We start from the raw sequence: 57,671 nt of genomic DNA on the forward strand, positions 1-57,671 counted from the left end.
ATAAACCAAAGGTTCCATGAATGCCTTCGATGTCTTCAAATTTAGGTAAGGGGATTTTTCCCCATCTGCCATCATAAACATCATAAGTCCAATAGGCAGTTAGGATAGCTAAAATCGTAAAAATAGCAGTTAAGCCGTGAAAAATGCGCAAAAGTAACGGTTGATAAGGTTGAAACATTGGGTGAAAATCGAGGTTAACATCAAATATAATTATAATGTTGCAGTAAAAACTAATGGGATTGGTTGGCTCCTAAGTTATAATAAATATTAGATTAAACTTAGGCAAAAATTATTAAAAGTTACAATAATTCTATGGAAACATCCGTAACTCTTCCTACTGAGTCTGATGCTCTCCTGATATGCCAACCCCATACCTGGGAAACTCAACCTCTAAAAGTCTTTCAAAATAAAATTCTGAGTGTTGAAAAAGCTCAACGCATGGCCGAGTTTTTTAGTTTAATAGGAGATGGAAATCGCTTACGAATTATATCTATATTAGCCCATCAAGAGTTATGTGTTTGTGATTTAGCGAACATCTTGAATATGACTGAATCTGCTGTTTCCCATCAGTTACGAACTCTTAAAACCATGCGTTTAGTTAGATATGAGAAAAGGGGACGCAAGGTGTTTTATTCGTTGCAAGACCATCATGTTTTAGCATTGTATCAATCTGTTGCAGAACACCTTGATGAAACTGACTAGCCGTGACATTCACATCCGTGATGAGAACATCCTGCACCGCTAGAATGTCCAGTGGCACAAGCATCAGAACAATAGTATTTGCCGTCTTTTTGGATTGCATCGCTGAGATTTACGATACAAACACAAGAAGTACAAGCACATTTCATTTGAGTAACGGTCGCTGCTGTCATGATTAATGTATCCTTCGTTTTAACAGGGCTTGTTATTTATAGCTTAACACCTGAACAGGTATTCAGATGTTAAAAATAAACTTTAATTATTGTTGAGAATGATTATTATTCTTGCTAATTATAGATTTCATATCAAGATGTCGGGAGAGCCACCGAGAAAAAACTACATTACTTAATTATATTTTGATTAATAATCAACTTAATCAATATTTGGCGTAAATAGTAAAAAGGACTGATGATGAAAATCAGTCCTCCACCTTCGTAAAGAAACCCCTGACTCCCACCAGGGGTTTTTACTTGACACAAAGCTTTATTTATAGAGATAAATGTCTAACTAATGCTTCTGCGACTATTTTCGCATCTTCTTCCTTCATTCCTGATGTTAATGGCGGACAAATATGGTTCGGACACCAATATTCAGCGCGAGGTAAACTTGAAACTGGACACATATCTTGAAAAACAGGTTGTAAATGACAAGGAATTTCGTAAACTGTTCCCCCTAAAAATATATCCTCTGCTGCTAAAGCGTTTTTAATTTCTTGAGGGTTTTTTCCTTCAGGTAACAGTACCATTAATTTATACTGACTAGCACTATCCATATGATCAGTAGAGACAAATTTAATTCCTGCTTCTCTCAAAGGTGCAGTAATTAATTCATAACAACGTTGCCGTTTTTCAATCATTTCAGACAGTTTAGCTAACTGAATACGACCTAAAACTGCGTGAATTTCAGTCATACGGGTACTATTACCAAAATCTGTATGTAAACCCCCAAAGTCCATTCCCCGTTTACCTTGGTTTCTCAGCGATCGCGCGATATAATCTTCTTCATCGTCATTGAGGGTGATCATTCCTCCTTCAAAGGTGGTCATAATTTTGGTAGGAAAGAAGGAAAAGGCGGCCCCATCCCCTAAATTTCCAGCCTGTACCCCATTAATTTGACTGCCGTGAGCATGGGCAGTATCTTCTAAGACAAATAATCCATTTTCGTGGCAATATTCCACAATTTGGGGAAACTCAGCCGAAATAACACCCCCAATATGTACCCATAATAGGCCAGAAATAGCAGGATTAGCACCTTTTTCCACAGCCTCTTTTACCATATCTAAAGAGGGTGCAAAGGTTGACTCATCCATGTCTAAGTATTTAACTTGTCCCCCGACTCTTAAAACGGCTGCAACGGTGGCAAAATTAGTGTTAGTAGGCACTAAAACCGTTGTTTTTTCTGCTTTTTTGAGACGTAAAATAATTTCTAGACCAGATGAACCAGTATTAACCGCGATCGCGTGTTTGGTGCCAACATATTGAGCAAAGTCTTTTTCAAATTCGGCGGTATTCTCCCCTAAAATGAGTCTACCGGACTTAAGAATCTTTTTGGACTCCAGGGCAAAATAGTCGATTTCTTCGTCTGTAATATCGAAATAAAAGGGTTTAATGGGTTGTTGTGCCATATGTTTAGATTGATCTGATAAACTCAATCAATTCTAAACCCAATAAGCCCCATATTTACTTATAGTAAGAAATACGGGGCAATACCCAAGTGAACAGATAATTATTAGCTTATTTCACTTTTTGCCAAATAGTTGAATAAGAATAACAGGCCTCTACTTTTCTGTCATTGGACTCTACTCCACTAATTGCTCCACTAGTATTACATTTAACTTCCATCTCAATTTTTAATGGTTGTTCGCTAGACATCGCTTGTGTTACTAAGACATGGGCAGATTGTTTTCCCTTATCGGAAACTAATTTTTTCCCAGAGGCATCAGTTACAGTGATATTAATCCCGCTACACTGATCATCACATCCAGCAAAAATAGCATATTGTCCAGGGACAACAAAATCATTCATTGTCGCTTTTGCTACTTGTCTTCTGGGGGATTCTCTGAGGATTTGATAAGTATCTGGTGTAAATCCTTCAACTTTAGCCAATATCTGATTGTCGGCAATTTGTGTTAAGGCTTCTTCGTCATATGTATTATACAGGTTAAGAGAGCGAACCTCAGTTGACATAGCCAATAAAGTTCCGGCAACAATACTGGTTCCAAAAAGTATTCGAGATAGATAATTCATTAGAAACCTCTAACTTACTTTGAGTTTTGATTTAGGGTTGCTCAATGCTCTCCTCACTTAGTTAATACTTGATTTTGAGAACATTTATAGCTTCATACTTATCCCAAAATCATTAACATTTACCCCTTCGTTTCAAACTATATCATGATTTTTTTGTTTGACTATTTTCTTAATATTTACTTTAAAATTGTTGATTACTAATTTCTATTTAATTTTATAAATAAACTTATTAAAATTGTTAAAATTACTATATTTAAGTAAATATGTTACAGTTATTACAGTTAAATTTAAACAAGTAAAGTACAATTAATTTTAGTATTTTGACTTATTAGTCTTTCCTTTCTTTATGGGGGTTGTATAAGCTAACTAATCTAGCGATAAAAATCGCTGAGAGTTAATGTTTTAATTCCTGTTAGATTCGTAGGATGGGTTAGACGCGGCAAAGATTTTGACCGGAAAACTAATAAGTTTTAGGGCGCGTCGTAATCCACCATGTTAAAGATTGTAGATCCGACATACATTTTTTACCAAGATGTCGGGAGAACCACCCTATTTATAGTAAAATTCAGATTGAGCTAAAGCAAAAAAATGAGCGCGAACAATTCGAGATCGATAACTCCACCTATCTAAAAATTCTTTTAATTTACTATATTTTAATTGAAGATGAACATCAAAATGTTCTAAACATTGATTTAACGGTTGCCAATGCTCAAAAGAAATTTGCCAACCCACTTTAGCACCTGCGAGTCCTATTAATGTGCCATCTTTAGCACCTAATTTATGAATATCCCAATAATAAGCTAACTTTTTCCACAGAGCAAAAAATTCTTTTTCTTTGCCATTGTCTCTTTTGATAATAAACATATGCTCTCCTACCCATCTGACTTCTTCTAGGCGCAAATCAAGCTTTTGAGCTAGTTTTTCAATAGAGGATATATCTCCAATATTATTTTTTTGGGTATGTTCTAATAAATTTTGTGACATTGCTGTAATTCCAGGAGGCCAAGGCTGATTAATTTTCTCTAAAATATTTTCAGTCAGAGTAATATCCACATCGACTTGAATAGCCACCGAAAACCTTTCCAAGGCCGCTTCTAAAACAAAAACCTTATCATTATAAGGACGATACCCAAAATAATGATTGTGTTGAATTGCAATAACATTATTCAGATTCCCAAATTCTCTAGGGTTATCTGTAAGTACAACAAAAGATAAATTCGGAGCTTTTTCGGCTAAATCTTGGGATAATGTCCGAGCTAACTGTCGATAAGGACTACCTAACGCCAGACCGCATAAACAACAGTCTAAATTAGAATGATTGATAGTCATATTTTATCGTTTCTAAAAGTATAGTAAAATATTACACTATATTTTTATTCTTAATGAAAAAACCCGGTAATTACCGGGCTGCACTAACTTGTACACAAAATAAACCTGAGTCTAGCAATTGATTAACCTTATTGAACCAAACTACAAGTTAGGGGACAAGCAGCGTAGACGGAAGTATGAGAAGGTCTTGCTTCACCGTGCAGCCATCTGAGCCAATCAACATCTTGAGGATGAATACCTTTAGAGGTTAGCAATGCTGCACCCACTACAATTGCTAATACATTTGCTCCAAGCAAAGAACCCACCACAAGTAACACAGCACTAACGGGTAATACAGACTGTAAAATTACTGATGCTAAAGCCCCAACCGTCGCCATTAAGACGATTAACGGAAATCCAACGACTAATAAACAAACGGTTAGAGTAAAACTCCACACCAAAAAACTTTTTACTAATGTTAATGAATAAACCTTGCTTAAGCTTGGTTTTTGTGCGAATTCCATATTTTTCCCTCCAGAGCAAACCAGTAAAAGTATCAAAAAGCAGATTAGGTCGTGACATTTAGTATAGATAAAATTTCTGAGAAAATGAGGATCTTGTAAGAAAACTTTACATTCTACTCTCACCTTTTCTGGTAGATCTCGTTAATTATTTGCCTTCAACTAATTTGTTCCTTTTTGAGCTAGAAATCAATCCTGAACATGATTAAGCCCAATCTTTTAGAGGCTTTATTGATCCCCAACAAGTGGGGATTTTTCGTCAGATTTGCTCTCCGAAAAAATACTGATCAAGGGAACAAAATTTGTAACATTTCGCAATATTAAGGGTAAAATTTCTCAGAAAAGAAGAACACAGTTAATTAAGAAAGGCATTTTGGGAATACTAGCTCATGACATGGTTTAACTCAAGAGTTTTGTAAAGAAACCTATCCCAAAATTATTATGATCCAAGCTCAAAATCCCCCTATGCCTCCTTTACCCCCTCCCCCTTTACCTCAACTAGATTCTAATCCATCCCCAAGAGGACGGGCCCCAGGACAACCAAGTTTACAAGAACTGATACACCATGCCTTTGAGGAAGGTTATTCTGATGTTCACATAGGCATAGGAGAACGACCCCGTATGCGCGATCGCGGGGAAATGTTGCCTTTAGATTATCCTGAAACCGACCCCAACACATTTATGAGTTGGTTACGGGAAATTCTCAAAGAAGAAGAAATTCAACGCTTTAAAAGAGAACTCGAATTTGACGGGGCCACTCAATATGACTTTGCTAGGGTTCGGATTAACGTTTTTGATAGTTTACGGGGCCACGCAATGGTTTTGCGGTTAATTCCCCTGAAAATTTTAACTATGGAACAACTGCGGTTGCCTATGATTTTTAAAGAGATCTCTGATTCTCATAAAGGCTTAATTTTGGTCACGGGGCCCACTGGATCAGGAAAATCAACCACTATGGCCGCCATGGTTGATTATATTAACAAAGAACATCCTAAACACATCATCACTATTGAAGATCCCGTTGAATTTGTCCATCAAAGTCGTCGTTCTCTGATTAAACAACGGGAAGTCGGAATGCACACCTTACGGTTTGATAATGCCCTCAAAGCGGCTTTACGAGAAGATCCTGATATCATTCTGGTAGGGGAAATGCGGGACAAGGAAACGGTTAATACTGCCCTCAAAGCGGCACAAACGGGTCACTTAGTCATGGGAACTCTCCATACCAATAGTGCAGTCAAAACCCTAGAACGGATTCTCAGTTTGTACAGTGCTGAAGAACGCGAAGCCATGCGAGTGGCTATGGCAGAATCTTTGGTGGCTATTATTGCTCAAGGGTTATGTCGTACAACCGATGGCAAACGGGCCGCCTATCACGATGTTATGATCAATACGGAAACGGTTAAAGATTATATTATTCGCGGTCAAAATGACGAAATTCTTGAATTGATGAAGAATGGAGAGTTTGACGGCATGATTACCAGTAACCAGGCTTTATTTAACCTTTATCAAGAAGGACGTATCACTGAAGAAACTGCCCTAGAATTATCTCCCACTCCTAATGAAATGGCTATGATGCTACGGGGGAGAATCTAGAAACACTCTGAAGAAATGGGGACAAAGCTTGAAATATATAGTACAATAAAAATAGTTTCTCTTTATGTCCGGTGCTTCATTGTTAACCCTAGCAACCTTGACTGAAACCTCTGTTGTTCCATCAGACCTGTTTAAAGGTATTGCCCTTTTTACTCCTGGGGGCGATGTTGTTTATTGTCGAGATAAGACTAAGCAGATTCATTGGCATTCTCATTTATGTGTAGTCCTGCAAGAGTGCTTGAAGTTGCCGGCCCCTCCCCATTTTCTCGTACCTGGTTATACGGCAACCGTTGATCGCTGGTTTTGTTCAGGGAAACGGGAAGTAAGAATGGCTGCTGAAGTTTATCCAGCAGTTAAGCGGTATCAACTCTTACTCAATGTATTGTTTGATACTCCTGATCTTGTCTGGGAGACAGCCCAATGGCAAGACGAAATTTGTAACCCGATTATCTTGGAAACCTATCGTTCTGAGTTTCCCCAACTTTGGGAGAGTCATGATCTAATCTATCGTTTAGAGAACCCTTTTCTCTCAGACAAGGAACGTCAACCCTTAGTTACTCCTTCTGATGAGATAGAGACATCAGACAGCCATCAAGGTTATATCTTACGTCTTTTTGTGTCGGGCAATAGTTCATCTACTAAAAATACCCTGAAAACCATCCATCATTTACTCGAAACAGAACTACAACACCCTTATACTCTCAAAGTGATTGATATTATCAAACACCCTGAAGAAGCGGAGACTCATCAGATATCCGCTACCCCAACCCTATTGAGAGTTTCCCCTAAACCCATGCGACGCATTGTCGGAGAGTTTCAAGATCTCTCTAGAGTATTACAAATTATAAATTATAAATTATGAATTATAAATTATAAATTAGACATCTCCAGAAATTAACCTCAAACCCTTGTAGCATCGGGGTCAAATCTGGGATTTTGGAGATGTCTATTATGAATTCATGGATTCTAATCTCATGACCAACCTTGTTCTTACTCACGCTTTTATTGTTGCATATCGAAGGATACACACCGGTTAAAACCCCGTTTCACTCCACCGCCACGCCTTAAAAGGAGCCACTGCGGTCTTGGGGTCTCCCCAAGTAGAGCAGGTGGCGTAGACGTGGCTAACTCACAGCGAGAGGCTTTTAAGGTTTAGTGGTTAAATCAAGGCATCGTTTGATTAGGCTAAGGTTTCAGGGCAATAGCCTAAACCTCTGGTAAATTGCTGACGAAAAGCTTCAATATCGTTACTATCGGGATAGCCATGGGAGACGATCGCCACTTGATAACGACGCATAACATCAATGGGTGATTGGCCGGTTTCTAGACTCCAGAATACCATTTGTAGGCGAATTTCGAGTTCGTAGGGGATACCTAACTCATTCATAAATGCTTTAAAATTGCCATGTTGTAGGGGTGTCAAAGGCTGTTTAAACTTGATTTTAATGATCCAACCATTAATTTGATGAATGACGGTCATTGAACAAACAGAGGGGTTATACATTCTCTGTAGATATTCGATCACTCGTAAAGTTAAACTCGCATTAGCAAGAAAGTAGATGTAGTCCATTGTTTCCCCCCTTAGTCCAATCACTTAATATTTCCTCTATATTTAGTGTGGCAATATTTTTACTTATTGTTAAAGGGGACTCCTCCCCAATTAATGGATTTAAACTGGGGAGAACTACCCAATTGTTTAAATTGTCGGGATCAAGGGCTGTTGACCCCGACGAAAAGGACTGTTTACCCGGAAAAAGTAGTGTTATTTGTGATCCGATGATGAATGATCAGTTATTAGCTAGTTATGATTATCATTTACCTCCTGAATTAATTGCTCAAACCCCTGTTACCCCTAGAGATAGTTCTCGTTTATTAGTGGTTAATTCAGCAACAACTCAGGTTCATAGTCAATTTCGGGATTTGACTGAGTGGCTTTTACCTGGGGACTTGTTGGTGTTTAATAATACTCGTGTGATTCCGGCCCGTTTGTATGGTCGAAAATCTACGGGGGCCCCTGTAGAGATTTTACTGTTAGAGGAGAAGTCCCCTTTCTGTTGGTTAGCCTTGGTTAAACCAGGAAAAAGGTTTACTCTGGGTTCTCAGATTGAGTTCGCAGACGAAAGCGGACAGATCAAGTTAATGGCAACGGTTTTAGAACGGGATGAGGAGACGGGGGGACGACTATTAAAGTTTGAGATTAATTCTCATGAACTATTTTGGCAAATTCTTGAACAAGTCGGACTCATTCCGTTTCCGCCTTATGTTACGGAATCTGAGGCGCAACCTTCTCAATATCAGACGGTTTATGCTCAAGAACCTGGTGCGGTGGCGGCCCCGACTGCTGGTTTACATTTTACGGAAGATTTATTAGAACGGTTGAGTCAAAAGGGTATTGGTCAAGCTTATCTGACTTTGCACGTGGGTGTAGGGACGTTTCGTCCGGTAGAAATTAGTGATATTACTCAACATAAGATGCACCAAGAATGGGTAGAAGTGCCGGAAATAACTGTTAATAAGATTGTTGAGACGAAGAAACAAGGGGGCAGAGTTATTGCGGTAGGAACTACAGTTGTTAGGAGTTTAGAAGGGGCGGCCAAGGTGGCTAAAAGTGAAGGGAAAGATGGTTTAATTCCTTTTCGGGCTAAGACGGATTTATTTATTTATCCTGGGTATAAATGGCAGGTGGTTGAGGGCATGATTACTAATTTTCATCTGCCTTGTTCTAGTTTATTAATGTTAGTTAGTGCCTTGATTGGCAGAGAAAGATTGATGAGTTTATATCAAGAGGCGATCAAGCAAAAATATCGGTTTTATTCTTTTGGGGATGGTATGTTAATTTTGCCAGAAGGCAAGAGTAATAAGTAATAAGCTTAAATTTCAGGGCTTAATAGTAAGCTAAGACACATTTAAACAGTGAATAACTAAAACAATTCAATGAGCTACTGAAAAATCAGTGATGGAACGTCGTTCAGGACGATAAAACCCTAAGACAATATCTTCTTTTAAAACTCCTGCTTTTAAAAGTTCTTCGGTCACACCGTTTTCTGTTCCATCCCACTCAATCCAAATCTTATTCTCTCGAATTCGCAAATGTAAATCGACTGCATGAACTCGACCTGTTCGATCCCAACCCAAATTCATCAGCAGATAATTATCGTGAACTAAATCACAAACTTGGATCGTTTCGATGTCTCCATAACTAGGTTGATAAGCTGCGTGTTTCTCGATGATTTTTGGGATTATTTGTCGGTATTGTGCTAAGTTATCCATTGAAGAATTTCCTCTAAATTGGGGTCAAAAACAATCAAGTTTATTTGTTGATCTGTAATAATTTCTTGAATAGCAGGACGTTGAAAGAAGTCTTGATAAATATCTTGGGCAATTGCTAAATATAGTGGTCTTTCGGGATTAATTCGTTTAAGAAATGTTCGATAAATACTATACTATGGTTCGATTTTACGCGATAGCACTTATATTTGTCGGGAGGAACTCTATTAAAAAGCTTTTATAATCAATCAGTTTGTAACATATTTGTATTTTTTAACTAATATTTTTCACGAAAAACTGTAATATTGAATACAAAATACTCTTGAAAATGTTCATTGTGAACTAAAAATAGTGAGAAAGATTCTTAATAAGAAACGAGAGAATGGGCTTGACAGATCCATACTACTTATTGTATATTTTTTGGTAATAGTAGAGGTAAAATGGGTGAAGTGTGGGCGCATATAGATAGCTTGTACCTTAAGCAGGGGGTGGACAATGCCACCCAACCAACTAAGAGTATTATTCTACTTTTTGTACATTACCTGCTTTAATCCAACCTTCTTGAGAGCCACCAGCAACCCGAACTTTTTGCCAATTGCCATCAGGACTGGTACTTAAAATAATCAATTCAGTATTATAGTCCACCCCGCCAATTCTTTCAGCTTCTTGACCAGGTTCAGCTCGCAAACTTAAGCCAGTTGACCAATTAACAGTTGCTTTATATGCCCCATCGGGTAACTTTTCTGTCTCCTCCTCTTTCACTTCAGGAGAAGGTTCTGGTTCTTTAGCCGCTACTTCTTGTTTAGGAACTTCTTGAACTGGAGTTTTAGCTACTTGAGGGGTAGTTTTAGATTCATCTTTGGCAGTTACTTTGGGTTTAGGTTTTTCCTCAGCAAAAGTAGGTTTTGGGGGAGTAGACGACATCCGATATAAGACAACGTAAGCTAAGGCAGTCGTTCCGCTTACTAGAAGAATAACCCCTAAGAAAAAGCCTAAAATAAATTGAAACAGTGAAGATAAACGATTCATAATCTCTTTAAAATTAGAAACTTAACGAAAGATTGTAAACTTGAATCCCCTTAGTTTAAAGGAATTAACCCGAAATTGGACTACTTAAGCGACTATTGCGAGAAGCTAGACGTGCCTTTCCAGCAGCAGCCCAGTTTTGCAGAAACTCAATTTGTTCTTGAGCAGTTCGTGCTAAAGGAATAATCTGACTAGCTGCCTCTAAAATATCATCATTGGTAAAGTCTCGATTTTGACTAAAACCAATGTGCATTGCCTCAATTAGGGTTTGTTCGATTTCTGCCCCCGAAAAATCTGGGGTTTCATAAGCGAGTCGCTTAATGTCGTAATTTTTCAGATTATGGGGTCGGAGTCTAGACAAGTGGACGTTAAAAATAGCTTCTCGTTCCTCTTGAGAAGGCAAACCCACAAAGAAAATTTCGTCAAAGCGTCCCTTTCTTAACATTTCCGGTGGTAAAGTCTGAATATTATTAGCTGTAGCCACGACAAACACCGGAGATTGTTTTTCCGCTAACCAATTAATAAACGTGCCAAAAACCCGACTTGTCGTCCCTCCGTCCCCTTTTCCCTCCACACCCCCAAATCCTTTGTCAATTTCATCTATCCACAGAACACAAGGGGCTAATGCTTCAGCTAAACTAATCATCTGACGAGTACGAGACTCTGATTCTCCCACCAAACCCCCAAATAATCGCCCTACATCCAATCTTAATAAGGGTAAATGCCAATGATGTGAAATGGCTTTAGCTGTTAGGGATTTTCCCGTTCCCTGAATGCCTACTAATAATAATCCCCTCGGATGAGGAAGTCCATATGCTCTAGCTCGTTGACTAAATGCCCCACCGCGACGCAACAACCAATCTTTGAGATTATCTAATCCCCCAATATCGGTAATTTGTTCAGTTGCGGGGTAAAAGTCGAGAATCTGGGTTTGACGGATAGATTGACGTTTTTCTTCCAAAATCAGTTCTACGTCTTCGGGTTCAATGCGTCCATGACTGGCTAAACAACGGGTTAGAACGCGACGAATACGTTCTAAAGAAAGACCTTGAGATGAGCGCACTAATTCATCTAATAGGGTATCAGATAAAGATTGTCCGGTGGAGGCTAATAGTCGTTGAATTTCTGTTTTAATTTCTGTGCCATTAGGTAAGGGAAAATCTACAATTGTGAGAACTTCGCTTAATTCGCGGGGAATTTCCACTTCAGGGGAAATAATAACGATATTTTTGGGTTGAGATTTTAACTGTCGCGCTAGATTACGCAGTTTACGGGAAATAGAAACATCTTCGAGAAATCTTTGAAAATCTCTTAAAATGAAAATTCCCCCAACATTTTGCGGTAATTTTTCCACAAATTCTAATGCTTGGAGGGGGTTACGTTTTCCTACGCCTTCATTATTCGGGTTATCTTGATATCCGTCCACAAAATCCCAAATATAGACAGAACGATTAAGCATTTTTTGTGCGCAACTGGCGATCGCGGTTTCTACTCGTTCTTCTTCGGGAGTAGGAATATAGATTAAAGGATAGCAGGCCCGTAGCAGAAGTTCAAATTCTTGAGAAAAGGTCATAATTAATTGTTATTTGTTATCTTAACGTTTGATTATTACTTAATTTTTGAAATTTAACAAAGGAATTGAGTAGGGGCAGGTTTTTGTAGGGGCGGGTTTTTGTAGGGGCGGGTTTTTTACAGGAGTTATTATTCTCACAAAGAAGTAAAATAAACCCGCCCTATGTTCCTTGATTCTCACAAAGAAGTAAAATAAACCCGCCCTATGTTCCTTGATTCTCACAAAAAGGCTAGATAAACCCGCCCATATAGTAGTTCAGAAAATCTAATTTCATAATTCATAATTCATAATTCATAATTCATAATAACTGACTCGTCCATCTTGATTATAATCTGCCGAAGCAACAGGTTTACCGATACGATTTACTCCACTTAATCCGGCAAAAAAACTAGAACTATAATCTCGATAATCTGCTTCATCAACTTCTGGAGTACATCCCACAGAGGGCAAAGTTTTAATAGTCGCAAAAAAACCACAACGAGTCTGTAAGGCTAAAGGTTTATTAGGATTTCCATCTTGATAAATAAAGTTAGCAAATGAACCTGAATAACATTGAGCCATCATTGTTACAATATGACTATTTTTTGGTAATTTATTCAACATATTAGCCAAAGTTCTCACCGTTAATGGAGTATCTCCCCACAACATTAAAGCATTATTATTGGCATTTTCATGATTCAGGATACCATGACCAGTAAAATAGAAAAATATGGGCTTATTCTTGCCATTTAGTTTAAGATGATCGACCCAGTTGTTTAAATTTTGAACAGTTGCTGACCCCTTAAGATCAGGAATATTCGGAACTTTAAATTTTTCTTGTCTTTGAGGATTTAGATAGCGAATAGTTGCTTGTCCATCATTCCCATTAGCAAAGAAAATATTAGCAGATGAAGGAGGATATCCCATCTGTTTTAAGGTTCGTTGAAAATATAAAACATTCTTTTCCAAAGCAATCTCATTATAACTCGGATTTCCTCCTCCTCCCATAACCAAAAAATTGGGTTCTTCTATCTTAGGTTCACAATTTTTCAGAGATTTATCAGAATTATTTTTAACAAAATAATTAGACAAAGATGATTGAAAATTATTCAGTGTTTTCGGTTGATTATCTTCTCCTTGTAACAGATTTAATACCCAACCTTGAAACGATTCAGAAAAATTTATTTCCTTAGAAGCAGATTTTTCTAGTAGCCCTATTAAACTAAACGCTAAGAATAAAATAGTGATTTTTTGAGAAGATTTAGTCATAACCGTTAAAAGATTAAACTTGCTTGAAATAATCCGGTAAATGTGCTATAATCATAACTTCTTCTTGAATTAGATTAATGCTCTCGTCTAGATTAACCCACTATCGTTTTCTAAAAGAAGCTTCTAACCAATCAATATAGATAGTTTCTACCTCTAAAAAAAAAATGTACTCTACAGGGAATAACCCCAGACTGTTCAATATAGGAAATACCATAAAATAAACAACAAGACCCCTATCTCAAAGGAGCCTGTCATCAAGATAACTCATATTATGACTTATTAGGAATATTATCTGAGAATCTCAACTGAATGTTGCTATCCCTAATCATCTATCCATGATTTACCACTCAACAAATCAATAATAGGATCTCTGAGTAAAAAATCATGCCGTTCTAACTCACATTCCACATTTGGCCATTCACAAGGAGGAATGTACTTACAAAGATTATAAATTGATTGTTGACGATGTAGCTTACCTTCACAGACCAATTGATAAGCTTCTTCGCGGATAACATCAACAGAGTATTTAACCCGACTTTCAATCATGTTAAGCATCATTAAACTCCTCACCAGAATCTGGTAGACATAAATTAGCTTTCCCTTCAAATTATCTCTTACTTACTAACAACTCTCAAGGGGACAAAACAAATTGTAACAAAAATCACAAACAAACAATTATACTTAATTATTTTTTTCTATCTTAATTTTTGTTGGGGTCAACAACTGTTGACCCCAAGCCTTAACTACAATGCACCTGCACTAGCTAATCCAAGAATGACACCAGCCCCTAAGATATGACCAAAACTGGTGGTTCCGAGTAAAGCACCTAAACCCATACCACCGAACAAATTAGGAGAAGGTAGACCAGGTCCTTCACTTGGTTTAGCTATGGTCAGTTTACCAAACGCGATCGCAACAATATTACAAGCAATCATCACAAAAGCGACTTTAGGACTCCAAACGATAGTGGAAGGAACAGCAGTCAGCAAAAGGGTGGAATACATAAATCGAGGTTCTCCTAAAAAACACATATTAAGTTTTTAATGTTAAAACCTTACCTTACATTTCTAGAACAAGACGTTGCAATACTTAATATAATAAAAATCTAGCAAAATTCTGGTAAAAAGGGACATCAATCTGTTACCATAGTATTCTGTGCCTTTGGAGAGGTGGCTGAGCGGTTGAAAGCGGCTCCCTGCTAAGGAGTTATGGGGTAACACTCATCGAGGGTTCGAATCCCTCCCTCTCCGTATCTCGACAATACTAGATAAAAATAGCTTGAAGTTCGGTTTATGGCAGAAAACCCTACACTATTTGAACGCAAAATCTGTTATCTTGGAATAGTCAAGGATAAATCGTTCATCTGCTTAGAGTAGACGGAAGTAGAGAGTGGAACTCTTGAAGGAACGCGCCTCATTCGATACCACAGCAACGTTTAGAGGTTGCCAGAGCTAAAGGGGAAACTAATTTAGTTGAGCAGTTGGAAGCAGAAAGATGTTACTACACTAACTAACGTAGGAGTAGTTTTTAGTGTAACTTTACTTTTGTCGAATCTAGAATTTACTGTAGATTTCCTTCGAGCTAAAGATACAAATCTCCGGGGTGAACTTAGTTTACCCCATTTTTTTTAACTTGTCAACGATCACAGCTCATATTCAGCTTTAGAATGAATTCATGATTTGATTCTAACCAATGGAGAAAGGGTAAAGGTTAAAAGTTTCTGTAATATCCAGGGATAAAGATTTAGGGTTAATAGAATTCAAAGGGTATCTGGCTATTAGGTTTGATGATATCAACTTAATAAGAATTAGTTTAAATTTTATCAATTATTATTCATTAAATAGGAGAGAATGTATGCGTAAAGAGAAAGATAGTATGGGAGAGATTGAAGTTCCTAATGAGTGTTATTGGGGTGCGCAAACTCAGCGATCGCTACAGTATTTTGCTATTGGGAAAGATGTCATGCCCAGAGAAATGATTCGGGCAATTGGTATTCTTAAAAAAGCAGCAACTAAAGTTAATTGTGACTTAAATAAATTAGCTTTTGATAAAGCCAAATTAATTATAAAAGCCAGTGATGAAGTAATTTTAGGGAAATTAGATGATCACTTTCCTCTGAAAATTTGGCAAACAGGAAGTGGTACTCAAACCAATATGAATGCGAACGAAGTAATTTCTAATCGCGCTATCGAATTAGCTGGAGGAATTTTAGGTAGTAAAGAGCCAATTCATCCCAATGATCATGTTAATATGTCTCAATCTTCTAATGATACCTTTCCTACGGCAATGCACATAGCAGCAGTAGAAGAAATTGAGCATAATTTGTTACCAATGGTGACTAAATTACGGGAAGCTTTAACTTTAAAAATGGTAGAATTTAACCCTATTGTTAAAATTGGTAGAACTCATTTAATGGATGCGGTTCCTTTGACATTAGGACAAGAATTTTCGGGATATGTTTCTCAACTGGATAAAGATATTGATCGTATTAAGAAAACTTTGCCTGATTTGTATGAATTAGCTATCGGAGGAACTGCAGTAGGAACAGGACTTAATACTCATCCTGAATTTGCCGAAAGAGTTGCCGATGAAATCGCTAAATTAACCGATTTACCCTTTATTTCTGCTCATAATAAATTCGCTGCTTTAGCCGCTCATGATGCTATGATTATGACCAGTTCAGCCTTGAAAACATTAGCCTGTTCTTTGATGAAAATTGCTAATGATATACGCTGGTTAGGTTCAGGGCCTCGTTGTGGATTAGCTGAACTTACTCTACCAGAAAATGAGCCTGGATCATCAATTATGCCAGGTAAAGTTAATCCTACTCAATGTGAAGCGATGACGATGGTTTGCGCTCAAGTTATGGGGAATGATATGGCTATTAGTGTAGGAGGAAGTCAAGGAAATTTTGAGTTAAATGTTTTTAAACCCATGATTATTTTCAATTTGTTAAATTCTATTCGTTTATTAGCTGATTCTTGTTCTTCTTTTACAGATCACTTAGTATTGGGAATTAAAGTTAATCATGATCAAATTAACTATTTTGTCAATAATTCTTTGATGTTGGTAACTGCTCTTAACCCTCATATTGGGTATGATCAAGCAGCCCAAGTTGCGAAAAAAGCCTATAAAGAGAATACCAGTTTACAGCAAGCTTGTGTTGCGTTAGGCTTTCTCAGTGCAGAAGAATTTTCTGCTATTGTTCGTCCTGAAGATATGACTAATGCTTAGATTATCTCTTGACATTAAACTTTCAAAATTGCTAGAATGGGTGGAGAAAGTAAAAAACAATTCTACCCGACTTACTCTGCTAAATTAATAATTATTAATTACTAACAGACTAAAGTCTAATCCTATAAAAACGAAGTCCGCCTTCGCGGACTAAACTATAGGTTGCGTAGGCAACCTTTGTTTGTATAGCTTAACTCTTTAGAGTTAAAGTTTATTGTCACTCCTAAAATTCTGTTGTTTTACTCTTACTAACTAATTCATAACATAATGAGATGAAACAAAAACATTATTCTTTTCAATCTAGAGGATACAATTATGTTTTCCCAAGCAAAATACTTAACACTACTGAAAAAATTTCCTCCTCGTCCCATTAAGTCAGAAAAAGAATTAGACGCTACTCAAGAGATCATTAATGAATTACTTGATAAACCAGAACTCACACTAGAAGAAAAAGACTATTTAGATATTTTGGGAACATTGATATACGAATATGAACAAGAATTAGATATCATTCCAGATATCTATGGAGTAGAACTTTTAAAATTTTTATTGGAAGATAATGGATTAAAATCAAAGGATTTTGTACTGATTCTTAGAATTGAATCAATTGTTTCTGATATTTTAAATGGAAAACGTCAATTAACAACTTCTGACATTCAAGCATTAGCAGCTTTTTTTAACCTGTCTCCTGATCTATTTTTGCCAATTAAATCTTCAGTTAATTTTGCTTCAGTTTAAATTAAGTACCTATTGTGAGAATCATGGATCTTGTAAAAAAAACAGGGCGGGTTTATCTAGTTTTTTTGTGAGAATCATGGATTTTGTAAAAAACCCGCCCCTACGAATTTTATGTAATTAATTTTGTGTGACTCCTTAATAAACCTTCACTTTGTAATTTACTGTTTATGTCCTCTCCCCAAATATTTGAACAATCAATTTTAATTAATGCTAGTGCGACTATTGTTGAACAATGTATTACCGATCTTGATTTAATGCACCGATGGTTAAACCCTGCATTAAAATGTGAACCTATTAGAGAATGGAGTACCGAAATAGGTGGCAAAAGCCGATTTATTATTAATATACCTCTAATTAATCCTACCCTAATTAGTCATGTTATTGAACGGGAACCAGGGTTAATTGTTTGGCAGTTTGAAGGCTTTTTTAAAGGACGCGATCGCTGGGAATGTCAGCCCAAACTGCAAGGAACCCAATTAATTAACCGTTTTGAATTTGAAATTCCTAATCCTTTAGTCAGTTGGGGATTTAATCAATTTGCTGCTAATTGGACGAAAAGCGATATGAAAGCACAATTAAAACGATTAAAACGAGTGGCCGAAGAAATTCATCAGTTAAAAGGCCTATAAAAAAGTAGGGGTCAACTTAAATCAGTTATCAGTTATCAGTTAACAGTTAACAGGGTCGAATACTCCCTTACGGATAACTGATAACTGTTCACTGTTTACTGTTCACTGTTTTACCTCCCCTACATTAAATTATTTTCTACGCCAAGATACCTTGGGTAAAATTTGTTGTTCATCCACTCGATCTTTATACTTAGTAGCAAAGTTTAATAAAGAATCTAAAAGTGAATCGGAAAGATAATGAGGTTGTAACCCTAAATCAAGCAAATTGGTGTTTTTAGCATTGAAATAGTGTTCTTCTAATTCAACCCTGGGATTTTCTAAATGATTGATTTCTACATCTAACCCCATAGAATTTCCCGCTTTTTTCACCATCATGGCTAAGTCCCCGATACTGAATAATTCGGTAAACTGGTTAAAGACGCGAAACTTTCCTGCATCAGCCGGATTAGCGATCGCAATTTCAACACAACGTACCGTATCGCGAATATCCAAGAAACCTCTAGTTTGTCCACCTTTTCCATAAACAGTCAAAGGATGGCCAATAGCTGCCTGAATACAGAAACGGTTCAAAGCTGTCCCAAAGACACCATCATAGTCAAGACGGTTAATGAATATTTCATCCATACCCGTTTCTTCGGTTAATACCCCATAAACAACCCCTTGGTTTAAATCTGTAGCCCGTAGACCCCAAATTTTGCAAGCGAAATGGATATTATGACTATCATGTACCTTACTCAGATGATAGAAACTTCCTGGTTGTTTGGGATAGGGTAAAGTGTCCTTACGTCCATTATGTTCAATAGTGATATACCCTTCTTCAATATCAATGTTAGGGGTTCCGTATTCTCCCATGGTTCCCAGTTTAACTAAGTGACAATCGGGAAAATCTTCCTTCATTGCGTAGAGAATGTTCAGGGTTCCCACCACGTTGTTAACTTGGGTAAAAACCGCGTGTTCTCGATCAATCATGGAATAAGGGGCCGAACGTTGTTCTCCAAAATGAACGATTGTGGTTGGTTCAAACTCCCGTAAAGATTGACTTAAAAAGCTATAGTCTGTGATGTCCCCAACAAACAGATCAATTGTTTTGCCTGTGAGATCCTTCCAGCGTTGAATGCGTTGCTGAATGGAGGCAATGGGTGTTAATGTATCTACCCCCAATTTACTATCCCAATACCGTCTAATTAAGTTATCGAGAATGCCAACCTCATAACCTTCATTAGAAAGATGTAGGGCGGTTGCCCAACCGCAATAACCGTCACCGCCAATAACCAGAACTTTCATACTGAATCAATAAAATTACTGTGCCAATTTTGCTAAATGTATCAGGTCTTGATACTTTGTCAACCATTATGTATTGGTCATTTTGTGCCTAACATCACAGTCTACCATCTTCTTTGAAACCCTTTGACATTATTATTTTGGCGATCGCTAAGTTGTAGGGGTGGGTTTTGATATAGTCGTAATGGTTGAGAATTTTCTTGAGTATTATTACCATACCCAGAATTACTTTTAAAATAAATCTAGTGCATCAAATCTCTGGAAATGAAGAAAGTCATCCAAAATTTTATCATCTGGCTACTTATCAGCTTGGTGGTGGTTACAGTTACTCCCCTAATCATGGCACAGTCTACCCCATCAGGTGACTCAGGAGATTTTCCTGTGATGCTAGACGGTCAAACCATATTTACCCTGAAAAAACCATTAGGAGGAATTTCTACTCAAAATCGGGCTAAAGGGGTTAACAATAGATTGAAAGAATTTGCCAATGATGAAAAGATATCTATTGATGATATTGAGATGTATATAGGAGATAACGATGGTATTCCGCTAACGATAATTTCAGCAGGAAGTATTACCATTACAACTGTTACTGAAGCAGATGCTAAAGCAGCTAATATGACTCGTTCACAGTTATCAGAAGAACGTCTACAAAATATTAAAAAAGCTGTTGAAAGGTATCGTCAAGAACGAGGTTTTCTCAACTTTATTCGTGGAATTATTCTTAGTATTATTACAACTTTTATTTTATGGATTTGTTTATTTATTACGAATAATACTTTTGGCAAAATTGATCAAAAACTTAAAATCTGGGGAATGACTTATATTCAGCCAGTTCGTATTGGTAGTTTTGAATTAATACGAGCTAATCAATTAGATAATGTAATCCATTCATTAGCTCGTATTCTTCACTTAGGAATCATTTTAGGGCTATTTATTCTCTATTTTCCTTTTGTTTTAAGCCAATTTATATTGACAAGAAGTTTAGCTAAGAGTTTTTGGCATTATATTTCAAGCACTTTAACAACAGGATGGCAAGCTTTTATTGCCTATTTACCTAGCTTATTAATCATTATCCTTGTCATTGTAACGGCTTGTTTTTTTCTGCGTTTATCTAAGTCCTTTTTTGAGGAGTTACGCCAAGAAACCTTTTCTTTGCCCGGCTTTTATCCTGAGTGGAGTTTACCTACTTCTAGACTGGTAAATTCGGGAATTATTGTTTTAACAGCGATTATTGTAGTCCCTTTATTACCGGGGTTTAATTCTCCAGCATTCCAAGGAATTTCTGTATTTTTAGGCTTACTTTTTTCCTTGGGTTCGACTTCTGTTATTTCTAATGTAGTGTCAGGTACTATACTGATTTATACTCGTGCTTTTCGTGTAGGAGATTACATTACCATTGGTGAGATTTCTGGAAAAGTTCTGGAAACAACTCTGCTGGTTACTCGACTTCTTACGGCTACTAATATAGTAATTAGTATTCCCAATTCTGAAATTATTACGACTTCTATTTCTAATTGGAGTTTTTCTTCAAAAGAATTAAATCTGCCCTTAATCGTGCGAACTCCTGTTTACTTAGGTTACGAAATTCCCTGGCAACAAGCTTATAATGCTCTGATTCAAGCTGCTTTAAGAACTGATGGGATTGCAGAGTCTCCGGTTCCTTTTGTCGTTCAAGAATCTCTTAATGAAGTATATGTTACTTATCAACTGAGTGTTTATATTAATTGGGAATATTTTAAAGAAAAAAACTTTAAAGAATATGAAGAAGCAAGGTCACAATTACACGAAAATATCCGCGACTGCTGCCAAGAAGCCGGAATTCGGGTTTTTGCTCCTAGTTATGAAGCTGATCCCACTAATTATGGCCCTACCGCCATAACCTCTGAGTTAGAACCATAGATCAACCCATTACTATTATCTATCATTAATATAGATATATATTAGGTACACAAAAGATGATAGGGGCGGGTTTTTTACATCAATCAATGATTCTCACCAAATGAATAAACCCGCCCTGTCTCTGTAATTAATTTTTTTTAGGCACTTATATACTGATGGACTCACCCTATAAATTTATTTTTCTTAACTTTTGTAAATAAAAGTAAAATAAACTTGACTTTATGTGCCTTAACTTTGTTGAAATAGGGGTAATTTTCTAGAGAGTGAGGCTAATTTTAATTATTGTTAAGCAGATCTAACATAAAAGTGATCTAAGACTTATCATCAACTATTGATGGTTTGGCTTGCAACGTAATAAAAACGCGCATATCAAACGGAATCAAAAGATCAGCAAAAGATCCTATTTTTGCTCATCTTCTATTACACTGTTTTAAATAGGAAAACCCTAAAGTTTATTGTCGAGAGAGGAGAACCCTCATGACAAAAGGTCCTGAGGCGAAAGCTAAGGTCATGGTAGATAATGATCCCGTGCCAACTTCTTTCGAGAAGTGGGGCAAACCCGGACACTTCGACCGGACCCTGGCTAGAGGTCCAAAAACCACCACCTGGATTTGGAATCTCCACGCCGATGCACACGATTTTGATAGTCAAACCAGTGACTTAGAAGACGTATCTAGAAAAATATTTAGTGCGCACTTCGGTCACTTAGCCGTTATCTTTGTTTGGTTGAGCGGCATGTATTTTCATGGCGCGAAGTTTTCTAATTATGAAGCTTGGCTAGGAAATCCCACTGCCATCAAACCCAGCGCCCAAGTAGTTTGGCCCATTGTGGGTCAAGGTATTTTAAACGCGGATGTTGGGGGTGGGTTCCACGGAATTCAGATTACATCTGGTCTGTTTTACCTCTGGAGAGCCTCTGGTTATACCAATAGCTATCAGTTGTACTGTACTGCTATCGGTGGCTTAGTCATGGCTGGTTTGATGTTGTTTGCTGGATGGTTCCACTACCACAAGAGAGCTCCTAAGCTTGAGTGGTTCCAAAACGTGGAGTCCATGATGAACCATCACCTATCGGGATTATTGGGCTTAGGCTCTTTATCCTGGGCCGGACACCAGATTCATGTTTCCTTACCAGTGAACAAACTGTTGGATGCGGGAGTTGCTCCGAAAGACATTCCCTTACCCCATGAGTTTCTTGATCCGAGCAAAATGGCCGAGTTATATCCCAGTTTTGCCCAAGGCTTAACCCCCTTCTTTACCTTGAACTGGGGAGTCTATTCAGACTTCTTAACCTTCAAGGGTGGGTTGAACCCCGTTACGGGTGGACTGTGGCTATCTGATCAAGCCCATCATCACTTAGCGATCGCAGTTTTGTTCATCATCGCTGGTCATATGTACCGGACTAACTGGGGCATTGGCCATAGCATGAAGGAAATTCTAGAGGCGCATAAAGGCCCCTTTACCGGAGAAGGTCACAAAGGATTATATGAAATCCTGACCACCTCATGGCACGCTCAGTTAGCCATTAACTTGGCCCTGTTGGGCTCTTTAAGCATCATTGTGGCACATCATATGTACGCCATGCCTCCCTATCCCTACCAAGCCATTGATTACGGCACTCAGTTGTCCCTGTTCACTCACCACGTTTGGATTGGCGGCTTCTTGATTGTTGGGGCTGGAGCGCACGGAGCGATCTTCATGGTACGGGATTATGATCCGGCGAAGAATGTGAATAATCTGCTTGATCGTATGCTTCGTCAGCGTGATGCACTTATTTCTCATCTGAACTGGGTTTGTATTTTCCTCGGCTTCCATAGCTTTGGGTTATACATCCACAATGACACCATGCGGGCTTTAGGTCGTCCCCAAGATATGTTCTCGGATACGGCGATTCAACTACAGCCTATCTTTGCTCAGTGGGTACAAAATATCCATACTTTAGCACCTGGTGGTACAGCCCCTCACGCTCTAGCAACTGCTAGTTATGCTTTCGGTGGCAGCACCGTAGCCGTAGCTGGAAAAGTAGCTATGATGCCCATCGCTTTGGGAACGGCTGATTTCATGGTTCACCATATCCATGCTTTTACCATCCACGTCACCGTCTTGATTCTACTCAAAGGGGTACTATACGCCCGTAGTTCTCGTCTTGTTCCTGATAAGAGTGAACTCGGCTTCCGCTTCCCTTGCGATGGACCTGGACGGGGTGGTACTTGTCAAGTTTCTGGTTGGGATCATGTGTTCCTTGGCTTATTCTGGATGTACAACTCCTTATCAATTGTTATTTTCCACTTCAGTTGGAAAATGCAGTCTGATGTCTGGGGGACAGTCGATCCAGATGGCAGCATCAGTCACGTAACCGGGGGTAATTTCGCTCAAAGTGCGATTACCATCAATGGTTGGCTACGGGACTTCCTGTGGGCGCAAGCGGCTAATGTGATCAACTCCTACGGTTCTGCTCTGTCGGCTTACGGCATCATGTTCCTAGCGGGTCACTTTATCTTTGCCTTCAGCTTAATGTTCCTGTTTAGTGGTCGCGGCTACTGGCAAGAACTAATTGAGTCAATTGTTTGGGCTCACAATAAGCTGAAAGTTGCACCAGCGATTCAACCTCGCGCTCTGAGTATCATTCAGGGACGGGCAGTAGGTGTAACTCACTACTTGTTAGGAGGAATTGTTACCACTTGGGCATTCTTCTTGGCACGAAGCCTATCGATTGGCTAATCTAGGGAAAAAGGACAAAGGAAAAAGGCTTTTCTAGTCTCTAAGCTTTTGTCCTTTATCCTCTATCTTTTAAGATAAGGATGGCATTAAGACCGTTTTCCCGTTCCTGTTAAAGAGTTACAGCGAGTAACCACCACAGGAAATGAGCAGCAATTACCGCATGAGCCTCATTGTATTAGAGAGGAGAATTTCCTAAAAGCTATGGCAACTAAATTTCCCAAATTTAGCCAGGATCTCGCCCAAGACCCGACTACCCGTCGGATTTGGTATGGGATTGCCACGGCCCACGATTTTGAAACCCATGATGGCATGACCGAGGAAAATCTTTACCAAAAGATTTTTGCCTCCCATTTCGGCCACATCGCCATCATCTTTTTGTGGACTTCTGGCACCCTTTTTCACGTAGCCTGGCAAGGTAACTTCGAGCAGTGGATCAAAGATCCCCTTAATATCCGTCCGATCGCCCATGCGATTTGGGACCCTCAATTTGGTCAAGGGGCAATTGATGCCTTTACCCAAGCTGGTGCGTCTTATCCGGTTGATATCGCTTATTCTGGTGTTTATCACTGGTTCTACACCATCGGCATGAGAACCAACGGTGAACTTTATCAAGGGTCTATTTTCCTCTTGATTCTGGCTTCTCTGTTCTTATTTGCCGGTTGGTTGCACTTACAACCTAAGTTCCGTCCTAATTTAGCTTGGTTCAAAAATGCTGAATCTCGCCTTAACCACCATTTGGCTGGTTTGTTCGGGGTTAGTTCCTTAGCTTGGACTGGTCACTTGGTTCACGTCGCCATCCCTGAATCCCGTGGACAGCACGTTGGTTGGGATAATTTCTTATCCACCCCTCCTCATCCGGCTGGCTTATTGCCTTTCTTTACCGGAAACTGGGGCGTATATGCTGAGAATCCCGATACGGCTGGTCATGTATTCAGCACGTCTCAAGGAGCAGGAACCGCTATCCTAACTTTCTTAGGTGGTTTCCATCCCCAAACTGAGTCTTTGTGGCTAACAGATATTGCCCATCACCATTTGGCGATCGCGGTTATCTTCATTATTGCCGGCCATATGTACCGCACTAACTGGGGTATTGGTCACAGCATTAAAGAGATCCTCAACGCCCACAAACCCCCCAGTGGCAAATTGGGTGACGGTCATAAGAATATGTATGACACCGTTAACAACTCCCTCCACTTCCAACTCGGTTTAGCGTTGGCCTGTTTAGGGGTTGTGACTTCCTTGGTGGCACAACATATGTATTCCTTACCTTCCTATGCGTTTATCGCTAAGGATTACACCACCCAAGCGGCTCTTTATACCCATCACCAGTATATTGCTGGATTCTTGATGGTAGGGGCATTTGCTCACGGCGCGATCTTCTTCGTTCGTGACTATGATCCCGAAGCTAACAAAAATAATGTGTTAGCGCGGATGTTGGAACACAAAGAAGCGATCATCTCTCACTTGAGTTGGGTGTCTCTTTTCTTAGGTTTCCACACCTTAGGCCTTTACGTTCATAATGATGTCGTGGTTGCTTTCGGGACTCCTGAAAAGCAAATCCTGATCGAACCTGTGTTTGCTCAATGGATTCAAGCGGCTCATGGTAAAGCGTTGTACGGATTTGATGTGTTATTGTCTAATCCTGACAGTCTCGCTTCTACCGCTTATCCTAACTATGCCGATGTTTGGTTACCTGGTTGGCTAGATGCTATCAACAGTGGTACTAACTCCTTGTTCTTAACCATTGGCCCTGGAGACTTCTTAGTTCACCATGCGATCGCATTAGGCTTACACACCACTACCCTAATTTTGGTTAAAGGTGCTTTAGATGCACGGGGATCTAAATTGATGCCCGATAAGAAAGACTTCGGTTATGCTTTCCCTTGTGATGGCCCTGGACGGGGTGGTACTTGTGATATCTCAGCTTGGGATTCCTTCTACCTCGCTATGTTCTGGATGCTCAACACCTTGGGTTGGTTGACTTTCTACTGGCACTGGAAACATTTAGGTGTTTGGTCTGGTAACGTTGCTCAGTTCAACGAAAATTCTACTTACCTGATGGGTTGGTTCCGGGATTATCTGTGGGCAAACTCTGCTCAGTTGATTAACGGTTATAACCCCTACGGTGTTAATAACTTGTCTGTTTGGGCTTGGATGTTCCTTCTTGGACACCTAGTTTGGGCAACTGGTTTCATGTTCCTCATATCTTGGCGTGGTTATTGGCAAGAGTTGATTGAAACCATTGTTTGGGCGCACGAACGGACTCCTTTAGCGAACCTAGTTCGTTGGAAAGACAAGCCTGTTGCTCTTTCTATTGTTCAAGCTCGTGTAGTTGGTTTAGCTCACTTCACTGCGGGTTACATCCTCACCTACGCAGCTTTCCTCATTGCTTCAACGGCGGGTAAGTTCGGTTAACGTCTGACTGCTAGTCTTAAGTAATGAAAAAATCCCCTATCTTGTGATAGGGGATTTTTGTTCGCTCTGGAATTTTGACACATCAAAAACTAAACTCTTGCACTTTCTGATGGTCGAAAAGACTAAAAGCGTTATTGTGTTTGGTTTGTATTTTTATTCAGCAAACCCTACTTATTTTTTCTTAGCTAATTTCCGCTTGAAAGCAGCACCAAAACTAATGGCGGTTCCTGCACCAAGAATAGTGAGGGGTTCGGGTACTGGGGTATTGTCATTTACGGGGTTGACTTGTCCTCGAATTTCTCCAGAACGAACAGTCTCGGTATGAATGTTCCAATAAAGTCCACCTGCGGTTAAGTTAGTTAGATAAGCGGATAATTCCTTGGTGGTATCATTATTCTCTTCACAAGTTTGAACGCCACCCATTCCAGGCATTACAGGAGTCTTACAAAAATCTGAATCATCCCAAATGCCCTTAACGGTCACGGAAGTAGCACTAAGATTGGAAAACTTAGCATCTGCATCATCTGCTGGACCGAAAATATTAAGGACATGAAATGGAGTTCTTTGATTCGCAAATCCTGTATGCAAATGAATGCTTCTAACGGTTCCCCCATCACTGGTCAAACCCAAGCCATTAAGGGTGAGCGTATAGGATAATTTAGTCATGTCCTTATTTAACCTAAGGGTGGCAACACCAGTTCCTAATGAGATTTTGGGGTCGGGAGTTCCGTCTAAAGCAACAATTTGATCGCCACTCAGAGAAGAAGTAAAAGACATTGCCGCTGCCTGTGCTGAAGTGGCAAGACCTAAACTTGCCATTAGGGTAAATGCACCAATTAATGTTTTATTCATGAAAAAAGCCCTCATTTAATTAATACATATCTCTATAAACCTAGATCAAAATTTATTAGAGAGATCTAAAATTAATCAGGACTTTAAATGGCTATCATATTTGTGATAGGGCATTACCCACCTGATAAGTTTCCTAACCTGAGTTCGGTGTGATGATTTTTCAACGAGAGAATAAGGGTTGCCAGACTCCCACTTGTGGGGAGTTTTCCACAAATGACCTTATGTCCAACTCAGGTTCCTAAGCATCTTCACTGTAATGTTTTGTCAACCTTTCCTAATATGTTTAATTATAATCGTCGTCAATTTTTGCAATTTACCGGAGGGTTGACTTTAGCCACTCTACTGGATCACTCTATAGCTATGAGTTTTTCTAACTCGTTTCTGGAACTTCGCGCTTGGCATCCTAATGGTGAACCATTAGATGTTAAACGACTGGATCATCTTTATTTTTTGACTATGGATGATGATCCCATACCGGAACCACCTAGACAAGTAGAAGTAGGAAAATTATTGTCTCAAGTTCCTAGTATACCCTTTGGAATCGCTATAAAAATGCCTGTAGAGGGGTTTGGAGAAGTCTATCTTTATGCTGATAATCAAGGAAAAGGTTACACTCCTAAAGATTTTCCTCTTGATATTAATTTAGCTTGCGCTAGTTCTCGAATTTATCGAGTTCGTCAATTTATCGAAATAGGAAAAAAACAAGGAATAGATTTTCCTAAAACTATAATAAATAGACTTGAGCAATCTCAAATTTATCTAAAAAATACTCAAAACATCTCAAATATTACAGAAAAAGTGAAATTGTGTAACGATAGTCTTAGAGAAAGTTTGTGGGCAGGAGAAGAAGCGGTATTTGCTCAAGCAAAGCAATTAATAAAAAAACAAAGTAAGCGTCCTAATTTTCTATTTGGTGGTAATAGTTTTAATTATTTGAAGGGAGGAGAAGAATATATTCGTCGGTTTAAAGAATTATTTAATCTTGCCACAGTTCCTTTTTATTGGAGTACCTTTGAGGCTCAACAAAATCAGAAAAATTTCGCTGAGATTGAGCAAATTGTTAAGCCGTTAAATCAAGTAAAAATTACAGTTAAAGGTCATCCTCTAGTCTGGTTTCATGAAGCAGGAATTCCTGTTTGGGCTGAGAATAAATCCTTTGCTGAAATTCGTCAATTAAGTTATGAGCGAGTGATTGAGATTACTAAGTATTATGGGGATCAGATTCCTTATTATGATATCATTAATGAAGCTCATGGCATTAGTTGGGCCAATCGATTAAATTATTCATTTGAGCAATTATTAGATTTAACAAAAGTAGCATCTCAAGCTTCACGAATAGGCAATCCCCAAGTAAATAGAATTATTAATAATTGCTGTTTATGGGGAGAAAATGTATCTTATGCTAAACCACCCCAACAAACACCTTATCAATATTTAAAATCATGTATTGCGGCTGAGATTCCCTTTGAAATTATTGGCTTACAATTATATTATCCCGATCAAGATATGTTAGAAATTAATCGATTATTAGAAAAATATAGTCAATTAGGTAAAACCATTCACATTACAGAATTAGGAGTTTCTTCGGCTTCAAAAATTGATCAAGATTCTTATCTAAAAGAAACCAGAGGATTATGGCATGAACCTTGGAATGAAACCGTACAAGCAGACTGGATTGAACAATTTTATACCCTTTGTTATAGTAAACCTTATATTAAAGCAATTAGTTGGTGGGACTTAGCTGATATAGGAAATTTTTGGCCCCACGGAGGACTATTAAATAAAGACTTAACTCCCAAAGAATCTTTTTATCGTCTCAAGAACTTTATTCAAAAATCTCAAGATTCCTTTCTTTAGGGTGATCCCCGTGATCTGGTAAATAATTTAAAGATAGATCATCAAGAATCACCGTTTTGTCTAATGAGTCAAAGGTCATAAAATGAATATAAATGGTGTAATCTATCGTCAAAATTCAGATTATGAGTTTAGATATGATTTCTCCCCTCAATAACCAGTAAAATATACAAATCTGGTTAATCATGATCAGATTCGACTAGAGATTTATCTCTAGAGAAAAATAACAACCCATGATAGGCTAAGGGAAATTGCTGAAGTTAATCAGCTATAGCAGTCAAAGCATAGGTTAGGACATTAGTAAAAGCAGCAAACCTTGTTGTATCATACTTTTACCTTTTGCCTTTTGCTTTTTACCTTCCGCAAAGCGGTGTATTCCCTTTTTAACAAACGCTCATTCAATTTCAGTTTAAACCAATCAGATAGGGATCTTATTGACCCAAATGTACCCAGTCACCCAAACTAACATGGCGACCAATAACGACGCGAATAGCCGTGTCTTCCTGTACGAAGTGGTCATCCCACCTCAGATAGCCGGCCTCAACCAAATGAACGGTTTAATGCAACGTCAGGGCAAATTTTACCTGAAAGTCCCCTACGAACGCATGAACGAAGAAATGCAACGGATTATCCGTTTAGAGGGCAAAATTATGAAAATTACCTCCCTAAGTGCCATTGAAGCAGGCCCGCTTGACAAACAGCAAGATTTCCCTTGGTGGGTAGAAATTGTTACGAGTCAACCGCGCTGTTTATATTATTTTGGCCCTTTTGAGAGTCCCGAAGAAGCTCAAATGAACAAAGTGGGCTATATAGAAGACTTACAAGCAGAAGCAGCTGAGGGGATCACTGTTCATATTAAACAGTGTCAACCCGAAATCTTAACCCAAGAGTTGAACGGTTAAAATACTACCCGCTAACCGCGATGTCGGTATAGCGGGGTATTCCAACATTACACGCTCATTAGCTAAGCAACAACGGTAGAGTTTCCTTCAATCGGAAAACCTGCCCCTTTCCAAGCCGCCAAACCCCCCAATAATACTGCAACGTTTTGATAGCCAGCTTTTATCAACAAGTCTACTGCCGTAGCGGTTTCTTCATCGTTAGAACCGTAGACATATATGTCCCGTACTAATTCGAGATTAAATAAGGCTCGTTCAACCAGTTCAGCTAGGACTAAAGAGACTGCTCCCGTTATGTGGCTGCTGTTGAAAGCTTCTCTAGAACGCACATCAATCAGGGTGAACGCTGGTTCCCCCCAGTCGAGACGCTTCTTCAAGTCGAAGACGCGAGATTGAGATTTTAGAGGTTCAGGAATGATAATCATAGTTACTGTGTGTGAGGTCTTCCTTGATAGTGTAACGAAATATAAACGATTTATCAATTTTTATTGCAATACTCTTGACAGAAATTTTCAAGATGATGTACAAGGTGATTCTTTTACCCCGTCTATGGAAAATATTCAAAAAAAAGCCTGCTAATCCAGGACTTAAAAAATACTTTCAAGCTTAAAATTATTGAAGTTGTTTTTCTTTATTGATTAAGAAGGAAAGCTAAAATTGACAGGATCTTGATCACGCCGATGGTTGAGAAGGATAGGAGTCCCCTGGCGATCGCCAACCTGAGCGGCGGTTGTTTCTAAAGCTTCTCTCAACCGTTTAGCTGCGTAAATCGACATATCTCTGGGTACATTAATCCTGTCTCGTAAATATCTTAGAGCGATATCAGTTCCTGCTGGTGGAAGACAAATTTGCTGTGTCATCATATAAGTTAAGGCACAACGGAGAGTTTCATCAAACAAGGCATCATCCATAGGATTAACCCGAATCAGATTATTGCGGTGTTTCAGTACCCTTTGGAGAGCTTCAGCGCGGGAAGTTTCCGGTTCAGGGTAAGTTACATCGGGTAGTCCCAACCAAGGGCCATTATCTACCCGTGCTTTGTTAATAAGCATCTGAGGTTCCCCGTTTTCATAACAACCTCCCATTTGAGGTGGCAAATCATGAACATGGGTGTGAAAGTCACTTTGAGTCCCCCGATAAGTTGGACGGCTTTCCATTGCCTGAAACCAAGCCCCTAAATGAGGATTTTGTTCCCGTAGAGAGTAGCCTTTGTAGTAGTAAAGACTAGCATTCATCCGTTCAACATAAGGGGTAAAAATCACATCAACTGAGCCGAATTTTTCTAAGAAGTAAGGGCCATCAGTACGACTTAAGGCATCTTCTACCATTTCTACGACTTTGATGAATTTTTGACGGTTGTTCTGCTCTTGTTGAGAGGAACGATTCGGATAACAAAGCCAATTACACCAAGCTCTAAATAGAAGTCTTTCTAATTGTCTTAGTGGCATCACTTCTGGAGCAATCAAACTTTGATTTAAGGGGCCAAAAACCTGTTCTAAGGCGATTAAAATGTCATCACTTTCAGTTATAATTTGTCCGTCTAACCCCAGAGCAGGAAGCATTCCCGATGGGACAATGCTCTTATACCAACTCTCTTTTTGTCCATAACAGAACATGGTAACTTTTTTGATGCGGTAAGGGATTTGTTTTTCTTCTAACCACAGCCAAACTTTTTGACAATAAGGACACCAAGCATGGTTATCACGATAGAGGGTAACGCGAACCTCAGATTCGTGATGATTAAAAAGACGTAAAATAGATTGCGCGTTGGTCAAACCGTTAATGGGATCTGTTTGAAAATTTGTTAGTGCTTCTAATTGTGTCCAAGTGAGGGGTAAAGTCATTGTTATAAGGGATTGTATCAGTTTAAAATTCTAGTTTAACTCGTGAGCGCGTTACATATATAAGCTGTTACGCATGATGGGGTAATGGGGTAATGGGGTGATGGGGTGATGGTTGGTGGAGTTTAGACTAACTTACCTCCAAATCAAACTATACAGTCTAGTCTAATCGGCGATCGCACTTTCGCAAGAGGTCTACTGAAATTATAAACCTGTGCTAAATTGAAAAGCCGACATACTTAACACTCCATAGGTATAACTCGAATGAAGCAAAGTCCCCTGTGCTCTCACACCAGCAGTTCCCAAGGCGACAAACAGAGGGAGAAAGTGTTCCGGTGTAGGATGATTTTTTTGGGCGTAGGGGGCGGTATTTTTGTAATTTAAGAGGGTTTGCCAATCCCTTGCTTCAATAGTTGCCATAAGCCATTGGTCGAATTCTTGAACCCAATCAGGGGGAGGGCAATTAAGGGAATATCTACCAAATTCCCACAAATTATGACTGGCTGCCCCACTGCCCAACACTAAGATCCCTTGCTTACCTAACTCAGTTAAGGCCTGTCCCATTGTCCAATGATGAATCGGCGGTTCATCGGGTTGAATCGATAGTTGTGTTACGGGAATATCGGCATCAGGATACATCAACAGTAACGGATTCCATGCCCCATGATCTAGCCCGTACTCAGGAGTGAGGTGATTTTTAATATTGGACTGGAGCAGTAATTTAGAGACTTGATGAGCTAAATCAGTAGCACCAGGGGCAGGATAGGATAAATCATATATTTTACTAGGAAATCCTAAAAAATCATAGATTGTTTTCGGTTTTGGATCTAGACTAATCGTTGGAGTACGAGTCGTCCAATGGGCAGAAATCACTAAAATACCCTGGGGTTTGCCTAATTTTAGGCCTAAACCCCTGAGAAATTCCCGCGCTGGAGTCTCATATAAGGGTAAATCAGGTGCACCATGAGAGATAAAAACAGAAGGAAAAAAAGCCATCTCTTATTGAAATGATAGTCAGGTATGTAAATGACCAAAACTAGCTGCTGGCGATAATGAATTAAGATTTACTCCTTTTAGACATTGTTGCCTGACGTTGTAACTTAGTACGAATTCCCAAAGCAGCGAAACCCAACAAACCAAACGTCATTGTTGGTTCAGGGACTGAGACAACGCTAGCGAGTTGATCATAAACATATTCTCTCCCAGGTGCTTCAAGAACATCCCTAGGGGTGACAATGTCATCGTTAGGAACCGTAGGATACAAAGGTAATAAATCGGCAAAAGGGCCGAAGCTAGAAGGGGTTAATTGACCGCCATCCCAAGGCCACATGGGGTCATCGAGATTTTGTTGTATCCCCTGTCCCGATGCTGGATAGAAAGCTGCCCCTGGATGTTCTACTTGCCAAGAGGCCCAAAGACGATCCACATTAGCATGATGTAGCCAGAAGATGGGATCATAGGGAGAACTGAGAATACTGTTCATCGTTCCCAAGATTTTTGTTTGATTAGGCGGTATGGGTTCAGCATTAAGGTCTCTGACTAGACCTCCCCCAATTACCCCATGTAGATAATTATGTAACCGCCAAACTCCTTTTACCACTTGCCCATTCTCGTCAATTGTCATCTCTCCTTCCAAAACTCCCCGAAAATCGAGATAATTATCAATTGATAACAGATCATTGATTTCTTTTTGAGTAACAGGATAACGATCAAAAGGGGGGATTTCCACAAACCGTTTTAAATCTGTTCCCAAAGATGTTAACCCAATGGGTTCAATATTAATACGAGGATCTAAAACCCAGTTAGCGACAACACCTGATGTTACTGTTCCCCCTGTATACTCAACCCCATCAACGGTAATGGTTTCTCCCGTCCCTCGGTTGCCCAAAAAATTATCACTTAAAATAACATCCAAGTCCTTGGGATCTGTCCAATCCCAATAAGGAATAGTCACACTAGGATCAACTGATTGTAAGGCATTTTCAAATCGGATTAAATATTCTCGATGCCAAGGAGCAAAAGCGGGAACTCCGTGAGTAATATTAAACCCGACAGAAGGCTCGAAAATAAAGGAAAAGACCCCATCATGCAAGGCAACAAACTCATCATAGATAGGAATAGTGCTGCCTGGACGGGTCGTGGTTTTTATTGTATCAAGTGCGTTGACAAAGCGAGCAATTTCCTCAGAGGTGAGAGTAGTGACATTTTTGCGAACGGCCTGCCCATAAACGGCTGAAGATAAGCTATTAACCAGATATAGAGTTGTTCCTAAACTAATAATTAATAATGACTTACAGAGATTAATCATTGTTGCTTTCCTTCTTCGATCTCAATAAAAGTAAACAGTGATAACTGACCCAATGTTAGAAACATTTTGCGTCTTGCGGGTTGGATTTAAGATTTTCTACCAAAAAAATCTATTTTGTCAGAGATTCATGACTGGAGTTTAGACTACGACAAAATTGCCCAACATTGTTTTGGGTACCAAAAGAGCATAAATTAACGGCATTAAATCACTCCATCTTTCACATTGGTGAGGGGTACTAAATGCCGGCATTGTCCAGTGTAATCTTTGCTTAATAAATCTATACAAAGTTTGTTGTTGTGAAATAGCGATCGCCGTGTAGTTTTGGAACTAATTCTACTCACCCCTTATTAGACTAGACTGTATAGTTTGATTTCGTGGGAAGTTAGTCTAAACTCCAGTAAATGAAGGTTTTGCGTAAAAAGGCTTTTGGTCGTGTTAAGCAAGTAAACAAAATTAATTACATAGAATTTGTAGGAGCTGGTTTTGCCAAAACTTTTGTCATTAAACCATTACCGCTATATCAAAACCCTCCCTGGCTGTGCAATTAATTTTACTTAAATACTTAAAAAATAAAAAAATAAATTGAGAAGTGCGGAATGTGGGTTAAGTAATTTGATTCAAATTATAAGCGTTTTTATTTAACTCACTTCTCACACACATTAGGAAATTTGTCATGGCTCCTCGTCTCAATGTTTGTACCTCAATCCTTAGTCGATTTACGTTTCCCGATGTTATTGATATTGTTCTTGCATCAGGTTACTCTGGAATTGAATTGCGTGTCAGTGATGATTATCATAAAAGTTTTAAGCAACTTGAAAATCGAGGAAAATTTAGCAAACGGCAAATGGAAAAAGTAGGATTAGAGATTCCTATACTTAATACTTATATTCCCATTAATGAGGAAGAAAAAGTAGATCGTTTACTGAATATTTGTCAGAAATCGCAGATACCTAAAGTTCGTTTAGTGTTACCTCGTAGTTGTCAAGCTAGTGTGGCTAAATTAGCAAAAACAAAAGAAATTATTCCTTCGTATGACGCGAAAAAAACTCCGGATATTTTAATAAAAAGTGTCCAGGAAACTTTGAGAATTCTTGAATTAAAAGCCTATAAAGCAGGGGTCAAAATTCTCCTTGAACTTCACTGGGGAACAGTGATGAGTAGCTTTAGCAGTGCCTATTTCCTAACTCAAGATCTAAATCCAAATTGTATAGGCATTACCTTTGATCCAGCTAATATGATAGTAGAGGGAAAAGAAGACTGGGAATTTGGCCTTCAGTTAATTAGCTCTCACCTTGATAATGTTCATGTCAAAAATGTTCGATGGCAACCTACTCATCAAGGTTGGGAATGGGATTGGTCTCCAGCTATCAAAGGAATGGTAAATTGGGGAGAGTTGATTTTCTTACTCAGTCAAAATGGCTATTATGGAGATTATTCAATCGAAGATTTTCTAGTCCCTAATGACAATAAGGAACAAGCTATCACTTATCTCAAATGGCTAAATGCTGAATTTAGTGAACTTCTAGACTATTTCAGCGTGCCAGAAATCTCTAAACCACAAGTTTTGCCTAGCTTAATGAACTCAGATCTTGCACCTCAATTGATTTAAGACTCTGTAAGCAAAGCAAGAACTAACAACATTTATATTCACAGACAACCAGAGGAATTAACCCATGCAGCACGATCCGCAACTGGGTTAGGAATTATGACCTTCGACTAAACTGTACGGTATGATTAGGGGTAATTAGTCTAAACTTCAGTCCTAATTGTTATAGCAATTCTCATACTCGTGAAGTACAGAGTTTTCTAGTTTTTGGGAACGCCGGAAGGCCCGAATAAATTAAGGTGTACCTCATGAGTCCAAGAAACGCTATATATCTTAAATTGATTAAACTTGCTGGCTTCCACAGCCCTTCTGCTACTTATGGTAAAACTCAATCGGACCAAGTCTTTAACGACCACAAAAATTAACGATTTACGCAGTGCACTAGCCTTGCTCGAAGAGAGTCCAGGTCAACTACTGGTCACCGATCATCTTGTCGATGCCCAAGCCGAAATTGCCGGAATTTACCGTTATATCGGTGCTGGAACTCCCGTTATTCCCCCTACTCGTACCGGACCTGCGATGATGTTTAACAATGTCAAAGGCTACGATCTGCGGGTTTTGGTCGGGATGTTAGCCAGTCGCCAACGCACTGCATTACTATTGGATACAACCGTTGAACAACTCTCTTTTAAACTCCTTGATGCTCTAAATCATAGGATTAAACCAATAACCGTTCCCAGCCAACAGGCCTCTTGTCAGGAAGTCGTACACCATACTCCCTTAGATATTCGCACCTTACTGCCTGCACCGACTAACACCAGGTTAGATGCCGGTCCCTATTTCAATTTAGGATTATTACGAGCAGAAGATCCAGAAACAGGAGAAGCAGATGTTACTATTCATCGTCTGTGTGTCCAAGGGCCTGATTTACTTTCCGTTTATTTTGTTCCAGGTCGTCATATTGACCAGTTTCGCATCAAAGCAGAAGGTAATGGTCGTCCTCTACCTGTCTCTATTAGTATGGGCTTAGATCCAGCGATTTACTTAGGTGCTTGTTTTGAACCCCCAACAACCCCCCTCGGTTTTGATGAATTGGAGATTGCTGGAGGATTACGAAAACAGGCAGTAGAATTAGTAGATTGTGTTTCCGTCAAAGCCAAAGCGATCGCCAGAGCAGAAATTGTCATTGAAGGGGAAATTCTGCCAAATGAACGCATTCAAGAAGATATTCATTCCCAAACAGGCTATGCGATGCCAGAGTTCCCTGGTTATCTTGGGAAAGCACAAGCACAACTGCCCATAATAAAGATCAAAGCAGTTACCCATCGTCGTAACCCTATTCTACAAACTATTATTGGTCCGGGAGAAGAACATACCAATTTAGCAGGAATTCCCACAGAAGCCAGTATTTTACGTCTGGTTGAACAAAGTATGCCTGGGAGACTTCTCAATGTCTATGCTCATTCGGCTGGAGGGGGGAAATATGTCGCCATTCTCCAGTTTAAAAAGTCTTCTGCGAAGGATGAAGGTCGCCAACGTCAAGCAGCCTTAACAGCATTTGCTGCTTTTCCCGAACTCAAGCACGTTATTTTGGTAGATGAAGATGTGGATATTTTCGATACCAATGATGTGATGTGGGCTATGACCACTCGCTATCAAGGCGATGTTAGTACCGTATTCATTCCCGGAGTTCGCTGTCATCCCCTAGATCCTTCCCAAACACCTAACTTTAGTCCCTCTATTACTCAAGAAGGGGTTTCTTGTAAGACAATTTTTGATTGTACTGTTCCCTACCACCTGAAATCTGAGTTTAAACGGGCAGAATTCTTAGAAATTGACCCTCAATTAATATCATCTCTCCTCAAGCAACTTGATTAACTGGAGTTTAGAATAACTTCCCACGAAATCAAACTATACACCTGAGTTCTATTACCTTAGACGGCTAAAACCCAAGTACAGCGTTTAGACATCTCCAAAATCCCAGATTTGACCCCGATGCTACAAGGGTTTGAGGTTAAGTTCGGTCGATGTCTTTTGATTATACCATAAAAAACTTTTCCAAGAGGTCTAGTTTAAATGCGTCTTAGCTTAGCACTACTCAAAAAGTTTAAGTAGGGGTCAACCGACATTTGAGATAAGATTAAGACATTAAGTTATTCAGACAAGGAGTACCTATATTGTGGATGCCATGGAATTTTTCCAAAGAAGTTCAGGGCAGTGGCGATCGCAACGAACCACCCACCATCTAGCCTTTAGACGGGCTGAGATCGGCAATTCTGAGATATTTGTGGAAGCATTAGGGACAGATCATCCGAAAATTAGCGAAATCTGTCAACTTCATGAATTTGATCCAAGTCTAGCTATCGGTGGTGCATTTGTTAGTTGGGATGGATCAATGGCTTGGGATAAAGACGACGAAAATCATCAAGGAAATACCATTTTTGCCCTTATTCCTGATGCAGATAACCCCCGTCAAGGAATGCTATTAAGGGAAAGAGGATACGCAGAAATCGTTCCTATTGCCGGTCGTTATCACCTTGATCAAGATGATGCTTTAGTACTGATAACTGAATATGACACCATGAGTACCATTGAACGTTTTTGGTTTGTCAATCCTGATTTAAGGTTAAGAACGAGTACAGTACAGCGTTTTGGAGGTTTTAATACCGCCACATTTTGTGCCGAGATGCGTCAAACCCCAGAACCCAAAGAGTTAGACAAATTAACTAATATTATCCCTTTACAAAATCCTTGTAGTTCCATTACGGGATGGTAGACTAATTCTTCAAAATCCGACTACAGATGGGGATGATGTAGGAGTCAACGGCCGTTGATCCCGACAAACAACAAAGATCAATTGTAATAATTGTTAATATTACGCTGCTTAGCGTCCCCTACTCCCTTATGATTAGGATTACAGTTTTAAAGACTTTGTAAAATAACGGAGGTTCAAACTTGGCTATTCCTCTTTTAAGTTACGCGCCTAAATCTCAAAATGCGCGAGTAGAAGGATACTTGGTTCCAGGAGACGAGCAGCCGACAGTTTTTACGACAGAGAACCTACTCTCTCCAGCAGAGATGGGAAATCTGATCGAAGCGGCTTATCGTCAAATTTTCTTTCATGCGTTTAAATGGGATCGCGAACCCTTTCTAGAATCACAATTACGCAACGGACAAATCACTGTACGAGACTTTGTTCGTGGGTTGTTAGTCTCTAAGACATTTATCAACAGTTTCTATGAGAAAAACAACAACTATCGTTTTGTTGAACAGTGTGTTCAACGAGTTTTAGGACGGGATGTTTATAGCGAACGGGAAAAAATCGCTTGGTCTATTGTAGTCGCTACTAAAGGCTATGGTGGCTTCATTGATGCTTTACTCAATAGCGATGAGTATCTAGAAAACTTCGGTTATGATACCCTTCCTTTCCAACGCCGTCGTAACTTACCTGGACGCGAACAAGGAGAAACTCCCTTTAACATCCAATCTCCTCGTTACGATGCCTACCATCGCAGCATTTTGGGCTTCCCCCAAATTGTTTGGCAAAACGAAATTCGTCGCTTTGTTCCTCAAGACAAAAAAGCCAAAGCTGGAGATCCTTCTCTATTCTTAAATATGGCCCAAAGTCTTTCGAGTGCCAAAGGAAATCCTGGTGGCCGGGTTTCTACTGCTAATATCAATATCGCAGCCTCTGTTCCCCGTCGCTAATTAAATAGCGTTTATCGAGAGAATAATGGCTAGGGAAAGTTGCGGATACGCAGGATGATTAAGTCAAATAGACTTAGTTACTCTGTGGATCTGTGGCTTTCCCTAATTTATATTTGGCGGTTATTGAGTTGATTTTTTTGTCGTAAAATTGTTAAAAGTTTGGTCAATTCACTGGGTAACGGAGCGATCGCTTGGATAATTTCTCCTGTTACTGGATGTTCTAATATTAGCTGATAAGCGTGTAATGCTTGTCCCGATAAATTAACTCCTATTGAATGATTGGAACTATACAAAGGATCACCCACAATAGGATGACCTATATAACCACTATGTACCCTTATTTGATGAGTTCGTCCGGTTTCTAAGCGAAACTCCATTAAACTATAATTCCCTAATCTTTCTAATACTTGCCAATGAGTCATCGCTTCTCTACCTCCTTTTTCTAAGGGAACGACTGCCATTTTTTTTCGATCAGTTGGATTACGACCAATGGGTAAATTAATGGTTCCTTGGGCTATATTTTCTGCCTCTTCGAGTTTATTTGTGGGAACCCCATAAACCACACCTAAATACTCTCGTCGGGCAGTTTTACTTTTTAGTTGTGCTTGTAAATGTTGATGAGCAAAATCTGTTTTTGCTACTACTATCGCACCCGTAGTATCTTTATCTAAACGGTGAACAATTCCAGGACGTTTTACCCCCCCAATTCCTGCTAAATTAGAACAGTGATATAGTAATCCATGAACTAAGGTTCCCGTTTCATGACCAGGGGCAGGATGTACCACTAAACCCGCAGGTTTATTAATAATAATTAGGGAGTCATCTTCATATAAAATATCAAGGGTAATCGCTTCTGGTTCTAATTCTAATTGTTGTGGAACTGGAATAAAAATTTGTAAATTATCTCCTAATTTGACTTTAATTTTTTTGTTTGTACAAATTTCATTGTTTAGGGTAATATTTCCCTGTTCAATTAGTTTTTGCAGATGGGAACGGGACAGATCAGCTAAATTGTCTGATAACCAACGATCTAAGCGATCGCCTTGATCTTGTACAGTTATGTTAATAGTCATAAGATAATCGTTACAAAAATATAATCTGAGGTGATACCGCCTTTGATTATACTTTAAAGCTATTTTATTCTGAGTTTAAGACCTTGCATGGGTTTTTAAAAACCTTATATCTGTTTTTAAAAATTATTTATTGCTTTCAAAAGGAACAATATTATGAAAATTTTTAAGATCAATATAGACTTGACCATTCGGCGATCGCGTAAAAATATCCACAAATTTATAATTCCAAACAATATTAGACCAATAATAAGTATAACGGGCATGAATAGTCTGAGAAAATGTTTCATCTAAACCCGTTAATGTTACCCAAATTTCTCCATCAACTGCCTCTAAATCATCAATTGATGCACCGTAAAGAGGACTATTTTCATCAATAGGGTGCATCACCGACCAACTCAAACCAAACATAGGAGTTTGTGATCGCAGTAAATTAAGATCATAAAAACGACGTAAATGATGACCTTCTGTAGTAATTTCATTGCGAATAAAACTAACCCTAACTTGTGCTTCTAAAATTTGATTTTCTCGTTGATTTGCAGTACGAAATATCAAAGTAGGAACACCATTAAAAGAACAAATTACTGCAACTTTACTAAAGATAACTCGCGCTGTAGGTCGAGAAAATCTCGCAAACATTAACCCGGTTAATATAGCTAATAATAATAACCCAATTAAGACCTCTAAAGTAACTAAAATTTGGGCATAGAAGCTTTGAGGATACATCGCCCCATAACCTACCGTAGAAAGAGTTTGAATACTAAAGAAAAAAACATCTTTGAATGATCCAGGTTGAGCATTAGCAATGCCATTGCCTGTAGTTAAATAAGCTAAAGCAAAAATTAAGTTAATTAATCCGTAAAATAAACTAATTAATAGTAAAAAATGACTCCAAGAAATAACTAATAACCAATGATATAAATCACTAGATGCTGGATGGTGTAAATTATTAGATTGACGCGAGGAAAATGGTTTAAAACGTTTAATTAACGGTTTAGGATGAGAGAAAAAATTTATAAATTTTGGCAGTCTCATAGAAATTAAAATTAACAGATAAAGATATAGTTATATATATAGCAGTAGGGGTCAACCACGCCGCATCTTGCGGCGTGGTTGACCCCTACACAGAGTTGACCCCCTGCTGATCATCCTAATTAACTCATTATGCAAACCCTAGAAACCCCTAAAACCTCCCCCAAACCTGAATTTGATACAACCATTCATCGTCGTAAAACTCGTCCTGTTAAAGTAGGAAATATTACCATTGGCGGCGGTTATCCTGTTGTTGTACAATCAATGATTAATGAGGATACTTTAGATATTGAAGGGTCTGTCGCCGGAATTCGTCGGTTACACGAAATTGGCTGCGAAATTGTACGGGTAACGGTTCCTAGTATGGCCCATGCTAAAGCTTTAGCTACAATTAAGGAAAAATTAGCCCAAGTTTATCAACCTGTCCCCCTCGTAGCAGATGTTCATCATAATGGTCTGAAAATCGCCCTAGAAGTGGCTAAGCACGTCGATAAAGTTCGTATTAACCCAGGATTATACGTTTTTGAGAAACCTAGTGCTACCCGTTCTGAATATACTCAAAGTGAATTTGAGGAAATTGGAGAAAAAATACGGGAAACCTTAGAACCATTGGTTATTTCTTTGCGAGATCAAGGAAAAGCTATGAGAATAGGGGTTAATCATGGTTCTTTAGCTGAAAGGATGTTATTTACCTATGGTGATACTCCTGAAGGTATGGTAGAATCGGCTTTAGAATTCATTCGTATTTGTGAGTCCCTAGACTTTCGCAATATTGTCATCTCTCTCAAAGCTTCTCGTGTTCCAGTCATGTTAGCGGCTTATCGTCTGATGGTTAAACGGATGGATGAGTTAGACATGGACTATCCCTTACATTTAGGGGTCACAGAAGCAGGAGACGGCGAATATGGACGCATTAAGTCTACCGCAGGCATAGGAACCCTCCTAGCTGACGGTATTGGAGATACTATCCGAGTCTCTTTAACTGAGGCCCCGGAAAAAGAAATTCCAGTCTGTTATAGTATTCTTCAGGCTTTGGGATTACGCAAAACCATGGTAGAATATGTGGCTTGTCCCTCTTGTGGTCGCACTTTATTTAATTTAGAAGAAGTATTACATAAGGTACGAGAAGCAACAAAACATCTGACAGGGTTAGATATTGCTGTCATGGGATGTATTGTAAATGGGCCAGGGGAAATGGCCGACGCTGACTATGGTTATGTCGGTAAACAAGCGGGTTATATTTCTTTGTATCGGGGCCGGGAAGAAATTAAAAAAGTCCCGGAAGATCAAGGGGTTCAACAATTAATTGAATTAATTAAAGCTGATGACCGTTGGGTCGAACCCTAATCACCCCTAATTATAACATAAATTCGGTAGGGGTCAACGGTTGTTGACCCTTACTTATGAGCCACCAAGTTAAAATCAAAGCCAGTATGAAGGTTGAACTTGAATAATTATCCCAGTTTCTGAGCGGCGATCGCCATGTTGCTAATTTGGTGTATTAGGATTTGGTTTGTTGGGTTGAGGCACGAAACCCAACAAACAATCTCTTGCAACATTTTAGATTTGCCAGTCCAGTAGTGGTTTTAAACTTAATTAACCAATTTTCAACTATCCATTGATACTTGTATATTTTTCGCTGGATTTAATTCCTCTAGAATAGTAAATCTGACATGATTAATAGCAACAGAACCAATAGAGACTTGTTGTTTATTTAAAATAGAACCGTTAATCACTAAACGTTCAAAGGGTGTATCTTTAGCCATCTCTGCATGATACCAAGCTAAACCCATAAAAAATCTTGTTGGATAGGGCCCACCTTCAATAATATCATCAGGGTTAGACTCCATCGGCAACCAACCAATACTAGGAATATAAAACTCTAGCCAAACATGATTGTAATCCGGTTCTAAAGGAAGATTACGAGTCAGGGGAGAAGATGGACACTTATAACGTCCCACTGTACGACAAGCAATGCCGTTTAAACGAAATAAAGCTAGTAAAACTCCCACATATTCTCCACAGGAACCTACACCCCGTCTTAAGGCAATATCAGGGGTATCAATATGAGGTTTAATGCCATAAGAAAGACGATCATAGACATAATTACGAATACTATAAACTTTTCTCAGGAGATTAGTTTCTCGTTCGGCCGCTTCGGCCGCTGCACGTTGAATAATATCAGTGTGCATCGCTAAATCATCATTATCAACTAAATAGCGATCGCAATATTCTTGAGACAAATCTGGAATATTTTCACAATCTTTTGGAGTTAAACGATATTTAATACTCCAAACTTCTAATAATACTTTCCAACCAAAAATACAACGAGTATTAGGGGTGAGAGTATCAAACTTAAAAACAGCGATTCGTTGCCCATTTTCAACAACTTCTGTAAAGGGTAAACCAACGGGTTCAATTTTTCTGACTTTTTGCCGATGGGTATCAGCAGGCAGGGCAATACGCCATTCTAAATCTTGCAATTCTACCACATCAAGTGGGGCAAGTTCTTCCACATAAGACATCTCCACTAGATAACCATTAGAAAGGGCATAGTTACCTTCAGAATGATAAGCAAAATAAAGGGGGTGGATAAAAGTACGAGTACGATATAATAATTCGTGGTTGGGATCAGCATTAGGATTATCTCGGATGTAGGGTTCTGAGTTAACATAAGCAACATATAAAACATCTTCTCCAGTTTGTGGATGTTTATAAAATCCTAATCCTGTGGGATACTCAAAGGGAGTTAATACACTAAAACGAATTTTTCCCGTAGCCCGATCAAGACAATAAACTGTCTGTTCTAAACTATCACTAACCCATAATTCTTCCCCTCGGATGGTTAAATTTTCAATGCCAATTCCAGGAGCATATAAACGGGTAATTTGTTGTTTTGTTTCCCCATTAAAAACTAAAATATGCCCTGTTTTTTGACAAGAAATATACACCGTTGATTCCCAAATTGCCATCCCATTAGCAGGATAAGATAATCGGGTAAATAATTCAGGGGTAAACGTTTGATCATTGAGAGAACAATAATAAATATTTTGTTGTGAAGTAAACCAGAATTTATCATCCGCGATCGCTAAACCTGTTACCCCAATAAAATCTTCCCAATGTTCTTGATTAACAATTTGAGTATTATGGGTTAAGGGATCAATTTTCAATAAATAGCCATTTTTGGTGTCAATAGCCCATAATATAGCCCCTTGGAAAGCGATTCCATGAATTTCTGAGGCAGCAATGGGACGAATTGTGCTGAGATTTAGCTGTTGGTGTGAGATATCAAGGGAGACAGTATCAGGAATCATAATTCAGTTGAGTTTTCAGGAAAGTTTTATTGAGGAGAACGATTGATGGGATTATTAGATTTTATATTGTATCAATAATAGCAAAATTAATCTTTGAATAAATGCTCATAGTGAACCAATCGCCTAAGTTGAAATCCATTCCTAGTGATAATTTTACCCTATTATTCTCTCGAAAACCTTCAGCCAATTCTCTCCAATTTTTTTTATATTGTCCTTAACAAATCATAATAATACCAATTGTGAAGCTAATTTTATTCTAGCAAGGTAAAACTATCATCAATTCCTTTCTTTTAGAACTACAGAAAATAAATTAGAATGCACCTCATTGGTTGGGAGAAACACCATAAGCTAAATTTGAGAGGCCGGAACATTTGGAAAGCAATCAACGTTTAATAGTCTAATGAAAGCTCATTCTGCTGCAAATTCACAGTAAGGGTATATCCTGTAAGGGTGAGTGTGTTGTGAGGAAATACAAAAAATGGTCACATCCTTATCCCCTAACAAAAGTCGTCTAAATCGTTCTGAATTGCCCTTGAAGCCAGGGTTACTGCCACAGTTTATCCCCCTACCTAATACCCCTTTATTTGGCACTGACGGCATTCGTGGCAAAGCTGGAGACTTATTAACTGCCCCCTTTGCCCTTCAATTAGGATTTTGGGCAGGACAAATTTTAAAAGCTAATAGCCCCACCTTGGGGCCCATTATTATTGGTCAAGATTCTCGTAATTCTAGTGATATGCTGGCAATGGCCATGGCTTCTGGCTTAAACTCGGCTGGATTGGAAGTATGGTACTTGGGGTTATGTCCCACTCCCTGTGTCGCTTATCTGACCCGTATTAGTCAAGCCATCGGTGGTATTATGATTTCTGCAAGTCATAACCCTCCCGAAGATAACGGTATTAAGTTTTTTAACGATCAAGGAACTAAATTATCCTCTACCCTACCGCAACAGATAGAAGATGGGTTACGGGGTGAATTAACCCTTAGTGGCGATGATATGAGTGTTTGGGGTAAAATCTCTTATGTACCGTCTTATGTAGACACTTACTGCCAATTTCTAGAACAAAATCTCCCAGAAAATGGGGATTTAACGGGAATGCGGATAGTATTAGATTTAGCTTGGGGTGCATCGGTGAATGTGGCCCCTGCTATCTTTAAAAAGTTAGGTGCAGAGGTCATTTGTTTACACGATCAAGCAGACGGCGATCGCATTAATGTCAATTGTGGCTCAACTCATCTGAATTTACTACAACAAGCGGTCATGGAACATCAAGCTGACATGGGGTTTGCCTTTGATGGAGATGCAGATCGAGTCATGGCGGTTGATTCAACAGGTAAGATGATTGATGGGGATTATATCTTGTATTTATGGGGTAAATCCCTGTTAGAACGGGGTCAATTACCGTATAATTTGTTAATTGGGACTGTGATGGCCAATTTAGGGTTTGAACGGGCCTGGGAACAATTAGGCGGTAAATTTGTCAGAACGGCAGTCGGCGATCGCCATGTTCAAGCCCAAATGTGGGAAACTGGTGCCATGCTTGGGGGTGAACAGTCAGGACACATTATCTGTCATCATTTTGGGGTGTCGGGTGATGGGGTGCAAACGGCGTTACATTTAGCGGCATTGGTGCGTCAGTCAGGGATATCTTTAAGAGAATTAGTTAAAGATAGTTTTCAGACCTATCCCCAAATTTTACGCAATATACGGGTGGAGAGTAGCGAAAGTCGTCGTTATTGGCAAGAATGCCAACCCTTACAAATTGCGATCGCCCAAGCAGAACAAGCAATGGGCAATACGGGTCGTATTTTGGTACGTCCGTCGGGAACGGAACCCTTAATTCGGGTGATGGTAGAATCCGAAAAAGCTGAAGATGCTACCTATTGGGTTGAGTATTTAGTCAGTGTTGTAGAGGAATATTTAGGAGTTTAATTGATAATTAATGGGGTGGGTAATGCCCACCTTATCAATTATTTACTTTTATTAAATAAGTAGTCGGAGCTTTCCTATTTTGGCTTATTTTAGTTATAGAATGGGTTTGGCTAAATTCTTATTAATCACGTTAAGAACCTCTTGAGCTATCTTAAGATTAGCTTCTTTGGTAAAATGCCCATCCCCAACAAAGTTTTTTAAGTTAGTAGCAGGCGCAATTTTGTGGCTACTTACATAAATAATATTATTTTCTTCCAATGTTGTCTGCAAAATTTTGAATAAGTGATCATCATATTTTTGGTCATTTAACAAAAGAACAATTGGGACTCTTCCATCTGCTTTTGCTGTGTTTGTAAATTCTTTAATAATCGCTTTTAAAACCGGAATTTGATCCCACTTTGGATTAAAGCCTTTGGCAGTATGAATTTTATTGGTTATACTTTCTATATGTTTTTGTTGCCACCCTCGGCGAATTAAACGGATCATCGAAGAATGATCTAGAACATTATGGGTAAAAATAAAGGAATTAAAGAATCGGTCATAAGTTGACATTTGAGCAACAAATTTTTGCCACTTCTGTTTATCTTTAAGAGCTTTTCTTAGTTCTTCTAAAGAATTAATTTCAGGCGAAATACTTTTTAAATTTCCATCTTTTATATAATATTTAGGAAAAGTATAAGAAGGGGGAACGTCAGGATTCCAATTCATTCCAGTAATAGCATCCATCCCAGAAAGACTAGAAGCTAAAACTCCTAGAATAACCACATCAGCATTATGTTTTTTTCTATCTAAATTGTAGGCAGTAAAGGAAAAATTAGGTGGGGCTGTGGGTCCTGCGATTAATCTTAAACTAACATGAGGATCGATTTCTTTAACAGCTTCACTGACTTGGCTAGAAAAAGACATTCCATAGGTAGCTAATAGCAATGTAGACCCTGAATCTGGCTGTGTGGGCAAAGTTTTTCTTTCATCTGAGTTTAGCCAACCAGCTCTCGATAAAGGAGAACTCGTCTGATCTGTAGGGCCAATTTGTCTTCTCACTTTGGCTTCAACAGAACGTCCATAATCAAAATATCTGCTTAACTGAGACGGAGAAACATCTAACGGATCGGAAGGGTAGGGGAACAGAAGATTTAAAATAGTATCTAACAGAATTAGAAAAAAGATAAACCAGAAAACTGTTCTGAGAGCATTCGTAACAGGAGAAATTTGTTTTGATTTAGAATTGAAAATAAATAAATTGTTGAGGCTCATTACTAACTCCCATTAAAATCATTGTCATTAAGATAGCATAAAAAGCCCCTTTTACCACTGGACGGAAACGAAGGTAAAAGTGAGTATTATTAAAATAATTCTCGATAATTTCATAAATAATCAAAACAGGTAACCCTAATAATCCACTTAAAGAAGGTTTGGGAATTGAGAGATTAAAATCACCGACATTAGTTATTAAAATAGTGGTAAAACTAACTACTTGTTCTAAAGAATTAGCTCTAAATAAAAGCCATCCATAACAAGTCAAAATAAAGAAAAAGAAAGTAGCTAAGACTGAATTCCAAAAGGGAGAAAATCCTTTTATAGACAATTTATTTTCTAGATAACGATACAGGCAAAGTAAAATTCCTTGATATAGTCCCCAAAATACGAAATTCCAAGCGGCTCCATGCCAAAGCCCTCCTAAGATCATGGTAATCATTAAATTTATATACGTTCTTAATTCTCCTTTTCTATTACCACCAAGAGGAATGTATAGATAATCTCGTAACCAAGTAGATAAGCTAATATGCCAACGTTGCCAAAATTCACTAGCAGTTTTAGAGAAGTAAGGTAAATTAAAGTTAGTCATTAATTCCACACCCAAAATTTTAGCAACTCCTCTAGCAATGTCTGTATAACCCGAAAAATCACAATAAATTTGGGCTGTAAATAAAAGTGTGGCCAAGACTATATCTGCCCAAGAAACTGAACCCCTAGTATTATAAATAGCATTAACTGACTTAGCAATACTATCAGCAATTGCTACTTTTTTAAATAAGCCAAATAAAATTAAAAATAATCCTCTAGTTGATTGCTCAAATTGTAAATGACGAGGTTTTGTTAGTTGAGGCAATAAGTGAGATGCTCTTTCAATTGGCCCAGCTACCAATTGAGGAAAAAATGAAACTAATAAAGCAAAATCAAAAAAATGTTTGGTTGGTTCTAATTTTTGACGATAAATATCAATTGTATAGCTCATGGATTGGAAAGTATAAAAAGATATTCCAACCGGAAGAATTACGTGTAAGTAGACAAAATCAGGTTCAGCACCAAAAGACTGAATAATGCTAGAAATGCTGCCAATAAAAAAGTTAAAATATTTAAAAAATCCTAATAATCCTAAATTACCACAAACACTTAATATTAAACAAAACTTTGGACGAGTAGTAAGATTTAATCTAGTAAGACGAGGATATAAACAATTAGCAAGAATAACAGCTACTAAGGTGCTAATTAACACTCCCCAACTCGATAGTTGGTTGGGCAAAATTTGTCCCCATTGAATTGATAATTTGAGCGGATGTAAACTTAATTCAACCGCTTCCCAACGAATTGTTATGAAAGCTAAGGCCGCCATAATGACCACCATTGAAGGCAAAAGCCTTTGCTGGTTTGTAAGTCTACCTTCCTTAATCATCAAGCCACTAGAAAAATCGAAACTGGTGGATAAAATAATTAGAAATAAGAATCGTACATCCCACCATCCATAAAAAATATAACTTGCTACTAAAAGCATCCTGTTTTGCCAGCGAAAGGGCAGAAGACAATACAGAGAATAGACAATTACAAAAAAGATCAGAAAATCTATTGAGTTAAAGATCATTAGTCTAAATGAACCTACTGTTCTAATTATTTTAACTAATATTTAATAATAGTTGATTAGGTGGGCATTGCCCACCCTACCTTAAATTAGGAAGTTATGCTGGAAGGAAAAACAGATTCCTGTTCTTGCTGTTGTCCTAAAAATCGCTGATGTACAATATCTTGAAAAGCATTAAGATCTGATTGCCACTCATTAATTCCTTGACTCAACTGTTGTAATCGTTCTGATGGACTACTATTTTCTAGATTATAATTAAAATTCCCCGCAAATAAGAGAGCAGCAATAGAAGATTGATCAGGCATTTGGATTTTTGCCTCATTAATCGCTAGACTAAATTGACAGCGATCGAGTTGATACAAGAGATTAAGTCCTGCTTGTACAGGAGCTTTACCGAACTCTTGCCAAGGGCCAGGGGTCAAGAGATTTTTAGTAATATATTGTCTAGCTGCATCGTCACCAACTGGAAAAGGAATCAGGGTTTTAGGACTAATGGATAAGACTTGGTACTCCGCATTAGGAAGTCTTTCCCCATATTGACGCGCTACCATGGGAATTTTGAGTTCACTGGTATCTTTAGCCCCAATCGCTTCCATAAAAGTAATGGTACGGGGTTGAGCAACGATACTGACCCCATTTTGGAAGGTCACTTGAGACATATTAGTCCCTAAAACGGGTTGTTTAGCTAATTCCCAATCACTAGGAATAATACCCGTCTGTTGCAGAAACTCTTGAGAGAGCATGGTCGGATTAAGGGTTTTAGCGGAGATTGTGATCGCTAGTTCTTGAATTTCTCGAATTTCCAAGGGAGTTTTGGGTTGGATATTAGAATCTGACATGATATTTTTGCTGTTCTACCAAGTACGGCCATTCCTAGTTTACGGTTTAAGGTTCCCTATTTTCTAATTTTTCTCTAATAGCTTGTTTCATTACTTCCAAATTTTCGGGAGTATTAGGACAAGGATAACTTTTTGTTGGTGCATTTGTTTCTAATCGATCCATTAAAGCATAAAATGCTTCTTTATCTTCTCTATTCTGTAAAACATAAGCTCTTAATTCAGCTTTATCCATTGTTTTAAAATTCGGTTTCATGTTAAAAATCTCCAGTTTCCATCAGGATCAATAGTTATTTCTAGTTCTTCTCCTGCTAGAATAACTAATTGGTGATCTCGTTCATCTAATCTTACTAAATAAACAGGAATATAAAATCCTGTTAAGTCAAGACAAACTTGAACACAACTTATACACTGTTCAACGGTTGGAAAAATAGATTACTCCTTCTTAAAAGTCTTAACTGCTCTATTTTAGCATAGCGCATTACACTTCGCTAATCCATCCTATCAAGAGAAGCGATCACTTACAGATTAGTTATTTTCAACAAGATTAAGAAAACTAATAGGGGTAATAATAGGAATATCTTGATAGTTTTTTATCTTTAAAAGATCATTATCTCCTGTTATAAGATAATCCGCAATTCCCGATACGGCTAACTCTAGGAATTTATTATCATCTGCATCAGAGCAAATCACTGTTTTGTGAGTAATTTCAATAAATAAACTCTTTTTTATCAGAGATTCTAAAAAAGTCACCCCGTCCTTTTTGCTTAAGTATTTATCAAATTTCTTTTTACTTAGTCTTGTCTCTAACTCTTGATAAGTTACCTGACTTTGAAGGATAACACATTGATTAACCGCTAAATTAATGACTTTTCTCGGTGTTCCATTGGGATTTAATAAGGCACTAATAAAGACATTAGTATCTATAACAACTCGATTAAGATTCATCAGCTAATAACTCTTGTAGTTTTTCTTCTGTTAAACCTTGAGCTTGAGCTTTTGCGCCTATTTTATCCATAATTGAGAGCAGATCATCTGATGTTTCTTCAATGGTTAAATCAACTTTTTGTTCTGGAGATAATCCTAACTGAGCAATTACATCAGGAATCTCTGATACTTTAAGATTTTTGATAATTTGTTTCATCGTTGATAATTTCTTGATTAGTTTACCCCATTATACCTCATTCAAAATAGAGTGCATCTCCTTAAAATAGATTGGCTGCATTACACTCACGTTAATGCACTCTACACTCGTCAGCGATCGCTAAATTATTCATCTTTCTCAACTTGCTCTTTTACTAATTTTAAGGGAAGGTTTAAAACTCTGGCAATTTGTTCAATACTTAAGCCTTCTTTTATCAATTTTGTTGCAATTTCAAGTTTAGCTTTTTGCTCAATGTTCGATATTTTTGATTCATTTTCTGTTAATCTATTACAGATATTACCTCTATTAATTTGTAAACCATCCTCAACCCAAACTACGAAATCTGCGATCGCATTTTCTGGGAGCAGCATCATGGTCATGGGCAAAATGGTTATAATGATCATTCTGCCCTAATTAACCGATTAATGAGACAGATCTAAACTTGATGCTAATTCAGACACTTCTTGAATTTTGGGGGAAAAGGCATAAACATCAGGATTAATTTCAGCAATTTGTTCATAGGAGTGACGAACCTGAGCATTAATCGCCACTGTCTTCACATCATACATTTGGGTAAAGAACTTGGGATAGAAACCAATGCCAATAATTAAGACGATGAAACTAAAAGCAATTAAGAGTTCACGGGGTTTGGCATCACTATAATCTGCTTCTGTTGGTAAAACACAACTATTTCCAAAACATACCGCTTTTTCTTCCTCGTTGAAAGATTGGGTATCGACCAATCCGCAGGTTAAGGCCTTATCCGAACCATAGAACAATTGCCGTAGCATCGACAGCAGATAGATGGGGGTCAAAATCAGTCCTACCGCCGCTAAAAACACGGTAACGGTGCGGAAAATAGAGCTATAAACATCACCGCTCGTTACTCCGACGAAAACCGAAATTTCACTGGCAAAACCACTCATTCCAGGTAGTGCTAGAGAAGCCATAGCACCGATGGTAAAGAGGGCAAAGACTTTGGGCATTATTTGTCCAATATCGCCCATTTCGTCTAAAAACATCGTATGGGTGCGATCATAAGTGACACCCGCAAGGAAAAATAACAAGGCTGCAATTAACCCATGGGAAATTAACTGCAACATCGCACCACTGATACCAATATCGCTAAAAGAGGCAATACCGAGCAAAACAAACCCCATGTGAGACACGGAGGAGTAGGCCAGACGGCGTTTCATGTTGGATTGGGCAAATGAGGCAAAACCGCCGTAAACAATGTTAATTACTCCCAAAATAACTAAGATGGGAGCAAAATAGACATGAGCTTCGGGAAGCATTTCTAAGTTCAGACGAATTAATCCATAGGCTCCCATTTTTAGTAATACTCCCGCCAGAATCATGGAAACGGGCGAGGAAGCTTCCCCGTGGGCATCGGGCAACCAAGTATGAAGGGGGAAAATGGCTAATTTAACGCCAAAGGCGATTAATAGTCCGGCATAAAGCGGTAATTCTAGGGCTAAAGGATAGTTTTTAGTCGCTAGTTCCACTATATCGAAGGTCATTTGACCACCTCCATAGATTCCCATAGCTAAGGCGGCGATTAAAATGAAGATGGACGCGGCTGCCGTGTAGAGTAGGAATTTCATGGCTGCATAACGTCGTTTTTGACCTCCCCAGATGGAAACCAGGAGATAGACTGGAACTAACTCCAATTCCCACATAATAAAGAGTAACAGTAAGTCTTGAGCGACAAATACGCCTATTTGGGCTGAATATAACAGCAACATTAAAACATAAAATAATTTGGGCCTGCGATCTACTTGCCAAGCCGCAAAGATCGAAAGGGTTGTTACCAGTCCCGCTAAGAGAACCAGGGGCATTGAGATGCCATCGACGGAAACGGCCCAACTTAGTCCAATTTGAGGCAACCAAGGGTATTTTTCAGCAAGTTGAAAACTGGAGTTACTTATATCGTAATTTGTCCAAAAGGCATAGCACATTAAGATGAAATCCGCAAGACCTACTCCTAATGCATACCAACGGACTAACTTACCATCTTTATCTGGCAATAAGGGAATACCACAGGCACCAAGAAGTGGTAATGCGATAATTGCCGTCAACCAAGGAAATTGGGCGGTTATCATGTTTTTATATCAAAAAACGATTTTTTAGATTGCTGGGAATATTGTATCAGACTTTATTAAGTTTTGTTAATAATTTTTTCTTATGGTTTACTTAATAAAACAAAATTAAATTTATATCTAAATCGAGGTGTCTTGATTATTTTTATAAATTGCATGACTTCCCTTTTGACGGTCAAAATCAAACCCTAATTTTTCAATCACTTTGATAAAGTCTTTTGCTTTAACACTGGGAAAATTACTCATGCTAATGCGATCGCGGATCTTGTAGGGTGGGTTAATGAAATGTAACGCACCATCATCATGCTTAATTCAATATTGAGTTATGATAAATAACAAGATTTAATATCGATTAAAACATCCCAAAAAAATACATCCTATGTTATTTAGCGTTACTGGAATCTATCGAGATGGCCAGATTCAACTAAGCGAACAACCTCCTGATCTCGCAGAAGAAACACAGGTAATTGTGACTTTTATCTCAGCTAAGGAAATTGATTTAGTCTCCAAAGGAATTAATCGAGAAGATGCAGCAAATCTACGAGCTAATTTAACAACTTTTGCAGATGATTGGAATAGTCCAGAAATGAGCATTTATGATAATTATGAACAAAACAGAGCCAACCTTAAAGCGCGGTGATGTCGTTCTTGTACTATTTACTAATTCTGATTTAACCACCGCTAAAACACGACCTGCTCTTATTGTACAAGCCGACGATCTAAATACAGGTTTATCGCAAGTAATTATTGCAATGATTACCAGTCAATTGTCTCGCGCTAATCACCCAAGTCGTGTTACTATTTTGCTTGATTCTTTAAACGGACAAAACTCTGGATTATTAGCCAATTCGGTAGTAATGACCGATAATTTGGCTACTGTTAAACTTCCAGCAATTTATCGTGTTATTGGCTACTTGTCAACTGAAGAAATAGATCAAGCGTTAAGATACACTCTTTCGTTATAACAAGTCAGTTTTATAATAAAGTGCATCACAAAAGATGATGCACCCTACTAATGACTAACAATAATTACGCTGCATCATCATCATGGGCAAAACGATTATAGAGGAAATCTAACGCATGGTTACGTAAATCGTAATATTGGGGATCTTCCATAATGCGATCGCGGTCACGGGGACGAGGGAAGGGAATAGTCATAATTTCTCCAATAGCAGCAGCAGGGCCATTAGTCATCATAACCAGACGATCAGCGAGGAATAACGCTTCATCAATATCATGGGTGATCATTAACACAGTACAACGGTGATCATTCCAAATTTGTAGCAATTCTTCCTGTAATTCCTCTTTAGTAATAGCATCTAACGCCCCAAAAGGTTCATCTAAGACTAACACTTCTGGCCGAATGGCTAAGGCCCGCGCAATAGAAACCCGTTGTTTCATCCCCCCAGAAATTTGAGTCGGTTTCTTGGTTTCTGCTTCCGTTAAACCCACCATTGCTAAATGATCCCTTACAATAGTCCGTTTTTCTGCTTCTCGCTTGTCAGGACTCACTGCATCCACCGCTAAATAGACATTTTCAAATACGGTTAACCAAGGAAGTAACGCATAATTTTGGAATACAACCATGCGATCGGGGCCAGGTTTGGTAACAGGTTTACCATTGACTAAAACTGATCCATCTGTGGGAGTAGCAAACCCTGAAACCATATTTAAAAGGGTCGATTTTCCACAGCCAGAATGGCCAATAACACAGATAAATTCTCCATCTTTAACCGTTAAATTAACATCTTTTAATACCGTATAAGGCCCTTTAGGAGTAGGATAAACTTTGCTGACGTTTTCGATAATAACAGAGAGATTACTATTCATACCAGATTGAGGTTTCAGGTCGAGAGTTTTAGGGGCATTAGATTGAATCATTTGCATTTTTTTCTCCTTGGTCAGTTATTAAGTGTAGGTTGGGTTGATGAATGTTACCCAACCTGTGTGGATCTGTTGGGTCTTATTACTTCGACCCAACCTACTGGACTGGCACATTTAAAATGTTGCAAGAGATCTAGAGATTGCTTCGGGGGTGTTTTTGGCTAAATTAATTAAATTAACCCTTTGATTGACCACTCGCACCTGTGACAGCTAATGCCCTATTTTAACTGTATCATTCCACTACAAACATTAAGCCGCAACAGCAATAGGAGTTTTAATCCCATCAAGATGAACTTCAGCCATCGTAAAGTTCTGTTTAATTTTTAATTCATTGAGATAACTAATAGGATCTTCCGCATCAAAAAGTATACCATCAAACAATTTAATGGGTTCACGACGATACTTAATATCACCCATTCCTAACTCTCTTGCTGCAGTACTAAAGACACCAACACGACACACCCGTTCTAAAATTTCCACCCAGTTACGAGGGAAGGGAATATGACCCCATCGCGCCATTTGTGTCATCATCCATAAATGTTCTGTGCGACTGGGACGATTCATTCCTTCCCCAAAGAACATATGATGGGCATATTCGACGGATTTTTCCAGATTACAACTATAGTCATTAGGATCGCCGAGTTGAATATATTCTGGGTTCGTACTAAGATATTGACGACCAGCTAATAATTGGCGAATATCTTCATGGTTAGCCTTATCAGCGCAATATTTACAGGCTTCTAATAACGCTTTAACCAAGGCAATATGACTATTGGGGTAGTTATTAGCCCAGTCTTCTCGTACTCCTAAGACTTTACCAGGATGTCCTTGCCAAATTTCTAAGTCTGTGGCTACAGTAAACCCGACACCTTCCATTGCGGCCCGCATATTCCAGGGTTCACCTACACAGTAACCGTCAATGGTTCCCGCTTTGAGATCCGCCACCATTTGGGCAGGGGGAATGGTTTCGAGATGAACATCTTTATCGGGATCGATGCCCCCTGCGGCTAACCAATAGCGCAGGAGAATGTTATGGGTAGAAGAAGGGTGAACCATGCCGAAAATATGACGTTTTTCGGTAGATTCGAGTAACATCCGTCTTAAGTCGTTGACAGTGTGGATTCCTTGTTCATAAAAGGACTTGCCTAACGTGATACCGTTTCCATTGCGGGTCATGGTTAAACCCGAAACAATAGGTAAGGGGGTTTCTAGATGTCCTCCTGCGGTTAACCAGGTGGGCATTCCTGCAGGCATTTGGGCCCCATCTAAGTAACCACCTGCCATCCCATCCACAATGCCTCGCCAACTGCTTTCACGGACTAAATTTAGCTCATCTAAGCCATGTTTGGTGAAAAAACCCCGTTCTTGGGCAACTATTAAGGGGGCGCAAGCGGTAAGAGGTACAAACCCGATTTCTAAATTGACTTTTTCTAAGCCATGACGGGCGATAGTTTCTATCTTTTTGGCCCGTATTTTTTTAATACGTTTCTGTTGGTTGAGGAAGTAAATAATCTCACTGCGAAGACTATAATAACTGGGATGGTTTACTACTTCCATCCGTTGACGGGGACGGGGTATATCAACTTCTAAAATACCGCCTATTTTTGATTTTGGCCCATTGGTTAACATAACAATGCGATCTGAAAGTAAGACGGCTTCATCTACATCATGAGTCACCATGACGGAGGTGATTTTGTATTCTTCACAAATCTTCATTAATTGTTCTTGTAAATTGCCTCTGGTTAAGGCATCTAAAGCACCAAAAGGTTCATCAAGCAACAATAATTTAGGGCGAATAGAGAGGGCGCGGGCGATAGCTACCCGTTGTTTCATCCCTCCTGATAGTTGTTTGGGATATTTATCAACTGCATGACCTAAACCCACTAATTTGATGTGTTGTTCAATGATTTCTTTGCGTTCTGCGATGGGATAGTCTCCCATTACTTCATCAACAGCTAGGGCAATATTTTGATGAACGGTTAACCAAGGTAAGAGGGAATAATTTTGAAAGATTACCATCTTATCGGGGCCAGGACTTTTGATTTTTTGTCCTTCTAAGGTAACAACTCCTTCACTGGGTAAATCTAGTC

At 38.7% G+C, this 57,671-nt stretch carries 55 protein-coding genes, 1 tRNA gene and 1 riboswitch (2 of these 57 running past the window's edge); of the genes, 21 read left to right on the top strand and 35 right to left on the bottom strand.

The features are described 5' to 3' along the window. A protein-coding gene (locus AsFPU1_RS10795; protein WP_124970338.1) for a cytochrome b/b6 domain-containing protein crosses the window boundary here: on the bottom strand, window positions 1-178 show its start. The gene continues 545 nt to the left of window position 1, outside the view; the window shows 178 of its 723 coding nt (coding positions 1-178); it begins with the start codon at window positions 176-178; the stop codon falls past the left edge of the window. Window positions 179-312: 134 nt separating this feature from the next. Here AsFPU1_RS10795 and AsFPU1_RS10800 point away from each other — a divergent pair, with 134 nt between their 5' ends. After that, window positions 313-702 (top strand): ArsR/SmtB family transcription factor, encoded by a 390-nt coding sequence (locus AsFPU1_RS10800; protein ID WP_124970341.1) that lies wholly within the window; start codon window positions 313-315, stop codon window positions 700-702. Here AsFPU1_RS10800 and AsFPU1_RS10805 read toward each other — a convergent pair. From AsFPU1_RS10805 to AsFPU1_RS10825, 5 genes are all read right to left on the bottom strand, one after another. Beyond that, entirely contained in the window at window positions 699-872 is a 174-nt protein-coding gene (locus tag AsFPU1_RS10805) for a metallothionein (protein ID WP_124970344.1), read from the bottom strand. The genes AsFPU1_RS10800 and AsFPU1_RS10805 overlap by 4 nt on opposite strands. Window positions 873-1,186: 314 nt before the next feature. Then, a complete protein-coding gene (locus AsFPU1_RS10810; protein WP_124970347.1) occupies window positions 1,187-2,323 on the bottom strand; it encodes a DegT/DnrJ/EryC1/StrS family aminotransferase in 1,137 nt (378 codons plus the stop codon). A 109-nt stretch (window positions 2,324-2,432) separates the two neighbouring features. Further along, window positions 2,433-2,945, bottom strand: coding sequence for a hypothetical protein (locus tag AsFPU1_RS10815; RefSeq protein ID WP_124970350.1), 513 nt, complete (start codon window positions 2,943-2,945; stop codon window positions 2,433-2,435). A 549-nt stretch (window positions 2,946-3,494) separates the two neighbouring features. Next, entirely contained in the window at window positions 3,495-4,274 is a 780-nt protein-coding gene (locus AsFPU1_RS10820) for a hypothetical protein (protein ID WP_124970353.1), read from the bottom strand. 128 nt (window positions 4,275-4,402) lie between these two features. Next, complete coding sequence (locus AsFPU1_RS10825; RefSeq protein WP_124970356.1) at window positions 4,403-4,777, bottom strand: hypothetical protein; 375 nt, start codon at window positions 4,775-4,777, stop codon at window positions 4,403-4,405. A gap of 462 nt (window positions 4,778-5,239) precedes the next feature. Here AsFPU1_RS10825 and AsFPU1_RS10830 point away from each other — a divergent pair, with 462 nt between their 5' ends. Both AsFPU1_RS10830 and AsFPU1_RS10835 read left to right on the top strand, forming a co-directional pair. Continuing rightward, window positions 5,240-6,370, top strand: coding sequence for a type IV pilus twitching motility protein PilT (locus AsFPU1_RS10830; protein ID WP_227873343.1), 1,131 nt, complete (start codon window positions 5,240-5,242; stop codon window positions 6,368-6,370). Window positions 6,371-6,434: 64 nt separating this feature from the next. Then, window positions 6,435-7,232: a circadian clock KaiB family protein gene (locus AsFPU1_RS10835; protein ID WP_438357492.1), complete on the top strand. Its 798-nt coding sequence runs from the start codon at window positions 6,435-6,437 to the stop codon at window positions 7,230-7,232. A 318-nt stretch (window positions 7,233-7,550) separates the two neighbouring features. On the opposite strand, the gene AsFPU1_RS10840 is transcribed toward AsFPU1_RS10835, so the two are convergent. Next, window positions 7,551-7,940: a hypothetical protein gene (locus tag AsFPU1_RS10840; RefSeq protein WP_124970362.1), complete on the bottom strand. Its 390-nt coding sequence runs from the start codon at window positions 7,938-7,940 to the stop codon at window positions 7,551-7,553. Between the two features lie 206 nt (window positions 7,941-8,146). Between AsFPU1_RS10840 and queA the strand changes: the two genes are divergently transcribed. Further along, window positions 8,147-9,235: a tRNA preQ1(34) S-adenosylmethionine ribosyltransferase-isomerase QueA gene (queA, locus tag AsFPU1_RS10845; RefSeq protein ID WP_124970696.1), complete on the top strand. Its 1,089-nt coding sequence runs from the start codon at window positions 8,147-8,149 to the stop codon at window positions 9,233-9,235. A 66-nt stretch (window positions 9,236-9,301) separates the two neighbouring features. Here the strand turns inward: queA and AsFPU1_RS10850 are convergent, their stop codons facing one another. The 7 genes from AsFPU1_RS10850 to psaK all read right to left on the bottom strand — a co-directional run bounded on the left by AsFPU1_RS10850 (window position 9,302) and on the right by psaK (window position 14,488). Further along, complete coding sequence (locus AsFPU1_RS10850) at window positions 9,302-9,640, bottom strand: XisI protein (protein WP_124970365.1); 339 nt, start codon at window positions 9,638-9,640, stop codon at window positions 9,302-9,304. Beyond that, window positions 9,628-9,807 carry an element excision factor XisH family protein gene (locus tag AsFPU1_RS10855; protein WP_124970699.1) on the bottom strand — a complete coding sequence of 60 codons (180 nt, stop codon included), beginning with the start codon at window positions 9,805-9,807 and terminating at the stop codon, window positions 9,628-9,630. Before AsFPU1_RS10855 ends, AsFPU1_RS10850 begins: the two co-directional genes overlap by 13 nt. Window positions 9,808-10,156: 349 nt before the next feature. Next, complete coding sequence (locus tag AsFPU1_RS10860) at window positions 10,157-10,666, bottom strand: SH3 domain-containing protein (RefSeq protein ID WP_124970368.1); 510 nt, start codon at window positions 10,664-10,666, stop codon at window positions 10,157-10,159. A 64-nt stretch (window positions 10,667-10,730) separates the two neighbouring features. After that, window positions 10,731-12,236, bottom strand: a complete 1,506-nt coding sequence (locus tag AsFPU1_RS10865) for a Ycf46 family AAA ATPase (RefSeq protein WP_124970371.1) — start codon at window positions 12,234-12,236, stop codon at window positions 10,731-10,733. A gap of 291 nt (window positions 12,237-12,527) precedes the next feature. Beyond that, window positions 12,528-13,484, bottom strand: coding sequence for a caspase family protein (locus AsFPU1_RS10870; RefSeq protein ID WP_124970374.1), 957 nt, complete (start codon window positions 13,482-13,484; stop codon window positions 12,528-12,530). A 321-nt stretch (window positions 13,485-13,805) separates the two neighbouring features. Then, window positions 13,806-14,039, bottom strand: a complete 234-nt coding sequence (locus AsFPU1_RS10880; RefSeq protein WP_124970702.1) for a DUF4327 family protein — start codon at window positions 14,037-14,039, stop codon at window positions 13,806-13,808. A 188-nt stretch (window positions 14,040-14,227) separates the two neighbouring features. Further along, window positions 14,228-14,488, bottom strand: coding sequence for a photosystem I reaction center subunit PsaK (gene psaK / locus AsFPU1_RS10885; protein WP_124970376.1), 261 nt, complete (start codon window positions 14,486-14,488; stop codon window positions 14,228-14,230). A gap of 159 nt (window positions 14,489-14,647) precedes the next feature. Between psaK and AsFPU1_RS10890 the strand changes: the two genes are divergently transcribed. From AsFPU1_RS10890 to AsFPU1_RS10905, 4 genes are all read left to right on the top strand, one after another. Then, a tRNA-Ser gene (locus tag AsFPU1_RS10890) sits at window positions 14,648-14,734 on the top strand. A 104-nt stretch (window positions 14,735-14,838) separates the two neighbouring features. Then, window positions 14,839-14,897: riboswitch (Glutamine riboswitch) on the top strand. A 441-nt stretch (window positions 14,898-15,338) separates the two neighbouring features. After that, window positions 15,339-16,718 (top strand): class II fumarate hydratase, encoded by a 1,380-nt coding sequence (fumC, locus tag AsFPU1_RS10895; protein ID WP_124970379.1) that lies wholly within the window; start codon window positions 15,339-15,341, stop codon window positions 16,716-16,718. A gap of 315 nt (window positions 16,719-17,033) precedes the next feature. Then, the gene (locus AsFPU1_RS10900; protein WP_124970383.1) at window positions 17,034-17,456 is read left to right on the top strand and encodes a helix-turn-helix domain-containing protein; all 423 of its coding nucleotides are present in this window, start codon (window positions 17,034-17,036) and stop codon (window positions 17,454-17,456) included. A gap of 167 nt (window positions 17,457-17,623) precedes the next feature. Next, window positions 17,624-18,085: an SRPBCC family protein gene (locus AsFPU1_RS10905; protein WP_124970386.1), complete on the top strand. Its 462-nt coding sequence runs from the start codon at window positions 17,624-17,626 to the stop codon at window positions 18,083-18,085. 129 nt (window positions 18,086-18,214) lie between these two features. Here the strand turns inward: AsFPU1_RS10905 and AsFPU1_RS10910 are convergent, their stop codons facing one another. Beyond that, on the bottom strand, window positions 18,215-19,369 hold the full coding sequence (locus tag AsFPU1_RS10910; RefSeq protein ID WP_124970389.1) for a UDP-sulfoquinovose synthase: 1,155 nt from the start codon (window positions 19,367-19,369) through the stop codon (window positions 18,215-18,217). Window positions 19,370-19,630: 261 nt separating this feature from the next. Here AsFPU1_RS10910 and AsFPU1_RS10915 point away from each other — a divergent pair, with 261 nt between their 5' ends. From AsFPU1_RS10915 to psaB, 3 genes are all read left to right on the top strand, one after another. Further along, complete coding sequence (locus AsFPU1_RS10915; protein WP_124970392.1) at window positions 19,631-21,268, top strand: mechanosensitive ion channel family protein; 1,638 nt, start codon at window positions 19,631-19,633, stop codon at window positions 21,266-21,268. Between the two features lie 477 nt (window positions 21,269-21,745). Continuing rightward, window positions 21,746-23,989 (top strand): photosystem I core protein PsaA, encoded by a 2,244-nt coding sequence (psaA, locus tag AsFPU1_RS10920; RefSeq protein ID WP_124970396.1) that lies wholly within the window; start codon window positions 21,746-21,748, stop codon window positions 23,987-23,989. Between the two features lie 201 nt (window positions 23,990-24,190). Then, complete coding sequence (gene psaB / locus AsFPU1_RS10925; RefSeq protein WP_124970399.1) at window positions 24,191-26,404, top strand: photosystem I core protein PsaB; 2,214 nt, start codon at window positions 24,191-24,193, stop codon at window positions 26,402-26,404. Between the two features lie 171 nt (window positions 26,405-26,575). On the opposite strand, the gene AsFPU1_RS10930 is transcribed toward psaB, so the two are convergent. Continuing rightward, window positions 26,576-27,256, bottom strand: coding sequence for a PEP-CTERM sorting domain-containing protein (locus AsFPU1_RS10930; protein WP_124970402.1), 681 nt, complete (start codon window positions 27,254-27,256; stop codon window positions 26,576-26,578). 213 nt (window positions 27,257-27,469) lie between these two features. Between AsFPU1_RS10930 and AsFPU1_RS10935 the strand changes: the two genes are divergently transcribed. Both AsFPU1_RS10935 and AsFPU1_RS10940 read left to right on the top strand, forming a co-directional pair. Further along, complete coding sequence (locus AsFPU1_RS10935) at window positions 27,470-29,113, top strand: endo-1,4-beta-xylanase (RefSeq protein ID WP_227873335.1); 1,644 nt, start codon at window positions 27,470-27,472, stop codon at window positions 29,111-29,113. A 464-nt stretch (window positions 29,114-29,577) separates the two neighbouring features. Further along, complete coding sequence (locus AsFPU1_RS10940; RefSeq protein WP_124970708.1) at window positions 29,578-30,012, top strand: DUF1816 domain-containing protein; 435 nt, start codon at window positions 29,578-29,580, stop codon at window positions 30,010-30,012. Between the two features lie 62 nt (window positions 30,013-30,074). Here AsFPU1_RS10940 and AsFPU1_RS10945 read toward each other — a convergent pair whose 3' ends face one another. From AsFPU1_RS10945 to AsFPU1_RS10960, 4 genes are all read right to left on the bottom strand, one after another. Continuing rightward, complete coding sequence (locus AsFPU1_RS10945; protein WP_124970405.1) at window positions 30,075-30,434, bottom strand: rhodanese-like domain-containing protein; 360 nt, start codon at window positions 30,432-30,434, stop codon at window positions 30,075-30,077. A gap of 213 nt (window positions 30,435-30,647) precedes the next feature. Next, window positions 30,648-31,853, bottom strand: coding sequence for a glutathione S-transferase family protein (locus AsFPU1_RS10950; RefSeq protein ID WP_124970409.1), 1,206 nt, complete (start codon window positions 31,851-31,853; stop codon window positions 30,648-30,650). A 201-nt stretch (window positions 31,854-32,054) separates the two neighbouring features. After that, window positions 32,055-32,846 (bottom strand): dioxygenase family protein, encoded by a 792-nt coding sequence (locus tag AsFPU1_RS10955; protein WP_124970412.1) that lies wholly within the window; start codon window positions 32,844-32,846, stop codon window positions 32,055-32,057. A 61-nt stretch (window positions 32,847-32,907) separates the two neighbouring features. After that, window positions 32,908-34,158, bottom strand: a complete 1,251-nt coding sequence (locus AsFPU1_RS10960; protein ID WP_124970415.1) for a tyrosinase family protein — start codon at window positions 34,156-34,158, stop codon at window positions 32,908-32,910. Between the two features lie 673 nt (window positions 34,159-34,831). Between AsFPU1_RS10960 and AsFPU1_RS10965 the strand changes: the two genes are divergently transcribed. The 4 genes from AsFPU1_RS10965 to AsFPU1_RS10980 all read left to right on the top strand — a co-directional run bounded on the left by AsFPU1_RS10965 (window position 34,832) and on the right by AsFPU1_RS10980 (window position 39,412). Continuing rightward, entirely contained in the window at window positions 34,832-35,767 is a 936-nt protein-coding gene (locus tag AsFPU1_RS10965; protein WP_124970418.1) for a sugar phosphate isomerase/epimerase family protein, read from the top strand. A 315-nt stretch (window positions 35,768-36,082) separates the two neighbouring features. After that, window positions 36,083-37,582: a UbiD family decarboxylase gene (locus tag AsFPU1_RS10970; protein WP_124970420.1), complete on the top strand. Its 1,500-nt coding sequence runs from the start codon at window positions 36,083-36,085 to the stop codon at window positions 37,580-37,582. 301 nt (window positions 37,583-37,883) lie between these two features. After that, window positions 37,884-38,480 (top strand): phycobiliprotein lyase, encoded by a 597-nt coding sequence (locus tag AsFPU1_RS10975; RefSeq protein WP_124970423.1) that lies wholly within the window; start codon window positions 37,884-37,886, stop codon window positions 38,478-38,480. Between the two features lie 179 nt (window positions 38,481-38,659). Continuing rightward, a complete protein-coding gene (locus tag AsFPU1_RS10980; RefSeq protein ID WP_124970426.1) occupies window positions 38,660-39,412 on the top strand; it encodes a phycobilisome rod-core linker polypeptide in 753 nt (250 codons plus the stop codon). Window positions 39,413-39,519: 107 nt separating this feature from the next. Here the strand turns inward: AsFPU1_RS10980 and AsFPU1_RS10985 are convergent, their stop codons facing one another. Both AsFPU1_RS10985 and AsFPU1_RS10990 read right to left on the bottom strand, forming a co-directional pair. Continuing rightward, window positions 39,520-40,485: an RluA family pseudouridine synthase gene (locus AsFPU1_RS10985; RefSeq protein ID WP_124970429.1), complete on the bottom strand. Its 966-nt coding sequence runs from the start codon at window positions 40,483-40,485 to the stop codon at window positions 39,520-39,522. A gap of 123 nt (window positions 40,486-40,608) precedes the next feature. Then, complete coding sequence (locus tag AsFPU1_RS10990) at window positions 40,609-41,517, bottom strand: ion channel (protein ID WP_124970432.1); 909 nt, start codon at window positions 41,515-41,517, stop codon at window positions 40,609-40,611. Between the two features lie 129 nt (window positions 41,518-41,646). Between AsFPU1_RS10990 and ispG the strand changes: the two genes are divergently transcribed. Further along, window positions 41,647-42,861: a (E)-4-hydroxy-3-methylbut-2-enyl-diphosphate synthase gene (ispG, locus tag AsFPU1_RS10995; RefSeq protein ID WP_124970435.1), complete on the top strand. Its 1,215-nt coding sequence runs from the start codon at window positions 41,647-41,649 to the stop codon at window positions 42,859-42,861. 260 nt (window positions 42,862-43,121) lie between these two features. On the opposite strand, the gene AsFPU1_RS11000 is transcribed toward ispG, so the two are convergent. Beyond that, window positions 43,122-44,828 (bottom strand): transglutaminase-like domain-containing protein, encoded by a 1,707-nt coding sequence (locus tag AsFPU1_RS11000; protein ID WP_124970438.1) that lies wholly within the window; start codon window positions 44,826-44,828, stop codon window positions 43,122-43,124. A 478-nt stretch (window positions 44,829-45,306) separates the two neighbouring features. On the opposite strand from AsFPU1_RS11000, the gene glmM reads away from it, so the two are divergent. Further along, the gene (glmM, locus tag AsFPU1_RS11005) at window positions 45,307-46,761 is read left to right on the top strand and encodes a phosphoglucosamine mutase (RefSeq protein ID WP_124970441.1); all 1,455 of its coding nucleotides are present in this window, start codon (window positions 45,307-45,309) and stop codon (window positions 46,759-46,761) included. Between the two features lie 93 nt (window positions 46,762-46,854). Here the strand turns inward: glmM and AsFPU1_RS11010 are convergent, their stop codons facing one another. The 10 genes from AsFPU1_RS11010 to AsFPU1_RS11055 all read right to left on the bottom strand — a co-directional run bounded on the left by AsFPU1_RS11010 (window position 46,855) and on the right by AsFPU1_RS11055 (window position 53,943). Next, entirely contained in the window at window positions 46,855-48,015 is a 1,161-nt protein-coding gene (locus AsFPU1_RS11010; RefSeq protein WP_124970444.1) for a hypothetical protein, read from the bottom strand. Next, on the bottom strand, window positions 47,981-49,621 hold the full coding sequence (locus AsFPU1_RS11015; protein WP_125061106.1) for an MBOAT family O-acyltransferase: 1,641 nt from the start codon (window positions 49,619-49,621) through the stop codon (window positions 47,981-47,983). Before AsFPU1_RS11015 ends, AsFPU1_RS11010 begins: the two co-directional genes overlap by 35 nt. An 86-nt stretch (window positions 49,622-49,707) precedes the next feature. Continuing rightward, window positions 49,708-50,457 (bottom strand): hypothetical protein, encoded by a 750-nt coding sequence (locus AsFPU1_RS11020; RefSeq protein WP_124970453.1) that lies wholly within the window; start codon window positions 50,455-50,457, stop codon window positions 49,708-49,710. A gap of 46 nt (window positions 50,458-50,503) precedes the next feature. After that, the gene (locus tag AsFPU1_RS11025) at window positions 50,504-50,710 is read right to left on the bottom strand and encodes a DUF6887 family protein (protein WP_124970456.1); all 207 of its coding nucleotides are present in this window, start codon (window positions 50,708-50,710) and stop codon (window positions 50,504-50,506) included. Then, window positions 50,707-50,886 carry a DUF6888 family protein gene (locus tag AsFPU1_RS23545; RefSeq protein ID WP_124970711.1) on the bottom strand — a complete coding sequence of 60 codons (180 nt, stop codon included), beginning with the start codon at window positions 50,884-50,886 and terminating at the stop codon, window positions 50,707-50,709. The genes AsFPU1_RS11025 and AsFPU1_RS23545 overlap by 4 nt, the downstream gene beginning before the upstream one ends. A 96-nt stretch (window positions 50,887-50,982) precedes the next feature. Continuing rightward, window positions 50,983-51,402, bottom strand: coding sequence for a putative toxin-antitoxin system toxin component, PIN family (locus tag AsFPU1_RS11035; RefSeq protein WP_124970459.1), 420 nt, complete (start codon window positions 51,400-51,402; stop codon window positions 50,983-50,985). After that, window positions 51,392-51,598: a hypothetical protein gene (locus tag AsFPU1_RS11040; RefSeq protein WP_124970462.1), complete on the bottom strand. Its 207-nt coding sequence runs from the start codon at window positions 51,596-51,598 to the stop codon at window positions 51,392-51,394. Before AsFPU1_RS11040 ends, AsFPU1_RS11035 begins: the two co-directional genes overlap by 11 nt. Before the next feature lie 125 nt (window positions 51,599-51,723). Continuing rightward, window positions 51,724-52,002 carry a hypothetical protein gene (locus AsFPU1_RS11045; protein WP_124970466.1) on the bottom strand — a complete coding sequence of 93 codons (279 nt, stop codon included), beginning with the start codon at window positions 52,000-52,002 and terminating at the stop codon, window positions 51,724-51,726. Between the two features lie 18 nt (window positions 52,003-52,020). Beyond that, complete coding sequence (locus tag AsFPU1_RS11050; RefSeq protein WP_124970469.1) at window positions 52,021-53,700, bottom strand: NAD(P)H-quinone oxidoreductase subunit 4; 1,680 nt, start codon at window positions 53,698-53,700, stop codon at window positions 52,021-52,023. A 117-nt stretch (window positions 53,701-53,817) separates the two neighbouring features. Further along, window positions 53,818-53,943, bottom strand: coding sequence for a type II toxin-antitoxin system HicA family toxin (locus AsFPU1_RS11055; protein ID WP_227873337.1), 126 nt, complete (start codon window positions 53,941-53,943; stop codon window positions 53,818-53,820). A gap of 133 nt (window positions 53,944-54,076) precedes the next feature. On the opposite strand from AsFPU1_RS11055, the gene AsFPU1_RS11060 reads away from it, so the two are divergent. Together AsFPU1_RS11060 and AsFPU1_RS11065 are read left to right on the top strand one after the other, a co-directional pair. Next, a complete protein-coding gene (locus AsFPU1_RS11060; RefSeq protein WP_124970472.1) occupies window positions 54,077-54,337 on the top strand; it encodes a hypothetical protein in 261 nt (86 codons plus the stop codon). After that, on the top strand, window positions 54,303-54,662 hold the full coding sequence (locus AsFPU1_RS11065; protein ID WP_172957403.1) for a type II toxin-antitoxin system PemK/MazF family toxin: 360 nt from the start codon (window positions 54,303-54,305) through the stop codon (window positions 54,660-54,662). Before AsFPU1_RS11060 ends, AsFPU1_RS11065 begins: the two co-directional genes overlap by 35 nt. Window positions 54,663-54,726: 64 nt before the next feature. Here the strand turns inward: AsFPU1_RS11065 and AsFPU1_RS11070 are convergent, their stop codons facing one another. Both AsFPU1_RS11070 and AsFPU1_RS11075 read right to left on the bottom strand, forming a co-directional pair. Beyond that, window positions 54,727-55,527: a nitrate ABC transporter ATP-binding protein gene (locus AsFPU1_RS11070; RefSeq protein WP_172957409.1), complete on the bottom strand. Its 801-nt coding sequence runs from the start codon at window positions 55,525-55,527 to the stop codon at window positions 54,727-54,729. Window positions 55,528-55,830: 303 nt separating this feature from the next. Then, window positions 55,831-57,671, bottom strand: partial view of an ABC transporter ATP-binding/substrate-binding protein gene (locus AsFPU1_RS11075; RefSeq protein ID WP_124970481.1) — the 3' portion only. It continues 169 nt past the right edge of the window; 1,841 of the gene's 2,010 nt are visible here — the last part of the coding sequence; its start codon lies off the right edge, out of view; the stop codon is at window positions 55,831-55,833.

Source organism: Aphanothece sacrum FPU1, assembly GCF_003864295.1.
GTDB classification, from domain to species: Bacteria; Cyanobacteriota; Cyanobacteriia; order Cyanobacteriales; family Microcystaceae; genus Aphanothece_B; species Aphanothece_B sacrum.

Excerpts from the sequence above, each read along its gene's own strand:
- AsFPU1_RS11015 (WP_125061106.1), bottom strand. The coding sequence starts at position 49,621 with ATGATCTTTAACTCAATAGATTTTCTGATCTTTTTTGTAATTGTCTAT.
- AsFPU1_RS10955 (WP_124970412.1), bottom strand. The coding sequence starts at position 32,846 with ATGGCTTTTTTTCCTTCTGTTTTTATCTCTCATGGTGCACCTGATTTA.
- AsFPU1_RS11000 (WP_124970438.1), bottom strand. The coding sequence starts at position 44,828 with ATGATTCCTGATACTGTCTCCCTTGATATCTCACACCAACAGCTAAAT.
- AsFPU1_RS10850 (WP_124970365.1), bottom strand. The coding sequence starts at position 9,640 with ATGGATAACTTAGCACAATACCGACAAATAATCCCAAAAATCATCGAG.
- AsFPU1_RS10940 (WP_124970708.1), top strand. The coding sequence starts at position 29,578 with ATGGCGACCAATAACGACGCGAATAGCCGTGTCTTCCTGTACGAAGTG.
- AsFPU1_RS10910 (WP_124970389.1), bottom strand. The coding sequence starts at position 19,369 with ATGAAAGTTCTGGTTATTGGCGGTGACGGTTATTGCGGTTGGGCAACC.
- AsFPU1_RS11055 (WP_227873337.1), bottom strand. The coding sequence starts at position 53,943 with ATGAGTAATTTTCCCAGTGTTAAAGCAAAAGACTTTATCAAAGTGATT.
- AsFPU1_RS10870 (WP_124970374.1), bottom strand. The coding sequence starts at position 13,484 with ATGACTAAATCTTCTCAAAAAATCACTATTTTATTCTTAGCGTTTAGT.
- AsFPU1_RS10900 (WP_124970383.1), top strand. The coding sequence starts at position 17,034 with ATGTTTTCCCAAGCAAAATACTTAACACTACTGAAAAAATTTCCTCCT.
- psaA (WP_124970396.1), top strand. The coding sequence starts at position 21,746 with ATGACAAAAGGTCCTGAGGCGAAAGCTAAGGTCATGGTAGATAATGAT.
- AsFPU1_RS10990 (WP_124970432.1), bottom strand. The coding sequence starts at position 41,517 with ATGAGACTGCCAAAATTTATAAATTTTTTCTCTCATCCTAAACCGTTA.
- AsFPU1_RS11035 (WP_124970459.1), bottom strand. The coding sequence starts at position 51,402 with ATGAATCTTAATCGAGTTGTTATAGATACTAATGTCTTTATTAGTGCC.
- AsFPU1_RS10800 (WP_124970341.1), top strand. The coding sequence starts at position 313 with ATGGAAACATCCGTAACTCTTCCTACTGAGTCTGATGCTCTCCTGATA.
- AsFPU1_RS10820 (WP_124970353.1), bottom strand. The coding sequence starts at position 4,274 with ATGACTATCAATCATTCTAATTTAGACTGTTGTTTATGCGGTCTGGCG.
- fumC (WP_124970379.1), top strand. The coding sequence starts at position 15,339 with ATGCGTAAAGAGAAAGATAGTATGGGAGAGATTGAAGTTCCTAATGAG.
- glmM (WP_124970441.1), top strand. The coding sequence starts at position 45,307 with ATGGTCACATCCTTATCCCCTAACAAAAGTCGTCTAAATCGTTCTGAA.
- AsFPU1_RS10880 (WP_124970702.1), bottom strand. The coding sequence starts at position 14,039 with ATGCTTAACATGATTGAAAGTCGGGTTAAATACTCTGTTGATGTTATC.
- AsFPU1_RS11025 (WP_124970456.1), bottom strand. The coding sequence starts at position 50,710 with ATGAAACCGAATTTTAAAACAATGGATAAAGCTGAATTAAGAGCTTAT.
- AsFPU1_RS10825 (WP_124970356.1), bottom strand. The coding sequence starts at position 4,777 with ATGGAATTCGCACAAAAACCAAGCTTAAGCAAGGTTTATTCATTAACA.
- AsFPU1_RS10905 (WP_124970386.1), top strand. The coding sequence starts at position 17,624 with ATGTCCTCTCCCCAAATATTTGAACAATCAATTTTAATTAATGCTAGT.
- AsFPU1_RS10830 (WP_227873343.1), top strand. The coding sequence starts at position 5,240 with ATGCCTCCTTTACCCCCTCCCCCTTTACCTCAACTAGATTCTAATCCA.
- ispG (WP_124970435.1), top strand. The coding sequence starts at position 41,647 with ATGCAAACCCTAGAAACCCCTAAAACCTCCCCCAAACCTGAATTTGAT.
- AsFPU1_RS11065 (WP_172957403.1), top strand. The coding sequence starts at position 54,303 with ATGAACAAAACAGAGCCAACCTTAAAGCGCGGTGATGTCGTTCTTGTA.
- AsFPU1_RS10860 (WP_124970368.1), bottom strand. The coding sequence starts at position 10,666 with ATGAATCGTTTATCTTCACTGTTTCAATTTATTTTAGGCTTTTTCTTA.
- AsFPU1_RS10960 (WP_124970415.1), bottom strand. The coding sequence starts at position 34,158 with ATGATTAATCTCTGTAAGTCATTATTAATTATTAGTTTAGGAACAACT.
- AsFPU1_RS11050 (WP_124970469.1), bottom strand. The coding sequence starts at position 53,700 with ATGATAACCGCCCAATTTCCTTGGTTGACGGCAATTATCGCATTACCA.
- AsFPU1_RS10840 (WP_124970362.1), bottom strand. The coding sequence starts at position 7,940 with ATGGACTACATCTACTTTCTTGCTAATGCGAGTTTAACTTTACGAGTG.
- AsFPU1_RS10805 (WP_124970344.1), bottom strand. The coding sequence starts at position 872 with ATGACAGCAGCGACCGTTACTCAAATGAAATGTGCTTGTACTTCTTGT.
- AsFPU1_RS10915 (WP_124970392.1), top strand. The coding sequence starts at position 19,631 with ATGAAGAAAGTCATCCAAAATTTTATCATCTGGCTACTTATCAGCTTG.
- AsFPU1_RS11010 (WP_124970444.1), bottom strand. The coding sequence starts at position 48,015 with ATGAGCCTCAACAATTTATTTATTTTCAATTCTAAATCAAAACAAATT.
- AsFPU1_RS10815 (WP_124970350.1), bottom strand. The coding sequence starts at position 2,945 with ATGAATTATCTATCTCGAATACTTTTTGGAACCAGTATTGTTGCCGGA.
- AsFPU1_RS10865 (WP_124970371.1), bottom strand. The coding sequence starts at position 12,236 with ATGACCTTTTCTCAAGAATTTGAACTTCTGCTACGGGCCTGCTATCCT.
- AsFPU1_RS10985 (WP_124970429.1), bottom strand. The coding sequence starts at position 40,485 with ATGACTATTAACATAACTGTACAAGATCAAGGCGATCGCTTAGATCGT.
- AsFPU1_RS10810 (WP_124970347.1), bottom strand. The coding sequence starts at position 2,323 with ATGGCACAACAACCCATTAAACCCTTTTATTTCGATATTACAGACGAA.
- queA (WP_124970696.1), top strand. The coding sequence starts at position 8,147 with ATGATGAATGATCAGTTATTAGCTAGTTATGATTATCATTTACCTCCT.
- AsFPU1_RS11020 (WP_124970453.1), bottom strand. The coding sequence starts at position 50,457 with ATGTCAGATTCTAATATCCAACCCAAAACTCCCTTGGAAATTCGAGAA.
- psaK (WP_124970376.1), bottom strand. The coding sequence starts at position 14,488 with ATGTATTCCACCCTTTTGCTGACTGCTGTTCCTTCCACTATCGTTTGG.
- AsFPU1_RS10945 (WP_124970405.1), bottom strand. The coding sequence starts at position 30,434 with ATGATTATCATTCCTGAACCTCTAAAATCTCAATCTCGCGTCTTCGAC.
- AsFPU1_RS10935 (WP_227873335.1), top strand. The coding sequence starts at position 27,470 with ATGACCTTATGTCCAACTCAGGTTCCTAAGCATCTTCACTGTAATGTT.
- AsFPU1_RS11045 (WP_124970466.1), bottom strand. The coding sequence starts at position 52,002 with ATGATCATTATAACCATTTTGCCCATGACCATGATGCTGCTCCCAGAA.
- AsFPU1_RS11060 (WP_124970472.1), top strand. The coding sequence starts at position 54,077 with ATGTTATTTAGCGTTACTGGAATCTATCGAGATGGCCAGATTCAACTA.
- AsFPU1_RS10970 (WP_124970420.1), top strand. The coding sequence starts at position 36,083 with ATGGTAAAACTCAATCGGACCAAGTCTTTAACGACCACAAAAATTAAC.
- AsFPU1_RS10930 (WP_124970402.1), bottom strand. The coding sequence starts at position 27,256 with ATGAATAAAACATTAATTGGTGCATTTACCCTAATGGCAAGTTTAGGT.
- AsFPU1_RS10950 (WP_124970409.1), bottom strand. The coding sequence starts at position 31,853 with ATGACTTTACCCCTCACTTGGACACAATTAGAAGCACTAACAAATTTT.
- AsFPU1_RS10835 (WP_438357492.1), top strand. The coding sequence starts at position 6,435 with ATGTCCGGTGCTTCATTGTTAACCCTAGCAACCTTGACTGAAACCTCT.
- AsFPU1_RS11040 (WP_124970462.1), bottom strand. The coding sequence starts at position 51,598 with ATGAAACAAATTATCAAAAATCTTAAAGTATCAGAGATTCCTGATGTA.
- psaB (WP_124970399.1), top strand. The coding sequence starts at position 24,191 with ATGGCAACTAAATTTCCCAAATTTAGCCAGGATCTCGCCCAAGACCCG.
- AsFPU1_RS11070 (WP_172957409.1), bottom strand. The coding sequence starts at position 55,527 with ATGAATAGTAATCTCTCTGTTATTATCGAAAACGTCAGCAAAGTTTAT.
- AsFPU1_RS10965 (WP_124970418.1), top strand. The coding sequence starts at position 34,832 with ATGGCTCCTCGTCTCAATGTTTGTACCTCAATCCTTAGTCGATTTACG.